Source organism: Kitasatospora sp. NPDC127121 (genome assembly GCF_042677305.1).
GTDB lineage: Bacteria > Actinomycetota > Actinomycetes > Streptomycetales > Streptomycetaceae > Kitasatospora.
On sequence record NZ_JBHXTQ010000002.1, the window covers coordinates 154970 to 201818 of the forward strand.

General features: G+C 73.4%; 42 protein-coding genes, 1 tRNA gene and 1 riboswitch. Of the genes, 12 read left to right on the forward strand and 31 right to left on the reverse strand.

Annotation, left to right across the window (positions count from 1 at the left end; translation table 11 throughout):
• Window positions 1-64: 64 nt before the first annotated feature.
• The 4 genes from ACFVHI_RS02960 to clpS all read right to left on the reverse strand — a co-directional run bounded on the left by ACFVHI_RS02960 (window position 65) and on the right by clpS (window position 3195).
• Window positions 65-496 (reverse strand): Mov34/MPN/PAD-1 family protein, encoded by a 432-nt coding sequence (locus ACFVHI_RS02960; RefSeq protein ID WP_063349211.1) that lies wholly within the window; start codon window positions 494-496, stop codon window positions 65-67.
• A 100-nt stretch (window positions 497-596) separates the two neighbouring features.
• On the reverse strand, window positions 597-2039 hold the full coding sequence (locus ACFVHI_RS02965) for an amino acid permease (RefSeq protein ID WP_363370278.1): 1443 nt from the start codon (window positions 2037-2039) through the stop codon (window positions 597-599).
• Window positions 2040-2226: 187 nt separating this feature from the next.
• A complete protein-coding gene (locus ACFVHI_RS02970; protein WP_380335166.1) occupies window positions 2227-2799 on the reverse strand; it encodes a DUF2017 domain-containing protein in 573 nt (190 codons plus the stop codon).
• A gap of 102 nt (window positions 2800-2901) precedes the next feature.
• Window positions 2902-3195: an ATP-dependent Clp protease adapter ClpS gene (clpS, locus tag ACFVHI_RS02975; protein WP_063351371.1), complete on the reverse strand. Its 294-nt coding sequence runs from the start codon at window positions 3193-3195 to the stop codon at window positions 2902-2904.
• Between the two features lie 141 nt (window positions 3196-3336).
• Here clpS and ACFVHI_RS02980 point away from each other — a divergent pair, with 141 nt between their 5' ends.
• On the forward strand, window positions 3337-4653 hold the full coding sequence (locus ACFVHI_RS02980) for a nicotinate phosphoribosyltransferase (RefSeq protein WP_380335170.1): 1317 nt from the start codon (window positions 3337-3339) through the stop codon (window positions 4651-4653).
• A gap of 301 nt (window positions 4654-4954) precedes the next feature.
• Window positions 4955-5545 (forward strand): isochorismatase family protein, encoded by a 591-nt coding sequence (locus ACFVHI_RS02985; protein ID WP_380335172.1) that lies wholly within the window; start codon window positions 4955-4957, stop codon window positions 5543-5545.
• 85 nt (window positions 5546-5630) lie between these two features.
• On the opposite strand, the gene ACFVHI_RS02990 is transcribed toward ACFVHI_RS02985, so the two are convergent.
• Window positions 5631-6638, reverse strand: a complete 1008-nt coding sequence (locus ACFVHI_RS02990; protein WP_380335174.1) for a hypothetical protein — start codon at window positions 6636-6638, stop codon at window positions 5631-5633.
• Window positions 6639-6894: 256 nt separating this feature from the next.
• Here ACFVHI_RS02990 and ACFVHI_RS02995 point away from each other — a divergent pair, with 256 nt between their 5' ends.
• Both ACFVHI_RS02995 and ACFVHI_RS03000 read left to right on the forward strand, forming a co-directional pair.
• Window positions 6895-7452, forward strand: a complete 558-nt coding sequence (locus tag ACFVHI_RS02995; RefSeq protein ID WP_380335177.1) for a hypothetical protein — start codon at window positions 6895-6897, stop codon at window positions 7450-7452.
• Between the two features lie 688 nt (window positions 7453-8140).
• Window positions 8141-8581: a hypothetical protein gene (locus ACFVHI_RS03000; protein ID WP_063349204.1), complete on the forward strand. Its 441-nt coding sequence runs from the start codon at window positions 8141-8143 to the stop codon at window positions 8579-8581.
• Between the two features lie 6 nt (window positions 8582-8587).
• Here the strand turns inward: ACFVHI_RS03000 and ACFVHI_RS03005 are convergent, their stop codons facing one another.
• From ACFVHI_RS03005 to ACFVHI_RS03025, 5 genes are all read right to left on the reverse strand, one after another.
• Window positions 8588-9154 (reverse strand): DinB family protein, encoded by a 567-nt coding sequence (locus ACFVHI_RS03005; protein WP_380335180.1) that lies wholly within the window; start codon window positions 9152-9154, stop codon window positions 8588-8590.
• A gap of 87 nt (window positions 9155-9241) precedes the next feature.
• On the reverse strand, window positions 9242-10462 hold the full coding sequence (locus tag ACFVHI_RS03010) for a S8 family serine peptidase (RefSeq protein ID WP_380335182.1): 1221 nt from the start codon (window positions 10460-10462) through the stop codon (window positions 9242-9244).
• Window positions 10463-10548: 86 nt separating this feature from the next.
• Window positions 10549-11943: a WXG100 family type VII secretion target gene (locus ACFVHI_RS03015; RefSeq protein WP_380335184.1), complete on the reverse strand. Its 1395-nt coding sequence runs from the start codon at window positions 11941-11943 to the stop codon at window positions 10549-10551.
• A 44-nt stretch (window positions 11944-11987) separates the two neighbouring features.
• Window positions 11988-12413 (reverse strand): hypothetical protein, encoded by a 426-nt coding sequence (locus tag ACFVHI_RS03020; RefSeq protein ID WP_363370297.1) that lies wholly within the window; start codon window positions 12411-12413, stop codon window positions 11988-11990.
• Window positions 12414-12510: 97 nt separating this feature from the next.
• Window positions 12511-13254: an endonuclease V gene (locus tag ACFVHI_RS03025; protein ID WP_063349199.1), complete on the reverse strand. Its 744-nt coding sequence runs from the start codon at window positions 13252-13254 to the stop codon at window positions 12511-12513.
• A gap of 202 nt (window positions 13255-13456) precedes the next feature.
• On the opposite strand from ACFVHI_RS03025, the gene ACFVHI_RS03030 reads away from it, so the two are divergent.
• On the forward strand, window positions 13457-13699 hold the full coding sequence (locus ACFVHI_RS03030) for a hypothetical protein (protein WP_380335187.1): 243 nt from the start codon (window positions 13457-13459) through the stop codon (window positions 13697-13699).
• Window positions 13700-13748: 49 nt separating this feature from the next.
• Here ACFVHI_RS03030 and ACFVHI_RS03035 read toward each other — a convergent pair whose 3' ends face one another.
• Window positions 13749-14504 (reverse strand): RDD family protein, encoded by a 756-nt coding sequence (locus ACFVHI_RS03035; protein WP_380335190.1) that lies wholly within the window; start codon window positions 14502-14504, stop codon window positions 13749-13751.
• Window positions 14505-14632: 128 nt separating this feature from the next.
• Window positions 14633-16276, reverse strand: a complete 1644-nt coding sequence (locus ACFVHI_RS03040; RefSeq protein ID WP_380335193.1) for an RDD family protein — start codon at window positions 16274-16276, stop codon at window positions 14633-14635.
• Window positions 16277-16674: 398 nt separating this feature from the next.
• Here ACFVHI_RS03040 and ACFVHI_RS03045 point away from each other — a divergent pair, with 398 nt between their 5' ends.
• On the forward strand, window positions 16675-17091 hold the full coding sequence (locus ACFVHI_RS03045) for an SsgA family sporulation/cell division regulator (RefSeq protein WP_063349195.1): 417 nt from the start codon (window positions 16675-16677) through the stop codon (window positions 17089-17091).
• A gap of 89 nt (window positions 17092-17180) precedes the next feature.
• Here the strand turns inward: ACFVHI_RS03045 and ACFVHI_RS03050 are convergent, their stop codons facing one another.
• The 4 genes from ACFVHI_RS03050 to ACFVHI_RS03065 form a co-directional block, all read right to left on the reverse strand.
• Complete coding sequence (locus ACFVHI_RS03050; RefSeq protein WP_380335196.1) at window positions 17181-18581, reverse strand: glycosyltransferase 87 family protein; 1401 nt, start codon at window positions 18579-18581, stop codon at window positions 17181-17183.
• 184 nt (window positions 18582-18765) lie between these two features.
• Window positions 18766-20373, reverse strand: coding sequence for a cellulose binding domain-containing protein (locus ACFVHI_RS03055; RefSeq protein ID WP_380335199.1), 1608 nt, complete (start codon window positions 20371-20373; stop codon window positions 18766-18768).
• 270 nt (window positions 20374-20643) lie between these two features.
• Window positions 20644-22080: a sensor histidine kinase gene (locus tag ACFVHI_RS03060; protein ID WP_380335202.1), complete on the reverse strand. Its 1437-nt coding sequence runs from the start codon at window positions 22078-22080 to the stop codon at window positions 20644-20646.
• Complete coding sequence (locus ACFVHI_RS03065; RefSeq protein ID WP_380335205.1) at window positions 22077-22781, reverse strand: response regulator transcription factor; 705 nt, start codon at window positions 22779-22781, stop codon at window positions 22077-22079. Before ACFVHI_RS03065 ends, ACFVHI_RS03060 begins: the two co-directional genes overlap by 4 nt.
• A gap of 133 nt (window positions 22782-22914) precedes the next feature.
• On the opposite strand from ACFVHI_RS03065, the gene ACFVHI_RS03070 reads away from it, so the two are divergent.
• Window positions 22915-23487, forward strand: a complete 573-nt coding sequence (locus ACFVHI_RS03070; protein WP_380335208.1) for a hypothetical protein — start codon at window positions 22915-22917, stop codon at window positions 23485-23487.
• A gap of 7 nt (window positions 23488-23494) precedes the next feature.
• Here ACFVHI_RS03070 and ACFVHI_RS03075 read toward each other — a convergent pair whose 3' ends face one another.
• Window positions 23495-24025: a VOC family protein gene (locus ACFVHI_RS03075; RefSeq protein ID WP_063349191.1), complete on the reverse strand. Its 531-nt coding sequence runs from the start codon at window positions 24023-24025 to the stop codon at window positions 23495-23497.
• 203 nt (window positions 24026-24228) lie between these two features.
• Between ACFVHI_RS03075 and ACFVHI_RS03080 the strand changes: the two genes are divergently transcribed.
• Entirely contained in the window at window positions 24229-24789 is a 561-nt protein-coding gene (locus ACFVHI_RS03080) for an Lrp/AsnC family transcriptional regulator (protein WP_244293448.1), read from the forward strand.
• 34 nt (window positions 24790-24823) lie between these two features.
• Here the strand turns inward: ACFVHI_RS03080 and ACFVHI_RS03085 are convergent, their stop codons facing one another.
• The 3 genes from ACFVHI_RS03085 to ACFVHI_RS03095 all read right to left on the reverse strand — a co-directional run bounded on the left by ACFVHI_RS03085 (window position 24824) and on the right by ACFVHI_RS03095 (window position 28542).
• Window positions 24824-25630, reverse strand: a complete 807-nt coding sequence (locus ACFVHI_RS03085) for a S16 family serine protease (protein ID WP_244293447.1) — start codon at window positions 25628-25630, stop codon at window positions 24824-24826.
• A gap of 35 nt (window positions 25631-25665) precedes the next feature.
• Window positions 25666-26316 (reverse strand): IclR family transcriptional regulator, encoded by a 651-nt coding sequence (locus ACFVHI_RS03090; RefSeq protein WP_063349190.1) that lies wholly within the window; start codon window positions 26314-26316, stop codon window positions 25666-25668.
• Window positions 26317-26709: 393 nt separating this feature from the next.
• On the reverse strand, window positions 26710-28542 hold the full coding sequence (locus tag ACFVHI_RS03095) for a DEAD/DEAH box helicase (RefSeq protein ID WP_063349189.1): 1833 nt from the start codon (window positions 28540-28542) through the stop codon (window positions 26710-26712).
• A 310-nt stretch (window positions 28543-28852) separates the two neighbouring features.
• On the opposite strand from ACFVHI_RS03095, the gene ACFVHI_RS03100 reads away from it, so the two are divergent.
• A complete protein-coding gene (locus ACFVHI_RS03100) occupies window positions 28853-29299 on the forward strand; it encodes an SsgA family sporulation/cell division regulator (protein ID WP_380335212.1) in 447 nt (148 codons plus the stop codon).
• 74 nt (window positions 29300-29373) lie between these two features.
• On the opposite strand, the gene ACFVHI_RS03105 is transcribed toward ACFVHI_RS03100, so the two are convergent.
• The 3 genes from ACFVHI_RS03105 to ACFVHI_RS03115 are packed head-to-tail and all read right to left on the reverse strand — an operon-like array spanning window position 29374 to window position 33868.
• On the reverse strand, window positions 29374-31914 hold the full coding sequence (locus ACFVHI_RS03105; protein ID WP_079135850.1) for a phosphatidylglycerol lysyltransferase domain-containing protein: 2541 nt from the start codon (window positions 31912-31914) through the stop codon (window positions 29374-29376).
• Window positions 31911-33227 carry an alpha/beta hydrolase family protein gene (locus tag ACFVHI_RS03110; RefSeq protein WP_063349187.1) on the reverse strand — a complete coding sequence of 439 codons (1317 nt, stop codon included), beginning with the start codon at window positions 33225-33227 and terminating at the stop codon, window positions 31911-31913. The genes ACFVHI_RS03105 and ACFVHI_RS03110 overlap by 4 nt, the downstream gene beginning before the upstream one ends.
• Window positions 33224-33868 (reverse strand): class F sortase, encoded by a 645-nt coding sequence (locus tag ACFVHI_RS03115; protein ID WP_063349186.1) that lies wholly within the window; start codon window positions 33866-33868, stop codon window positions 33224-33226. The genes ACFVHI_RS03110 and ACFVHI_RS03115 overlap by 4 nt, the downstream gene beginning before the upstream one ends.
• Window positions 33869-34272: 404 nt before the next feature.
• On the opposite strand from ACFVHI_RS03115, the gene ACFVHI_RS03120 reads away from it, so the two are divergent.
• On the forward strand, window positions 34273-35553 hold the full coding sequence (locus tag ACFVHI_RS03120) for a hypothetical protein (RefSeq protein ID WP_380335215.1): 1281 nt from the start codon (window positions 34273-34275) through the stop codon (window positions 35551-35553).
• 3 nt (window positions 35554-35556) lie between these two features.
• On the opposite strand, the gene ACFVHI_RS03125 is transcribed toward ACFVHI_RS03120, so the two are convergent.
• Entirely contained in the window at window positions 35557-37014 is a 1458-nt protein-coding gene (locus ACFVHI_RS03125; protein ID WP_380335217.1) for an MFS transporter, read from the reverse strand.
• A gap of 106 nt (window positions 37015-37120) precedes the next feature.
• Entirely contained in the window at window positions 37121-37435 is a 315-nt protein-coding gene (locus tag ACFVHI_RS03130) for a multidrug efflux SMR transporter (protein ID WP_063349183.1), read from the reverse strand.
• A 43-nt stretch (window positions 37436-37478) separates the two neighbouring features.
• Window positions 37479-37545: riboswitch (guanidine-III (ykkC-III) riboswitch) on the reverse strand.
• An 85-nt stretch (window positions 37546-37630) separates the two neighbouring features.
• Here ACFVHI_RS03130 and ACFVHI_RS03135 point away from each other — a divergent pair.
• Window positions 37631-37702, forward strand: a tRNA-Cys gene (locus tag ACFVHI_RS03135).
• Window positions 37703-37798: 96 nt separating this feature from the next.
• On the opposite strand, the gene ACFVHI_RS03140 is transcribed toward ACFVHI_RS03135, so the two are convergent.
• The 6 genes from ACFVHI_RS03140 to ACFVHI_RS03165 all read right to left on the reverse strand — a co-directional run bounded on the left by ACFVHI_RS03140 (window position 37799) and on the right by ACFVHI_RS03165 (window position 45133).
• Window positions 37799-40126 carry a xanthine dehydrogenase family protein molybdopterin-binding subunit gene (locus ACFVHI_RS03140; RefSeq protein ID WP_380335220.1) on the reverse strand — a complete coding sequence of 776 codons (2328 nt, stop codon included), beginning with the start codon at window positions 40124-40126 and terminating at the stop codon, window positions 37799-37801.
• Window positions 40123-41289 (reverse strand): 2Fe-2S iron-sulfur cluster-binding protein, encoded by a 1167-nt coding sequence (locus ACFVHI_RS03145; protein WP_380335223.1) that lies wholly within the window; start codon window positions 41287-41289, stop codon window positions 40123-40125. The genes ACFVHI_RS03140 and ACFVHI_RS03145 overlap by 4 nt, the downstream gene beginning before the upstream one ends.
• Window positions 41286-42152, reverse strand: coding sequence for an FAD binding domain-containing protein (locus ACFVHI_RS03150; RefSeq protein ID WP_363370383.1), 867 nt, complete (start codon window positions 42150-42152; stop codon window positions 41286-41288). The genes ACFVHI_RS03145 and ACFVHI_RS03150 overlap by 4 nt, the downstream gene beginning before the upstream one ends.
• A 310-nt stretch (window positions 42153-42462) precedes the next feature.
• Window positions 42463-44073, reverse strand: coding sequence for a beta-N-acetylhexosaminidase (locus ACFVHI_RS03155; RefSeq protein WP_380335225.1), 1611 nt, complete (start codon window positions 44071-44073; stop codon window positions 42463-42465).
• A gap of 129 nt (window positions 44074-44202) precedes the next feature.
• On the reverse strand, window positions 44203-44487 hold the full coding sequence (locus tag ACFVHI_RS03160; RefSeq protein WP_063349181.1) for a DUF3039 domain-containing protein: 285 nt from the start codon (window positions 44485-44487) through the stop codon (window positions 44203-44205).
• Window positions 44488-44548: 61 nt separating this feature from the next.
• Entirely contained in the window at window positions 44549-45133 is a 585-nt protein-coding gene (locus ACFVHI_RS03165; protein WP_063349180.1) for a YqgE/AlgH family protein, read from the reverse strand.
• A gap of 299 nt (window positions 45134-45432) precedes the next feature.
• On the opposite strand from ACFVHI_RS03165, the gene murA reads away from it, so the two are divergent.
• Window positions 45433-46773 (forward strand): UDP-N-acetylglucosamine 1-carboxyvinyltransferase, encoded by a 1341-nt coding sequence (murA, locus tag ACFVHI_RS03170; protein WP_063349179.1) that lies wholly within the window; start codon window positions 45433-45435, stop codon window positions 46771-46773.
• Window positions 46774-46849: the final 76 nt, after the last annotated feature.

Below are 46849 nucleotides of genomic sequence, written 5' to 3' on the forward strand. Positions count from 1 at the left end.
CCCACCACCGGGGCCCGCCGCCCGCTCGGGGGGGGGGGGGGGGCCGCGCCCAGGTGGGTGCTGGTCAGGCCGGGTGGGCCTCGACGACCTGGACGTCTTCCTCTGTGATCTCGCCGTCCACGATGCGGAACGAGCGGAACTGGAACGGGTCGTCCTCGCCGTTGCCGTCGGCGGTGGAGACCAGGACGTAGTGGGCGAACGGCTCGGAGGCGTAGCTCACGTCGGTGCGCGAGGGGTAGGCCTCGGTGGCGGTGTGCGAGTGGTAGACGATCACCGGCTCCTCGTCGCGGTCGTCCATCTCGCGGTAGAGCTTGAGCAGGTCGCCCGAGTCGAACTCGTAGAAGGTGGGCGAGCGGGCCGCGTTGAGCATCGGGATGAACCGTTCGGGCCGTCCGCTGCCGGCCGGTCCGGCGACCACGCCGCAGGCCTCGTCCGGGTGGTCGGCGCGGGCGTGGGCCACGATCCGGTCGCGGAGTTCTCGGGTGATGGTCAGCATGCGGTCAGGATAGCCACGCCCCGGCGGGTGTCCGCCGGGGCGTCCGGAGCGCGGTCACCGGGTGTCCGCCACCTGGGCGTGGCGGCCCGGCGTCGGCGGTTCAGCCGCCGTTGCGCACGTGCAGGTGGTCGTGGGCGACGCCGTGGGCGGCCCTCGGGTTGCGGCGCTTGAGCACCTGGTAGCCGATCACCAGCAGGACGGCCCAGCCCGGGAAGACGTACAGCGAGATCCGGTTGACCGAGTCGAACGCGATCAGCACCACGACCAGGGCGAGGAAGGCGAGCGCGGTCCAGCTGGTCCAGGCGCCGCCGGGCGCCTTGAAGGTGGGCGGCGGCAGGTGTCCGGCCCGCCAGGCCTTGCGGTAGCGGATCTGGCAGATCAGGATCATCGCCCAGGTCCACAGGCCGCAGACGGTCGCGACGGAGGTGATGTACTCGAACGCCTTGGCCGGGACGAGGTAGTTGAGCACCACGCCGACGCCCATCAGCAGGCAGGAGAGGGTGATCGCGAAGGCCGGGGTGCGGTGGGAGTTGAGCTTGGTGAGCTGCCCCGGGGCCTGGCCGCGCAGGGCGAGGTCGCGCAGCATGCGACCGGTGGAGTACATGCCGGAGTTGCAGGAGGAGAGCGCGGCGGTGAGCACCACGAAGTTGATGATGCCGGCCGCGGCCGGGATGCCGATCTTGCCGAAGGCGGCCACGAACGGGCTGACGCCGGGCTGGAACTCGGTCCACGGCACGAGCGAGAGGATGATCACCAGCGCGCCGATGTAGAACAGCATGATGCGCCAGGGCAGGGTGTTGATGGCGCGCGGCAGGGTCTTCTCGGGGTTCTCGCTCTCCCCGGCGGTGACGCCGACGAGTTCGACGCCCAGGTAGGCGAACATGACGATCTGCAGCGTCATCACGGTGGCGCCGATGCCCTTGGGGAAGAAGCCGCCGTCCTGCCACAGGTGGGTGATCGACGCGGTGTCACCGGCCTTGCTGAAGCCGAGGGTGAGCACCCCGATGCCGATCAGGATCATGCCGATGATGGCGGTGACCTTGACCATCGAGAACCAGAACTCGATCTCGCCGAACAGCTTCACCGAGATCAGGTTGGCCGCGTAGAGGATCACCAGGAAGGTCAGCGCACTGGCCCACTGCGGGATGTCGGGCGCCCAGAACCTCACGTACACGGCGGCGGCGGTGGTCTCCGCCATGCCGGTGACCACCCAGAACAGCCAGTACGTCCAGCCGGTCACGTAGCCGGCGAAGGGGCCGAGGAACTCGCGTGCGTACTCGGCGAAGCTGCCGGAGACCGGGCGGTAGGTGAGGAGTTCGCCGAGGGCGCGCATGATCACGAAGATCGCCACGCCGGCGACGGCGTAGGAGAGGATCAGGCTCGGGCCGGACCGGGAGATCGCGGTTCCCGCGCCGAGGAAGAGGCCGGTGCCGATGGCACCGCCGATCGCGATCATCTGGATCTGGCGGCTTCCCAGCCCCCGGTGATAGCCCTCCTCGTCCGGTTTCGCGTCGACCACGTCGTCGTACAGCTGCTCGGCCATGGTGCACCGTCCTGGGTGGGTCTCGTGGGGTGGAGAAGTCGTACCACGCAGGGTTCGGATAGCGGTGTTCATCTGAGCGTTATTTGAGCATGACCTGCTAGGGTTTGCCCGATTTAAAGAGAAATGCCCCGGCCATCCGTCCACATATTGGACGAATCGACCGGGGCCTGCCCGGAAGCGGGCAGGATCAGTCCGCGATCGCCTCCAGGAGCGTCTCCTGGAGCGCCCCCAGCCAGACGTACGCCATCACCAGCGGCTTGCGGTCGTCCTCGTCCGGCAGCTCGTAGAGCTCCTCGTCGTCCTCGCTGACCTCCAGCTGGACGCCCAGGGTCAGCCGCAGGTCGTTGAGCGCGCCCAGCCAGCGCAGGCCGTCGGCGGGGTCCAGCTTGACCACCCCGCCCTCGCCGCCGAGCCGGTCGAGCATCCGGACGACGTGCAGGGCGTCCTCGCGCTTGCGGGTCCGCAGGTCCACCTCGGTGTAGCGGCGGAACTCGCCCGAGGCGGCCCGGCTCTCCTGGTCCTCCGGCCCGGCCGGGTCGCCGTAGGCGTCCGGGAAGAGCCGGGCGAGCATCGGGTTGGCCGGCGCCTCGGTCGGGCCCTCGGCGAACAGCGCGGCCAGCGGATCGCCGCCGTCCCCGCCCGGGCCGGGCCCGATCAGCTGCAGGATCCCCACCTCCAGGGAGCGCAGGATGGAGGCCTCCAGCTCGTCCAGCGCGATCGTCGCGCTCCCGCCGCCGGCACTCTCGAACAACCCAGCCATGTCTATCGGTCAGCCCGTCTTCGTCGTCTCGGGTGGGGTACCGGCTCCGCGGCCGCGGCAACTCGCGCCGCGGCCGCCGCGCTGCGGTCGGTCGTGCTGCGGTCAGTCGTGCTGCAGCGTCGCCCAGAGGCCGTAGCCGTGCATCGCCTGGACGTCGCGTTCCATCTCCTCGCGGGAGCCGCTGGAGACCACCGTCCGGCCCTTGGTGTGCACCTCCATCATCAGCTTCCTGGCCTTGTCCTTCGGGTAGCCGAAGTAGGCCTGGAAGACGTACTGGACGTAGCTCATCAGGTTCACCGGGTCGTTGTGCACGATGGTCACCCAAGGCGTGTCCGGCTCCACCACCGGTAGTCCTTCGACCTCCGGGCGCTCGATCTCCACGGGCGCGACACTCACCGCCGGGTCCTCCTCGCTGCGCAGTCCGTCCACGCCTCTTCAGCCCCATGCTGCCATCCGGGGGACCCCCGGGCGATTCCGGACCGGCTCGCAGCACGAGAAATCGTCACTCTGACGCTAAGTGGTAGTAGCATCATCCGCATGGACGCCACTTCAGTGCGCGCGGCCGGTTCGACCGCGCTCCTCACCGACCGCTACGAGCTCACCATGCTGCAGGCCGCCCTGCGCAGCGGGGCCGCGCACCGCCGCTCCGTGTTCGAGGTGTTCACCCGCCGCCTGCCCAGCGGCCGCCGCTACGGCGTCATGGCCGGCACCGGCCGGGTGCTCGACGCCATCGAGGACTTCCGCTTCACCACCCCGCAGCTCGACTGGCTGGCCGGCCAGGGCGTGGTCGACGACGACACCCTGCGCTACCTCGCCGACTACCGCTTCGCCGGCGACATCCACGGCTACCCCGAGGGCGAGGTCTACTTCCCCGGCTCGCCGCTGCTCACCGTCGAGGGCAGCTTCGCCGAGGCGGTGATCCTGGAGACGGTGATCCTCTCGATCCTCAACCACGACTCCGCGATCGCGGCCGCCGCCTCCCGGATGACCGCCTCCGCCGGCGGCCGCCCGGTGATCGAGATGGGCGCCCGGCGCGCCCACGAGCAGGCCGCCGTCGCCGCCGCCCGGGCCGCGTACGTGGCCGGCTTCGCCGCCACCTCCGACCTGGAGGCCGGCTTCACCCACGGCATCCCGACCACCGGCACCGCCGCCCACGCCTTCACCCTCGTCCACGACAGCGAGCGGGACGCCTTCCGCGCGCAGATCGCCTCCATGGGCAAGGGCACCACGCTGCTGGTCGACACCTTCGACCTGCGCGAGGCCGTCCGCACCGCCGTCGAGGTGGCCGGCCCCGAACTGGGCGCCGTCCGGATCGACTCCGGCGACCTCACCCTGCTGGCCCACCGGGTCCGCCGCCAGCTGGACGACCTCGGCGCCACGAAGACCCGGATCATCGTCACCTCCGACCTCGACGAGTACGCCATCGCCGCGCTCGCCGCCGCCCCGGTGGACGGCTACGGCGTCGGCACCAGCCTGGTCACCGGCAGCGGCCACCCGACCTGCGCGATGGTCTACAAGCTGGTCGCCCGCGCCGAGAGCGCGGACGGACCGCTGGTGCCGGTGGCCAAGCGCGCGGCCGGCGGCAAGACCAGCATCGGCGGCCGCAAGTGGGCCGCCCGCCGGCCGGACGCCGACGGCGTCGCCGAGGCCGAGGTGGTCGGCACCGCAGCGGTCCCCGCCGACCTGGAGCCGCACCTGATGCAGGTGCCGCTGGTGCGGGCCGGCCAGGCCGTCGGCCGCGAACCGCTCACCGCCGCGCGCGAACGGCACATCCGGGCCCGGGCCGCACTGCCGCTGTCGGCCACCCAGCTCTCCAAGGGCGACCCGGTCCTGCCGACCGAACTCGTGCTCTGACCCCGCCCCGGCCGACCGGCGCGGACCGAGCGCCGGCCCGGGGTCGTCCGCCGGGTTCGCCGGTCCGGCGGTCCGGCGGTTCGGCGGTTCGGCGGTTCGGCGGTTCGGCGGTTCGCGCCGGGCGCCGGCCCGGGGTCCGCCCCAGGCCTTCCGCCCCCGCACGCCACTCCCTAGAGTCAACCGTAGAGTTCCCCCGGAGCTCCCCGAGAACCCCCGAGCCCCGCCGCGGGCCGAGTACTCCCGAGGGCTCCCCCCACCGGCGCGCCACCACGGCCGCCCCCCACATCCGAGGATGCGAGCCATGCACCGGGCACTGATCGTCGTCGACGTGCAGAACGACTTCTGCGAGGGCGGCAGCCTGGCCGTCGCCGGCGGCGCCGAGGTGGCCGCCGCCATCACCGACCTGATCGTCGAGTCCTCCCCCGGCTACCAGCACATCCTCGCCACCCGCGACCACCACATCGACCCGGGCGACCACTTCTCCACCGAGCCCGACTACGTCACCAGCTGGCCGGTGCACTGCGTGGCCGGCACCGAAGGCGTGGGCTTCCACCCCAACTTCGCCCCCTCCGTCATCTCCGGCGCGGTCGAGGCGGTCTTCGACAAGGGCGCCTACTCGGCGGCGTACAGCGGTTTCGAGGGGCTGGACGAGAACAACCGCGGCCTGGTGGAGTGGCTGCGCGAACGGCAGGTCGACGAGATCGACGTGGTCGGCATCGCCACCGACCACTGCGTCCGGGCCACCGCCCTGGACGCCGCCCGGGCCGGCTTCACCACCCGCGTCCTGCTCGACCTCACCGCCGGGGTCGCGCCGGCGACCACCACCGCCGCGCTCGCCGAACTGCGGGCCGCCGGGGTCGAGTTGGTCGGCGCCCCGGTGGTTCGGGGGTAGCTCCGACTCCGGTTCGGGTAGCCACGGCTCCGGGTGCGGCTCGGGGGTAGCCACGGCTCCGGGTGCGGATGGATCCGATCCCGAGCTAACCGACCATCAACTCCACCACGTCCGAACCGCCCACCCGGTGGGCCTCGCGCAGTTCGGCGCCGACCGCGTCCCGGTCGGCCGCGAGCCGGGCGCCGGAGACGTACACCACCCGGATCCCCAGGTACTCCATCCGGTGCTGGCCGCCGCGCACCCAGGCGGCCTCGCCCTCGCTGACGCAGCGCAGGTCCGAGTCCACCTCCACGGCGACGCCCTGCTCCGGCCAGTAGAGGTCCGGGACGGCGATGTACGTGCCGCCGCGCATCCGCAGCTCGGGGCCGACCAGCGGTGCGGGCAGCAGGCACTCGTCCACCAGTTCGCCGACCCGGTCCAGGACGAAGTCCCGCTCACCGGCGAGCAGTTCGTCCAGGGCGGCGCGCACCCGGGGCTCGCCGGTCAGCCCGGACTCGGTCAGCTCGGACGCCAACTCCCGTACGGTGCACGGGCCGTCTGGCCGAGAGACGGCTTCGCGCAGCACCTCCCGCACCGGCATCGGGGCGCCCCCCTCCTCCACGGTCCACTCGCACAGCGCGTCCGCGACCGCCCGGGCGACCGGCGCGCAGGCCAGGCCGTGCACCGAGCGGGCCACCAACTCCCGTTCGGTACGCAGGATCCGCACCTCCCCGGCGTCCTTCAGCCGGCGCTGGCGGGGCACCAGGACGTCCACCCCGATCACCGCCGGCAGCCGGGGCACCGCGGCGAAGCCGTACAGCGCGAGCGCGGCCGCACCGGTGATCACCGCGCCCTCGCGACGACCCTCCTCACGACCGTTCTGCGCCGCGTACAGCAGGGCGGCCCACATCCGCTGCTCCGGGGTCGGCCCGTCGGACTGCAGCAGGTACACCCGGGGCAGCAGCCGCCGCCAGGGCCCGCCGCTACGGCAGTGCTCGGTGATGACCCGGGCCGGCACGCCCCGGGCGCGCAACTGGCTCGCGGTGACGACGTTCTGTTGACGCTTCGCCAGCTCCTCCAGGGACGGCGGCGGCGTGGGAATCCGGTAGCTCATGCGGACACCATCCCCAACCGCCCCGACCCGCCACCGGCCACCTGACGCACTGTTACCCAACCGTCGCGAAACCGGGATCAGCTCGCACTAAAGTCCCCATACCCTCACTCAATCGGAGTAATTGACGGTCGTCAGGTTGTCATATCTGATCGAAAACGATCGCCCACCAGGCCGCCTGACCCAGAGTGACCAAAGGCATACGCCGGGAGACCCTCCAGGCGTCAAACCCGCCCCGGGAATTGCCTAGGCTTGCGTCATGTCACGTGACGAGACCGCCGGCCTCCGCGCGGCCCAGCTCCGCCTTGGCCGTCTGCCCGGATACGTCCGCCGCCCGGACCCGGCCCGCCGCAGCGGCGAACAGGGCCATACGTACAAGAAGGGCTGGGAGGTCCGCTTCACCGCCCGCAGCGAGGCCGAGATAGCCGAGATCCGCGACCTCGTGGTCGCCGCCGGCTTCGCCCCGGCCAGACCCTTCTTCAAAGGCCACCAGCTCATCCAGCCGGTCTACGGCATGGCCGCCGTCCAGGCCTACCTGGCCGCGAGACAGGCGGCCGAGGAACACGCCGCCCGCACCGCGCTCGGCCGCCGCCGACGAACCGCCGGCGGACACCCCGCCACCACCGGGCACCCCACCACCACCGGGCACTCCACCGGGCACCCCGCCGGCGCCGCACACCGGTGCGAACGCGAGGAAGCCGCCGCAGCGGCCCAACTCGCCCGGCGGCGGGCCATCGAATCCTTCCCCGCCCAGGTCGAACGGAGCAGCGCCGTCGACGACCGCCTCTCCCCGACGGAGGCCCGACCGCAGCCCTGACGGCAGACCACCCCGCCCGCGCCTCGGCCCCCAGGCCGCCGAGGCGTGGCCGACGTGCACGGTGGCGGCCAGCAGGCGCGGGACCACCCGGATCAACGCCTGCTCCGCCCCCTCGGCCACCCGGTGCGCCGCCGCCACGGCGAGCGCACCGTCCACCCACCACCCCTGCCGCCACGCCCCCGCCACACCCGCCTCGGCGCGCAGCGCACCCACCGCCCGCATCCACCACCCGCATCCACCGCCCGCACCCGGGCTGCGCGCCCCCGGCGGAGGCATGCACGGCGGTGCCCATCCGGCCCGTCACGCCACGCCGGTACGGGCGCGACCGAAGGTGTGGTTGCGCGGATGGTTGTGCGGCCGCAGCTTCGCGCCGTGGGCGTGGACGCCAGCCTCCATAGGCCCTACGGTGGCACATCAACCGTGTTGCAACCACGGCCCTTCTGCACCCCCTGACCAGCCGCGACGCGCTCGCAACTACACCCCCCGCACCACTGCGCCACCCTCCCCCACCGATCCTCCGCCCGGCCGCCCCACCACCGCGCCCCACCGGTCGACACCGGAACCGGCCGAGCGGCGGCGGGTTCCGGGCATTCAATCCGATTGGTAACCCAGCGCACCGAGGGCATATCGTAGAGTGAGCGCAGATGATCGACCGTCAGCCGCCCATCTCCCTTTCCGAGAAGCCGAGATGACCAACCGTCACGCGAGTTCCGCCGAGCCGCCCCCGAGGCCCGGTGAACCGGAGGACGTACCACTGGAGTTCGCCGCCTTCTGCGAACTCCACCGCCCCCGGTACCTCAGCTACGCCCGGGTGTGGCTGACCGAGCACAGCAGCGCGGCCACCGCCGTCCAACAGGCATTCGCCGAAATCGCCGTCCAATGGCGCGAGTTGCTGGGCAGCTCCAACCCCACCGCGAACGCCTGGCAGATCCTGCGCAGCACCGTCGCCGACCACACCCGGCACGTGCCCGCCGCACCGGACCGCCACCCCGCCGACGACGACCTGGCGATCCTGCACTACGTCGTCGGCCTCGCCGCCCCCGAGATCGCCGACGTCATCGGCACCGACACCGCCAGCGTCGCCGGCCGACTCCGGCGCACCATGCTGTGGGAGGCCTCCGGCTGGTGAGCCCCCTCAGACCCGCTCGCCCGTCACGTCGAACAAGTGGTGCACCGGGTCGTGGATCAGATAACGGGCAAACGACTCCACCGTGAACCGCGCCCCGTCACTACGGCCCCCGGTCCGCCCCCACTGCTCGCCCGCCACCCGCCCGAACGCCGCCGCCAGCACCTCCGCGGCCGCCGCCAACTCCCCGGCCACCACCGCCGGCACCTGCTCCCCGTACCGCTCGGCGACCGCCGTCTCATCCTGATCCCAGTTCGGGAACAGCGGAGCTTCCTCGGCCAGTATCAGGTCCAACCGGACCCGGAACAGCCGGAACACGTCCCGGACATGGCACGCGTACTCCAGCCCCGACCACACCCCCGGCCGCGGCCGCCGACGCAAACCCTCCTCGGCCCCGGCCAACAACGCCACCCAGGCCTCCGCATTGGCCCGAACCATCCCCGCGACGTCCTCCCGCACCACCGCCGCAACATCCAGCCCACAATCCGGACACGGGCGTTCCAACACCCACGTCCAGTCCTTGCCGTCCGGAACGACCACACCCACCGGATCCACGCCACGCTCAGAAGCACTCATGGCCCCAGCATGGCCACCCCACCACCCACCCCACCAGCGGCAAGGACGCCAACCGCCACCAAAATGCTGCCACCCCGCCCGCCGCCCTCAGCCGCCCGCACCCCTGCGCCGCCGCACCCGCACCACCCACACCACGACCGCCACCACCCCGCCGACCAGCACCCCCCACAACGCCACCCCCACCGCAACCCCGACCCCGAACCAGCCGCCCCCGCCGGCCCCACCGGCCCCCGCCGCGGGCACCACGGCCTCGCCACCCGGCTCCTCCGTCACCCCGCCCCCCGCAGCCCCCTGCGACTCCCCCCGCCCCACCAACGGATTCACCCGAGACCCGCCGTCCACCACCGGATCAGCCTCCAACGCCTTCGCCGGCGCCAGCACCCCGAAGCCGTACCTGCTCCCCGGCACCGCCGACCCGTCCCGCGGCGGCGTGGCAGTCCTGATCATCCGATTGATCACCTGCCCAGCCGAAAGCTCCGGATACCTCGCCCGGATCAACGCGGCGGTGGCGGAGACGTAGGCGGTGGCATCCGAGGTGCCGTTGCCCACGCCGTAGCCGGCAGAGGTCTTCGCACTGGCCCGGTAGATCTCCGCCCCGGGGGCGACCAATGTGGTCTCCGGTCCGTAGCTCGACTTCTCCCACAGTCGCCCCTGCCGGTCCACCGCGCCGACCGCCACCACTCCGGGGAAGGCCGCCGGGTACTGGACACCGCTCAGGCTGTCGCCGTTGTTCCCGGTGGCGGCAACCAGCACGACGTCCTTGGAGACCGCGTAGTTGACGGCTTCACGTGCCGGAGAGTCGAACCTCGACGTCCCCCCTACCGACATGTTGACGACCTTCGCACCGTGATCCACAGCAAAGCGGATCGCCTCGGCGAGGCCGTTCTGCTGGAGATCCCGATTCTCGCCGTCGGTCCGTACCTTCACCGGCAGGATCTTCGCCTTCGGCGCCAAGCCCATGATCCCCGCCTGCGCACCGTGCCCGTGCCCTGCGATCAGGCTCGCCATCCCGGTGCCATGGCCGTCGCCGTCGGTACGGCCGTCCGTGTTCGTACCGGAGAAGTCACCCCCCGCAAGCACCTGTCCGGTGAGGTCCTGATGGTCCTGGTTGACCCCACTGTCGACCACACCGACGATCACCCCCTCGCCCTGGTTGACAGTCCAGACTTTCGTCTCGGCCTCGAAGGTCTTCAGAGCCCACTGCTCGTCTCTGATCTGATCCGCCGATGCCGTTGGTGCCGCGACACTCCAGATCAATGCCCCGGCGGCAAGGGCCGCTGTACCACGCGCCAACCGGCGGCTCGTCAAGCCTGGTCACCCCACTCAGCGAGGCGTCCCGCAGATCACCGATCTGCGGGACGCGATCAGATCACCCATCCGTTTCAGGACCGGGCTCATTCCACCACGTTCGGATTGGCCGGCTTGTCCGCCGCCCAGGTCTCCTCGTCCTCGACGAGGTAGTCGGGCCGCCGCCCCTTCTCCCGGTCCTCCTTGTGCCGTTGCGCGCCGGTGAGCGGCAGGCCAGGGGCCATGCCGCCTGGGCCGCCAGCACCGGGTTCGCCCCTGAGCCGGTTCCGGACTCCCAGGCCGGAACCGCCTTCCGTGAACGCCTGTTTGCCGCGCATTCCCTCGACCGGTCCTACCGTCCCGCCGACGATCCCACCAGATCGGCCTGCAGACCCACCCACCGGCCGGGCACCGGAGCCACCGCGGCCCCCGGCGCCCCCGCCCGGTCCGGGGCCGCCCATCGGATACGCGCCGTCCGGGAGTCCCCGACCGCCGAATCCGACCCCGGCCTCGCCGATGCCGGAACCGACAGGTAGACCAGCCGCCGGGCCTGCGGGATTGGAGATCCCCTGCCCGCCGTTGCTTCCCGGGAGGCTGCCCGCAGCGCCACCAGACGGCACAACACCAGCCCCGGACACCTCAGTTCCCGGGGCGACGGTGGTGACCACGGTCCTGTTGGGGACGCCCGCCGGCGTGCCCGCGATGCCCGTGCCCAGGCCGTAGTTCACCGAGCCCAGAGGCTTCAGCGGAGTCTGCGCCGTGCCACCCCTGATCCCCGAATCGGTCGGAACAGACGCACTCCTCGACGTGGAGCGGGCTGGCATCGTCGGTCCGGAGGACTTCGGGCTCCGCGGTGGTGGGCTGGTCGTCACCCGCCCTGATGTTCCCGCGACGCCGATCGAGGTTCCCGACATCATCGCGCCCGCCACCGCCGCCGCCCCGACCGGATCGTCCTGTGGTGTCACATCGCGTGTCTCATCCGACTTCTGCAGCGCCGGCAGGTTCGGCGGCGGCTTCAGGGTGGGGGTGGCGATGCGGTAGTGCATGGCGAGGGTTTGCATGACGGTGGCGGCTTCGGCTTTTCGGCGGTCGGCGACGGGGATGTGTTCGTCATCGCCGCCGAAGACGGAGGAGACGCCGTCGCCGACGGTGTCCTTGACCTTTTCCCAGGTGCTGGGTTCCTCGGGCATGTCGCGTTTGGCCTTGGCGATGGCCTCGGACATGTTGTGGAGGGTGTTGGCCGCGTCGTTGGCGTAGGAGGCGGCGTTGTTGATGCTGTCGGCGAGGTGGAGCATGCGGGTGTGGAAGGCGTCGCTGGTGGCGCCTTCCCAGGTGACGGCGGCTTCGGTGCTGGCGCGGGTGAGGGTGGCGCGGATGGCCTTGAGGGTGTCGGCGGCGTGGCGCCAGGGGTCGCCGGCGGCCATGACTTCGCCGGGGTTGAGGGTCTGGGCCATGGTGCGGAGTTGGGCGTGGCTGTAGGTGGTGAAGTCGGTGTAGGCCATGGGGGGTTCGCCTCCGTTCGGGCTCGGCCGGGGGTGGCCGGGGGTCAGGGGGCGGGTGGGGCGACGGTGTGCTCGTAGGCGGCCTTGCTGCTGGCGGAGGGGTTGGCGACGGACCAGCCGTCGTCGCCGAGTTTGAGTTTCTTCGCGGTGTGCTGGTCGTGTTCTTCGTAGGTGGTGGCGGTGAGTTCGGCGTTCTTCTGGGCTTCGTCGACGGCTTGTTGGAGTTGGTTGAGGACGTCGCGCAGGCCGTCGCGCATGGTGTTGTAGCGGTTGTGGATCTCGGTGGCTTCGGCGAAGGTGCCGAAGGCGGTTCTGCCGATGCCGCTGCGCCCGTGGGTGCCGGTGCCGTCGGCGTGGTGCTGGAATTCGGCGAGGAGGAGCCGGACTTGGGCGGCGAAGGCGCGGAGTTGTTCGACCTCGACGCGGTAGCCCTGGCCGGCGCCTCCGGTCGTGCCGGTTCCTGTTGCCACTTCGGCGCCTCCCCCGTGCGTCCGTGGGTCGCTGCCGGGGTTGGGCCCCGGTGTCTCATGTCTAACACACGGGGCCCGAATTCCGCCTGGTACCTGGTCAGTTCGCAGGCGTCCTCGTGTGGAGGGCGTCGGCGAGGGCGCGGCGGCAGAGGGAGTCGGCGTGCCGGGTGGTTTCGGGGAGCCGGTAGTGGGGGGCGAGTTGGAGGGTGGTGCGGACGGCGGTGTCGAGGCTGATGCGGTGGCCGATGGAGACGTAGACGGGTTTGACGCCGGGCCGGGTGCGGAGGGCGCGGCCGACTTCTTCGCCGGTGGCGGGGTCGGTGAGCGGGGTGGTGGAGCCGCGGGGGGTGTCGGGGTCGTGGTGGTGGAAGGTGAACGGGGTTTTGGCGACGCCGAGGGTGCGCAGGCCGGTGAGGACTCCGAGGTGGCTGGCGAGGCCGAGGCGGCGGGGGTGGGCGAGGCCGTAGCCGTCGCAGACGACGGTGTCGGGGGTGTGGGTGAGGGCGGCGAGGGCGTCGAGGACGGCGGGGAGTTCGCGGAAGGCGAGCAGTCCGGGGGTGTAGGGGAAGGGGATGCGGCCGACGGCGGTGGACTGTTCGACGACGGCGAGGGTGTCGTGGTCGAGGAGGACGGCTGCGGCGGCGACGAGGTCGTATTCGTCGTCGTAGGCGACGTCGACGCCGGCGATGAGCCGCCCGACCCCGCTGCTGGAGCCGGAACCGTCGGAGCCCCCGGAACCGTAGGCGTCGTCGGGGTCGTGGGTCTGGACGAGGGGGCGCAGGCGTTCCTGTTCGGCGAGTGCCTGAGCTTCGGTGGTGGGCCAGTCGGCGGGGATGGGCACGGGTGTTCCCCCGGGTGGGTGGGGCGGGCGCGGTCGGGTTCACCGTACCGAGGGGCGGACGACCCCTGGGTGAGCCTGTGCGCCCCCCGTGCTCCCGGTCCGGCGGGTTAGCCTGGACTTACCGAACTCCCTTGCCGGGCAGCACTTCTGGGACCGGCACGATTCCCGCTCGTTCCCCCCGACGTGCGAAGGACCCCCCGCCATGCCTCGTCCGTCCGCTGCCCAGTACTGCCTCGGTTCGTTCACCGTCGTCGCCGCCACGGTGGCACTGCTGGCCGTTTCGGACGCCTCGGGCGTCCTGGAGGTCGTGGTGCTGGAGGGGTTCGCGCTGGCGCTCGGCACCGTGGTGACGGTGTTGTCGCTCGCCGTGTCCGGCCGGTCGGCGGCGAGGGCGGGAGCGACCTCCCCGGCCGCGGCCGGACACGAGTACGCCCGGCAGCGCTAGCAACGCTAGGTCCTGTCCGCCGCCGGGCGTCGCGGCCCCGCTCGGCCGGTCAGTCGGTGGTGACCACCACGGTCTTCGCGGCCTTGTCGTGGATGCACTGCCGGTAGGGCTTGTCGAAGACGCCGAACATCCCGTCGATGATCCACCAGAAGGCGGCGCAGCAGATCACGGCGGGGAGGATGTAGACGGCCGCGCGGGTCCAGGCGGCGCTCTGGGTGGGCTTGTTGCCGTCGATCAGCATGGCGACACGGACGTGCATCGCCTTCTTGCCGAGGGTCTGGCCGTCCCGGCCGAGCATCAGGCCTTCGTAGAGGAGGTAGATGCCGCAGCCGAGCCAGAATGCGCCGACCTCGCCGGAGCGGTTGCCGAAGTCGGCGAAGGGGGCCACCACGATCACGGCGACGGCCTGGACGAGCAGGTAGTCGATCAGGCGGGCGAGGATGCGCCTGGGCCAGCTGCCGATCGGCGGCATGCCGGGGACGGGCCCGGCGCCGGGGGTTCCGTAGCCGGTGGGGCCGTAGCCGGGCGGGGGCTGGTCGTAGGGGTTCTGGCCGTAGGGGTTCTCGCCGGGCGGGCTCTGACCGCCGGTCGGGCCGCCGTAGGTGCCGCCGTACGCGCCGGGGCCTTCGGGCGGGGTGCTGGGGGTGCCGTCGGACGGGCCGCCGGTGGGCGGCGGGGCGGGCGACGGGTTCGGGTCCGACGGCCGGTCTTCCGGCGTGCCGCCGCCCGGCTGCGGGGACTGCTTGTCGAAGGAGGGCTGGCCGCCCCCCTCCGGCTGGGAGCCTGAGGGGTCGTGAGTGCTCATCCGTCGAGTAGAACATCACACATTCTCGCGGTTTGGGACATTCTGTCCGTTTTGCTGCCAGGGCCGGACGGCGCCTCCACGTCGGATGGCGCCTCCGCGCCGGGAACCGGCCGCCACACCGGGAGGCCTCAGTCGCGGACCACCCGGGTACGGGCGGCCCGGTCCTGCCAGCCACGCCGGGCCGGGCGGTCGAACAGGGGCCAGACCAGGCCGAGGAGCAGCAGCAGGCCGAGCTGCCTCACGGCCCATCGGAGCAGCGAGCGGCCGAGGCTCAGCCTGGTCCGGGCGCCGGGGGCGGCGGCGTCCGCCACCCGGATCCGGGCCAGTCGCTTGCCGAAGGTCTGGCCGGTGCGGGCGGTCGGCAGCACCTCGTAGAGCAGGCTGACGAAGAGCAGGATGCCGAGCAGGACCGCGACCTTACCCAGCACCACGTCGTCCACCAGCCAGACCTGGACCTGGCGCCGGGTGAGGGAACTGGCCATCCGGGCCTGGTCGAGCTTCTGCTGGAGGTGCTCGGACGCCGAGCGGCCGAGCGGGATTCCGGCGGCGACGGCGACCACGAGGAGTACGACGGTGTCCACGGCGCGCGCGGCCAGCCGACGCCCGAGTCCGGCGGGCGTCGCGGAGGCGGGCACGGTGGGGGCGGGCGCCGTCGGGGCGGGTCGGCGCCGTGCGACGGCCTCCCGGGCCGGGCGCGCGACCGGCAGCGACGCGGCGGGCGCGGGGGACGCGGCGGACGCGGGGGACGCGGCGGACGCGGGGGGCCGGCCCGGGGCTCGGGCCGGAACCGCTCCGGCGGCGACCGGCGCGGCCGGGGCCGGCACGGCGGGCTCGGGCTCGGACGCGGGCTCGACGGCACGCCCGGCCCCGCGCACAGCCGCCGGAACGGACACCGCGACGGGCGACGCAACTGGCGACGGCGCCTCCCGCACGGCCACCGCCGCCGGGACGGTCGCGGGTGCTCCGGAGACGGCGGCCACTTCCACCCCGACCGAAGCGGCGGCCGGCATGCCGGCCGAAGCCCGGACCGGAACAGCAACCGAAGCGCGGACCTCCCTCGCGCGCCCCTCCTCCCCGTCGGGCGCCCCCGGAAGCACCCCCCAGGAGACCCGGTGCGGCTCGCCATCCGCCTCCATCAGCCCCCGCTGCGCCTGCGGAACGACCTGCCAGCCGGGCTCCTCCGCCTCACCCTGGCCCGCCGCACCCCCCACCGCCGAAACCTCGACCACCGAAACCTCGACCACCGGCTCGCCCAGGACCGCTTCGTCGAGGACCACCTCGCCGAAGACCGGCACCTCGACCGCTGCCATCTCCAGTCCAGACACCTCAGGGCTCTCGGACACCCCCGGCTCCCCGACCGTCCGGAACACCGGCCCGCCGATCACCTCCGCCGCCCGCGACCCGAGGACGAACTTCGCCCCGCCCGTGGTCTGGTCGAGGTACACCGGCCCGGTGTCCCCGCCCCGGCCCCCACCGTGCGCGGCCCCGCCCCAGGACGGCTCCGGGGCCGCCGCCTCCGGAACGGCCGGCTCCGGCAGCACCGGTGGCGGCACCACCCGCGCCGTCCCGGCCGCGCCGGCGGCGGGCCGCCGGGACGCGAACCGGGGCGGTTCCATCACCTCGCCCTCGGCGGGTGCGAGCCGGCTGGTGCCCGGCACCCAGGCCGAGCCGCCCCAGTACCGGACGAAGCCGGGGATGGAGGGGTCGGGGTAGTAGCCCGGCTCGGGTCCGACGGCCGGGTCGCCGGCGCCGGCGAAGGGGCGGTCCGTCATGGGGGTCTTCTCTCCTGGCGGGTCCTGGCGGGGCCGACACGGCACGCCCGCCCGGCGCACCCGCGAGCCGCCCGGCGCGCGTGGGTGGGGGCACCGCCGATAGGCGGACAGTCGCCGGGTAGTCACAAAGGGTAGTGCCTCGTCGTGGCGTCGACGGAAAGTTGGTCAATCACCTGACAGCGGCGGGCCCTCCGGGGTAAAGGCGGCCGAACCGTCCCGGCGTGCGGCGGGTGTCCGCGCGCCGCGGTCCCCACCGGTCACCACCCCTCGCCTCACCCCCCTCGTCGAACTTCCCGAAGAAATCCCGGAAACGTGTGTAAGAGCCGGCGTGGACCGCCCTCTCAAAGGTCACCGGGCCCGGAACCGGGCAGGAATCGAAGGCAGAGAGGAAGACGATCATGGAGCGCCCCACCAGCGTGGTCGAGCACGAACTGGAGCTGAACCTGGTGCTCTCCCCCGAGCACAGCGTCCCCGTCCCGGCCCGGCTGTCCTACGGCAGCCACGACCCGTACGCGGTGCACATCACCTTCCACCTGGACACCGGCTCCCCGGTGACCTGGGTGTTCGCCCGCGAGCTGCTGGTCGAGGGCACCTTCCGGCCGTGCGGCCAGGGCGACGTGCGGATCTGGCCGACCCGCTCGGGCCGGCGCAGCGTGCTCTGCCTGGCGCTGAGCTCCCCGGCCGGGGACGCCCTGCTGGAGGCGCCGCTGCCGGTCGTCGCGGCCTGGCTGGAGCGGGCCCACCGGCTGGTCCCGCCGGGCAGCGAGATGGCCGCGCTGGACATGGACGGATCGCTCGCGGACCTGCTTGCGTGAGCACGCGCACGCCCGCGAACGGGCACAAAGCCTCGGCCGCGCACCCGGCCGGGACCGCGCGACGCGACGGGAGCCGCGCCCCCGCCGGCTCAGCGGGCCGCGGGGGCCTGCTGACGGCCGCGGGTGGCGTCCGGGCCGCCGCCGTCGCGCTGTCCGGGCAGTCGGACCAGCGGTGCCCCGGCGGAGCGTCGCCGGGCCCTTATCCGGATGGCGGCGGCGAGCAGGAAGCAGAGCCCGACCCACGGGTAGATCGAGGTCGGCAGCTGGCGCAGCGGCGCCATGTGGAGGACGGCCGGCCCGAGCGGCTTGGCGGCCCACATCGCGAAGGAGAGGAACGCGAGCAGCGTCGCCCAGAAGGCGGCCCGCCAGCGCAGCCGGCGGACGCCGGCCGGGCGGGCGTGCTCGACGGAGGCCTCGGTGGCGAGCAGTACGAGCACCGGCACGCACCAGACCCAGTGGTGGGTCCAGCTGATCGGTGAGATCAGCACGGCGGTGACGGCGGCGCAGCAGACGCCCCAGGCCTCGGCCCGGGGCAGCCAGCGGGCGCTGCGGTGGGCCCAGGCGGCGACGGCGAGGCCGGCCACCGCGACGAGGCCGGCCGCGAGGGTGGCGAGGGTGCCGGGGTCGGCGGTGTGCAGCAGCCGGGCGAGGGCGCCGCGCAGCGACTGGTTGTCGACGATCTCGGTCTTGCCGACCCGGGAGGAGTCGTAGAGGTACTTGGTCCAGAAGCCCCAGGTGGCGTCGGGCAGGACGACGGCGCCGATCAGGAAGGTGCCGAGGAAGGTGAGGCCGGCCACGAAGGCGGCCCGGACCCGGCCGGTGATCAGCAGGTAGACGGCGAAGAGGCCGGGGGTGAGCTTGAGGCCGGCGGCGATGCCGATCGCCATGCCCTTGCTGCGGCGGGCGTCCGAACGGGTGAGGTCCCAGAGGATCAGGCAGGCGAGCGCGAGGTTGATCTGGCCGTACCGGAGCGTGGTGAAGACGGGTTCGAGCCAGACGCCGAGACCGGTCACCAGGATGACGCCGATCGGCCGCAGTTCGCGGCGCGGCCAGCCGACCAGCTTGAAGGACAGGTGGGTCAGCAGGGCGAGCAGCCCGAGGTTGCCGAGAGTGATCGCCACCCGGAGGAACGGGACCGGGAACCAGGTGGTGGGCACGAACAGCATGGCCGCGAACGGGGGGTAGGTCGCGGGCAGGTTCCACTCGGTGACGCGCAGTGCGTACAGGTCGGTGCCGTTGGCCACGGCGGCGCCCTCGGCCCGGTAGACGATCATGTCGACCATCGAGGTGTTGACGAAGTGGCGGACCACCGCGTACACGACCAGGGACAGGAGCGCCAGGGCCGAGGCGGCCAGCAGCGGTCGGCGGGGGGCCTCGCGCAGCGCGCGGACGGGGGCGCCGAGCGCGGTCCGCAGCCGGTCCGACAGGGGGGCGGGCGCGGGGTCGGGTGCGGTCCGCACCGGGCTGCGCTCGTCTTGCACCGCTGTCACCAGTCCACTCCGTCCACCACTCGACCAATCGCCGACGATACCGGATGCGGGCCGACCGGGCCTGGGCACGGATGATCACGCAGGGTGACGAATGGGCCCCGACCGGCCGTACTCCGTTGCGGGCGGAGCACGGACGGCCGGGGCCACCGGGGGGGAAGGCTCAGAGCCTCAGCGGCCCCGCAGCTCAGCCGGTGTAGGCGCCGAGGGCCCGGGTGAAGTCCAGCGGCTGCTGGACGATGCTGCTGCAGCTGGCATCGGCGTAGGCCTTGGCCCCGCCGTCGCAGGCCTTGTCGCGGGTGCCGGACCACATCGCCAGCCAGGCGAGGTGCCTGGACGCCGCGAAGTCGGCGAGCTGCTTGGCGTCGGCGACGGTGAAGACCTCGCTGGCGACGTCGTTGACGCCGATCATCGGGGTGACGGCGACCTTGCGCCAGGCGGCCGCGTCGTCCAGTCCGAGCACGCTCTTGACCTGGGCCTGGGTGGCGGTGGCCGCGGCGATCGCGTACTTGCCCATCTGGCCCTGCGGGTTCGGGGCGACGCCGTCGCCGAAGTCCATGGCCATGATGTTGACCGCGCCGATCGCGACGCCGTTGTTCTTGGCGTCGGCGACCAGGTTGACGCCCTCCTGGGTCAGGCCGGAGGGCAGCGCGGGCAGCGTGAAGGAGACGTCGAGCGCCTTGCCCTGGGCGGCGGCGTTCTTCTGCAGCTGGGCGATGGCCTGGGCGCGGCGGGTGTTGGCGGCGGTGTTGGCGATCGCGCCGCCCTCGACGTCGAAGTCGAGCCTGGTCAGACCGTAGGCGTCGACGGTCTTCTGGTAGGCGGCGGCCAGGTCGGCGGTGGAGCCGCAGGCGAGGGCCAGTTCGCTGCCGTTGGCGCCGCCGAAGGAGACCCGGACGTCGCCGCCGATCGCCCGCAGGGCGCCGATCTGGGCGGCCACCGCGTCGGCGGACAGATCGCTGACGCCGCCCCACTTGGGCTGGCAGCCGCCGCCGGACACCACGAAGGCGAGGGTGTAGTTCTTGACCCCGGTGGCCTTGGCGGTGGCGACCAGGTCGTACGGCGGGTAGAGCGAGGTGTCGACGTACGGGGCGAAGCCGGCCCCGGCGCCGGCCGGGGGTACGGGCACACCGGTCGCCGTGGGGGTGGCGGTCGGGGTGCGGGTCGGCGTCGGGGTGGTCGGCTTCGCGGTGGCCGTCGCCGTAGGGGCCGGGGTGCCGGTCCCGGTCCGGGTCGGCACGGGAGTGGTCGGCGCGGGGCTGGTCGACACCGGACTGGTCGGCGCGGTGGTGGGCGTCGCCGTCGCGGTCGGGCGGCCCGAGGGGGTGGGCGCGGTGCCGTCGCCGGCCTTGCAGGAGGTGTTGTTGATCAGGCAGTTGCCGGGCTCGGCCTGCGCGGCGCCGGCGCCCTGGGCGACGAAGCCGACCACCACGCTCTTGCCGGGCTCCAGCCGCTTGCTCCACGCCTCCGGCTTGACGGTAACGTGCTGGCCGGCGGCGGTGAAGGTGGCGTTCCAGAGCGAGTCGATCTTCGCCCCGGCCGGGAGGTCGAAGCTGAGCGTCCAGTCCTCGATCGGGCCGCTGTCCGGGTTGGTGACCAGGTACTGGCCGGTGTAGCCGGAGTCCCAGCTGCTGGTCCGGCTGTAGACGGCGCCGAGCGAGGCGGCGCTGGCCGAGGAGGCGAGGACGACGACACCGCCCGCGACCAGGGCGGCGGCGACCGCCGAGGCCCCGACGATCGCGCCCTTGCGGCTGCGCCTGCGGCGGCCTGGGCGGCGGTTGGGCTGGGTGGTCATGGCGCGTTACCTCCGGGGTGCCGTCGGTCGGCCGCGGTCCGGGCGCGGGTGCGTGCGGACGTCCGGGCGGCCGGCCCGGCTCGGTCGGGTGACCGGCGCGACCGACGCTAGCGGCGGCCGGGGGGCCGAACCGGCGGGCTGAGCGAGGGGAAGAACTCCCTTAGGCCGCGCTTAAGGAAGATCCGGAAACTGGCGGCGCATCAGGCGCGTGCGTGCGAAACCGGCCACCACGATTCCCCCGGGCGCCGAGGAAGAGACCGAGGAAAGCGGTCACTTCTGGAACAGCGCGCCCCGGCTGCGCCGCCGCCCCGCCCGCGCGGGGGTGCCGTCCGGGCGGGTCCGCAGCCGCAGCCGGATCTCGGCGCCGCCGAGCACGGCGGAGCGGCCGAGCGCCAGGTCGCCGCCGGTGGACTCGGCGAGTTTGCGGACGATGTCGAGGCCGAGCCCGGTGGAGCCCTCGCCGCCGTGGCCCTCGCCGCGCTTGAGGGCGGCGGCCGGGTCGCTGAAGCCGGGGCCGGCGTCGCCGACCAGGACGATCACCGAGGTCTCGGTGGCGAGCACGTCCACCGAGAAGGCGGTGCCGACGGCGGTGTGCCGGAAGACGTTGCCGAGCAGCGCGTCGACGGTGGCGGCCAGGTCGGCGCGCTGGACCGGGACGGGCGTCGCCCGGTCGGCGCCGGCCAGTTGCCAGCGGCGCCCCTCGTCCTCGGCCAGCGCGGACCAGAAGCCGACCCGTTCGCGGACCACCTCGGCGACGTCGCAGCCGACCGCGACGGCGGGCACGTCCTCGGGGTCGCGGCGGGCCGAGCGGATGATCTGGTCGACCTCGCGCTCCAGTTGGGAGACCGCGTGCCGGGTGGCGTCGGCGGCGTCGCCCTCGCCGAGTGAGGCGGCGTTGAGCCGCAGCACGGTCAGCGGGGTGCGCAGCCGGTGGGACAGGTCGGCGGCCAGTTCCCGTTCGGCGGCGAGGAGTTGGACCACCCGGTCGGCCATGGTGTTGAACGCGTGGGCGGCTTCGCGCAGTTCCTCGGGGCTGCCGGCGGCCTGCTTGCCGTCCACCGGGACCCGTACGGCGAGGTTGCCGGCGCCGAGCGAGCGGGCGGCGCCGGCGAGCCGCCGGGCGGAGGCCACGATCCGGCCGCCCATCCGGTCGGCGACCAGGACCGAGATGGCGACCAGGCCGAGCGCGACGCCCGAGAGCACCAGCCAGGCGGTGGAGACGCCCCGGGTGAGGTCGCCGTCGGCGACGAACACCTCGACCACGGCGGTGCGCCCGGTGTCCACCGCGACCGGCTGGAGCAGCGCGTAGCCGCCGGGCACCTCGACGGTGAAGGAGCGGCCCTGGCCGCCGGCGGTGGACACGTCGCCGGCGGCGGCCCGGGCCTCGCCGATGGTGGGCCCGCCGGGGCCGCCCGCGCCGGGGAGTGCGTCCGGGGCGGCCGGGGCGGGCAGGTGGACCGCCATCCGGCCCTGCCCGCCGGCGTCGGTGCTGGCCAGGGCGCGGTCGATGGCGATCTGGTCGGTGGTGATGGCGAGGGCCGGGCCGAGCGCGGCGGCCTGCCGCTCGGCGGCGGTGAAGGCGTGGTCCCGGGCGGTCTGCTGGACCATCAGGCCGAGCGGGATGAGGAAGGCCAGCGCGACCATGGTGGTCCCGGCGACGGCGGCCTTGATCAGGGCCCAGCGCAGCGAGCGCCCGAACCTCCTCATGTCTGGTGCTCCGCCAGTCCCCCGGCGGCCTCCAGCCGGACCCCGACTCCGCGGACGGTGTGCAGGTAGCGGGGGCTGGAGGCGGTCTCGCCGAGCTTGCGGCGCAGCCAGGACAGGTGGACGTCGATGGTCTGGTCGCCGCCGTAGGTCTGCTGCCAGACCTCGGCCAGGATCTCCTTGCGCGGCACCACCACGCCGGGGCGCCCGGCCAGGAAGGCCAGCAGGTCGAACTCACGGCGGGTCAGGTCGAGCAGCCGCCCGTCCAGCGAGGCCTCGCGGCGCTGGAGGTCGATGGCGAGGCCGCCGACCCGCAGGACCTGGGCGACGGGGGTGGCGCCGCCGCCGAGCCGGCGCAGCACGGCGGCCATCCGGGCGCTGAGGTGTTCCCCGGAGAAAGGTTTCACCAGATAGTCGTCGGCGCCGTCGTTGAGCAGCCGGACGATCTCGGCCTCGTCGTCACGGGCGGTCGAGATGATCACCGGCACATTGGTCAGGCCCCGGATCATCTTGAGCGCCTCGCTGCCGTCCAGGTCCGGCAGGCCCAGGTCGAGGATCACCAGGTCACAGCCGACCTGGGCGACCTCCCGCAGCGCCTCAAGTGCCGTGCCCACGCTGCGGACCGCATGACCGGTGTCGGTCAGGTGCCGGATGAGGGCGGATCGTACGAAGGGGTCGTCCTCGACCACGAGCACTGTTGCCATGGCCCTGCACGGTACGCCATCGACGGGCAGTGGTCTGTACCTCGGGGTGGCCTCCGGACATTGTGCAACTCCCCTGACTAATAACGGGGCTGCCCGGCTGCACAGGCCCGGAATACGGCAGGATGAGCGGACGATGCGGAACGGACTGGTACAGCTCGGCGCCTGGGCGGCGGCCACCGGGGCGGCGGTGGCGCTGTCCTGGCTCGGCGTGCACGCGGTGCTGACCGGCGCCGCGTTCGAGCAGCCCACGGCCCTGCCGCTGCCCTCGCCGAGGGCCGACGGCACGCCGCACACCGCGACCGTCACCCCCGAGCAGCCGCGGTCGGCCACCCAGACCGGGGCCCCGGCACCACCACCGGCCTCCCCGACGGCCGCCACGACGACGACGCGCGGGCCGGCCCCCGCCACCACCCTCTCCGCCGCCTCCCCGCCGGCCACCCGCCGCCCCACCTCCGCCACCACCACGGCGACGTCCTCCGTGACGTCCTCCGTGAAGAGCTACCCGGTGCCGGGCGGCAAGGTCGCCCTGGACATCCGCCCCGACAAGGCCTCGCTGGTCTCCGCCACCCCCGACCCGGGCTGGCAGATGCAGGTGTGGAACGGCGACCAGTGGATGCGGGTGGACTTCACCAAGGGCGAGCAGGCCAACTCGGTCTTCGTCTACTGGAACGGCCACCCGCCGGTGGTCGAGACGGCCATCCGCTGAGCCCCCCTCACCAGGTCTCGAACGGCAGGTACCCCGGCAGGTACGGCCCGGCGTAGCCGGACCGGTCGACCAGGGTGTGCCTGGTCCCGCCCGGCACCCCGATCGTCGCGAGCACCACCGTGCCGAAGCGGTCCCGCGCCTCGTACGGCTCGGCCAGCGACAGGGCGCCCCGGTCCACCGCGTAGTCGTACGCGTAGAAGACGTCCGGCACGCTCACCGCGAGGTCCAGCACCCCGTCCCCGTGCCGGGCGAGGTGCGCGGCCAGCTCCCGGCCGCGCGGGCCGATCACCTGGACCAGCGAGGTGAGCACGATCCTGGTCCCGGGCGCGTCCAGCACGTACGAGACCGTCTCCGGCTCCCCGGTCTCCGGCCCGGCGTACGCGGTACAGCGCAGCCCGAGCGCGGCGGTGTAGCGGCGGGCGGCCCGCTCGGCGTCGCCGACCGCGAAGACCACCGCGTCGGCGCGGCCCATCGGGAGGGGGGCGGACTCTCCAAGCCCTGCGGCGAGCAGGACGGGTTCGGCGGCGGTGTCGGTCATGACGGCCCTCCCGGTAGGCGTGCGGACCACGGCGGGTGCGACCGTGCGCCGGTGTGGGGCCCGGCGCACGGCGTTGTGGCTGGAGGGTGGCGCCGAGCCGACCGGCGCGCAACTGTTCCGTTTCCTCCTGGTCAAGCTGTGCGCCGGGGCGGGAGAATCGGCGGCGCCGCTGTACACAATGCCCACCGGAGGACGGAGCCGCGATGCCCCACGCCCAGTCCCCGAGCTCCCCCGGCTCGCCCAACTCCCCCGCTCCGCCGGGCGCTTCGGCCGCTCCCGGGACAGGCGGCGGGAACGACTCGATCGACACACTGGACGGCCGGCTGATCCGGCTGCTCGCCGAGGAGCCCCGGATCGGGGTGCTGGAGTGCTCGCGCCGGCTCCAGGTCGCCCGGGGCACCGTGCAGGCCCGGCTGGACCGGTTGCAGGCCAAGGGGGTGATCGGCGGCTTCGGCCCGGAGGTCGACCCGGCGGCGCTCGGCTACCCGGTGACGGCCTTCGCCACCCTGGAGATCTCCCAGGGCCAGGGCGCCGACGTCCGGGCGCACCTGGCGAGCGTGCCGGAGGTGCTGGAACTGCACACCATCACCGGGGCCGGGGACATGATGGTGCGGATCGTGGCCCGCTCCAACGCCGATCTGCAACGGGTGATCGACCGGGTGGTGGGCTTCGACGGGATCGTCCGCTCGGCCACCGCGATCGCGCTGGAGAACCCGGTGCCGTACCGCATCCTGCCGCTGGTGGACCAGGCCGCCGCCGAGTAGGGCCCGCGCCCGGCGGCAGCGGCCTGCGCCCCGGTCAGCAGCTGGGGACGCTGCCGCCGCTCTTCAGCGCCTCCAGTGCCGAGACCGCCTCGCCGAGCGTGCCGACCGGCACCAGGCGCAGCGCCTTGGGCGTGTTGACCTTGGCGTCCGTGCACTCGTCCTTGGGCAGCAGGAACACCGTCGCGCCGTCCCGGGCGGCCGCCTGGGTCTTGAGCGGGACGCCGCCGACCGCGCCGACGACGCCCTGGTCGTCGATGGTGCCGGTGCCCGCGATCGTGAGCCCGCCGGTGAGGTCGCCGCCCTTGCCGTCGCCGGCGAGCTTGTCGATGATGCCCAGCGCCAGCATCTGCCCGGCGCTCGGGCCGCCGACGTCACCCAGGTCGACCTTCACCTTGACCTGGTCCGGCGAGAGGTGGAGGTAGCCGAGCGCGGCGGCGGTGGCGCTGTTCTGCGACTCGGCCATCTGCTGGGCGGTCTGCTCCTCGGCCTTGGCCGGGTTGCCCGGCTGGTAGACCGTGTCGGTCGGGCGCACCGCCTCGTCCTGGTCGAACCAGGCCTGGAGCGCGCGCCAGAAGGTGGTCTTCTCGCCCGGGTTGGTGGCCGAGATGGTGACCATCCGCAGCTCGCCCTCGGTGGTGCGCAGCGGCGCCCCGGTCACGGTGAGGACCGGCTTGTCCTTGTACGTGCCGAGGGTGTCCGCGGTCAGGCCCGGCCAGGTCAGCGTGTACGGCAGCGGGACGAAGGCGGCCACGCCGAACAGCGCGGCGACCAGCACCCCGCAGAGCGTGAGCGCGCGGGTCCGCGGGGAGGTGAGGGCCTTGGGCAGCTTGGTGTCGGACACAAGGGGAATCCAAACACACCGGGGCCCGTGCCGGCCTACCGCAGCGCGTCGGCGACCTCGGTCGCCGCCTCCACCACCCGGGGGCCGACCCGCTCGGGGACCATCCCGTTCAGCATCACCACGCCGACGCTGCCCTCGATGCCGCTCAGTCCGATCAGCGCGGCGGCCGCGCCGCAGGCCCCGGACTGCTCCTCCGCACGGGTGATGACGAAGCCCTGCTCCGGCCGGCGCTGGCTGGGGAAGGTGCGCGCCTCCAGGATGGCCCGGCCGGCGGCGCTCTCGCCGAGCGGGTGGCGCAGCCCGGTGCGGTAGGCGACGTGGAAGTCGGTCCAGCTCGGCTCGACCACGGCGACGGCCAGCGCCTCGTTGCCGTCCACCAGGGTGAGGTGGGCGGTGGCGCCGAGGTCCTCGGCCAGGCTGCGCAGGGCCGGCAGCGCGGCCTCGCGCAGCAGCGGGTGCACGCGGTGGGCCAGGCGCAGGACGCCCAGGCCGACCCGGGCGCGGCCGCCGATGTCCCGGCGGACTAGGCCGTGCTGTTCCAGGGTGGCCAGCAGCCGGTAGACGACGGTGCGGTTGACGGCCAGTCGGGCGGCCAGCTCGGTGACGGTGAGCCCGCGCTCGGAGTCGGCGAGGAGTTTGAGGACCCGGACGCCACGGTCCAGGGTCTGGGAGGTCTCGGCAGTCACGACGGGCATCCTTTCCGCGGCGCTCGCGGGGGCAGGCGGCGCCGGACCGGGTTCGGTGTCGCGCGCAGGTGGGGTGGCCGCGCTCGGACCGCTCGCGGTGTCGTCCTTGACGTGCGTGCGGTCCTGCGGCGCCCGTCCTGTGGGGGTTGCCCGGTGGAAGAGCGTGGGGGAAAGGTAGTGAAGGAAATGTCGTGACGGAAGTGGTTGTCCAAAATTCGGGCGTGATCGTTCTCAACAGCGCGACGGAACCGGGACAAATGCCCGTATTTCTCCGGGCCCGTCAGCGCGCGGGTCCGGCCGCGCTCCGGAGTCCGGACACACGGGAGCGGGGCGGCCGGCCCGCGGCCGCGCGCCGTGCCGTTCCCGCGACCGATTCCGCGACCGATTCCGCGGCTACTTCGCCCACTCGCGGATCTTGGCGATCCGCGCCTTCAGCTGGTTCGCGGTGGCCTGCGCGGTCAGCGGGCCGCCGCACTGGCGGCGCAGCTCGTTGTGGACGGTGCCGTGCGGCTGGTCGGTGCGGTGGTGCCAGGCGGCCACCAGCGCGTTCAGCTCCTTGCGCAGCTCCCGGAGTTCCTGGTGGGTGACGACCGGCCGCTGTTCGGCCGGCAGCTCCAGCAGGTCGGCCTCCTCGGCGGGCTTGCCCTTGCTGCGCTGGATCTGCCGGTGCTGGCGCTTCTGCAGCAGCATCTGCACCTGGTCCGGCTCCAGCAGGCCCGGGATGCCGAGGTAGTCGTCCTCCTCCTCGCTCCCCGGGTGGGCCTGCATGCCGAACTCCATGGAGTTGTACAGCACCCGGTCGAAGACCGCGTCGGAGCCGATCGCCTCGTAGGAGAACTCGTCGCCGCCCGCGCCGTCCGGCCCGTCGTTGGCCCGCTCGGCCTCGGCGAGCAGCCGGTCCTCCTCGTCGAAGAGGCCCTCGCCCTCCTTCTTCGGCCGGTCCAGCACGTGGTCGCGCTGGACCTCCATCTCGTTGGCGAAGCCGAGCAGCGTCGGGATGGTCGGCAGGAACACCGAGGCGGTCTCGCCGCGTTTGCGGGCTCGTACGAAGCGGCCGACGGCCTGGGCGAAGAACAGCGGGGTGGAGATCGAGGTGGCGTACACCCCGACGCACAGCCGGGGCACGTCGACGCCTTCGGACACCATCCGGACCGCGACCATCCAGCGCGAGTCCCCGGCCGCGTAGTCGGAGATCCGCTGGGAGGCCTCGGTCTCGTCGGAGAGCACGACGGTGGCCTTCTCGCCGGAGATCTCGCGCAGGATCTTGGCGTAGGCGCGCGCGGTGTTCTGGTCGGTGGCGATGACCAGCCCGCCGGCGTCCGGGATCGCCTTGCGGACCTCGGACAGCCGCCGGTCGGCGGCCTGCAGCACGGACGGGATCCACTCGCCCTGCGGGGCCAGCGCGGTGCGCCAGGCCTGGGCGATCAGGTCCTTGGTCATCGGCTCGCCGAGCCGGGCCTCCAGCTCGTCACCGGACTTGGTGCGCCAGCGCATGTTGCCGCTGTAGCTGAGGAAGATCACCGGGCGGACGACGTGGTCGGCGAGCGCGTGCCCGTAGCCGTAGGTGTAGTCGGCGACGGACTTGCGGATGCCGTCGCCTCCGGCCTCGTACTGGACGAACGGGATCGGGTTGGTGTCGGAGCGGAACGGCGTCCCGGTCAGCGCCAGGCGGCGGGTGGCCGGCTCGAAGGCCTCGAAGCAGGCCTCGCCCCAGGACTTGGAGTCGCCGGCGTGGTGGATCTCGTCCATGATCACGAGGGTCTTGCGCGCCTCGGTCCGGTTGCGGTGCAGCATCGGGTTGACCCCGACGCCCGCGTAGGTGACCACGATGCCGTGGTAGTCCCGGGAGAGCGGGCCGGAGGAGTAGGCCGGGTCGAGCCGGATGCCTATCCGTGCGGCGGCCTCGGCCCACTGCTTCTTCAGGTGCTCGGTCGGCGCGACGACGGTCACCTGCTGCACCAGGTGGTTGTGCAGCAGGTACGAGGCCAGGGTGAGCGCGAAGGTGGTCTTACCGGCGCCCGGGGTGGCGACCGCGAGGAAGTCGCGCGGCTGCGTCTCGATGTACCTGTCCAGCGCGCCCTGCTGCCAGGCCCGCAGCTTGCCCGCGGTGCCCCAGGGGGCGCGGCCGGGGAAGGCCGGCGAGAGGTGGTGCGAGGCGGCGGACGCGGCGGGTCCGGCACCCCGGGCGGGCGCCTGCGGCTCCGACACGTCGGAGAACAGCGGCATCGAGGAGGCGGCGGCAGTACTCACGGTCTCCGAGGGGGGATCATCGCAGGTCAGGGGCGGTTTCTCAGCCCCGCCCCGCGGAAGGGCGGCGATCGGACAACCCGCCCAGCGTACCGGCCCGGCGCCGTCGGGGCGGCCAGGCGAGGCTCCGCGCCGGGCCCGGGCGGCCGGAAATCGACGTGACCCGGATCACATCCGATCGGTTCCGAAACCGAGTAATCACGGCCGGTCCCGGGACTCTCACCAGGGTGAGGCCGCCCCAACCCTCCCCCTTGTCGACCGGCCTCACACCGACCCGAAGGGACTCGCCGTGCACACCGCCGCCGAAGAGACCGTCCAGGCCCGTCTGATCCTCTCGCTCCACCGCTCCGTCCGGCTGCGGGTGGTCCTGAGCTACCTGCCGGAGGACCCGCTCGCCGTCCGGATGGCCTTCCCCGCCGAGTTCTCGCTGGACGAACCGGCGGACGGCGGCGCGGGCCCGGGCACGGACGGCGCCGACGACATCGTCTGGGTCTTCGCCCGCCAGCTGCTCTCGGCCGGCCTTGAGCTGCCGGCCGGCGTCGGCGACGTCCACGTCCGGCCCGCGGTCGGCCGGCGCACCATGGTCGAACTGCGGGCGCCGGAGGGCACCGCGCTGCTCCAGTTCGACACCACCGACCTGCGCCGCTTCCTGTGGCGCAGCCGGCTGCTCGTCCCCGAGGGCGAGGAGCACCTGCACCTGGACGCCGACCGCGCGCTCGCCGAACTGCTCGGCTGAGCGGCGCGCGGGGCCGGCGTCCGGGGGCGCCACCGCGCTTCCGGCCGTCACCCGGGTCCGGGGCCCGGGGCTCCTCAGCCCGACAGCCTGCGCATCAACCGGACGCCCTGCGCCGGCGTCAGGTGCGGCAGGTAGGCCTTGCCGATCGCCCGGGTGATGCTCGGCAGCGCGGCGGGGTCGGGGTAGGCCATGTACATCGGCCGGTACTCCGGCTGGAACTTCGACTTGAACGCGAGCAGCGAGCGGAAGCCGTACACCGGCTCCAGCACCCGTCCCATCCAGTCCAGCATCCGCTGCAGGCCGGAGGGCTCCTCGTCCTGCCCGGAGCGGGCCAGCGGCGCGCCGGACAGCGACAGGAAGCGCGCACCCTCCTCCTTGAAGCCCAGCGCGGCCGAGGCGATCAGGAACTCGTTGACGCCGCGGAAGCCGTCCGAGCGCCGGCGCATGAAGTCCAGCGTCCAGCCGACCGGCACGCCGTTCTCGTACACCGGCATCCAGCTGGTCAGCCCGTGCACGACGCGCTGCTCGTCCACCGCGATCAGCACCCGTACGTCCGGGTCGTCCAGCTCCTCCAGTCCGCCGAGCGTGAAGCCCATCTCGGGCAGGCCCTTCTCGGAGACCCACTCCTCGGAGATCGCCCGGATCTGGTCCCGCAGCGCGCGCGGCGCCTCGTGGTGGGACCACCACTCGGCGGTGATGCCCTGCTTGCCGGCCTTGTTCAGCGCGGTCCGGATGTCCTGCCACTTGCGGCCGGTGAAGGCCAGCTCGGGCAGCGCCACCACGGTGTCCTCGGCGACCTGCACCGAGCGCCAGCCGAGCTGCGCGGTGGCCTCCCGGGTCTGCGGGGAGACGCTGTAGAAGCACGGGGTCCAGCCGCGCTGGTCGCAGAACCGGGCGAACCCGGCCACCGCCCGGGCCCGGGCCTCCGGCGCGCCGAACGGGTCGCCGGTGGTCAGCGCCACCGTGTTGTGCACCCGGTAGGCGACGGCCGCCCGGCCCTCCTCGTCGAACCAGTAGTGGTTGCCGTCCCAGGTGGTGATGAAGGACAGCGTCCCGCCGCCGTACGCGGTGAGCAGCGCCCTGGCCCGGGCGGCCGCCTCCGCGTCGGTGTGCAGCACCGGCCGGCGGAAGGCCAGCAGCAGCGCGGTCAGCGCGACCACCCAGAAGGCCAGCCCGCAGTACGTCTCCAGGAACAGCGCCACCGGGCCGACCGCGATCGGGTAGTCCGGCAGCAGGTCGTTGTAGGCGGGCGGCAGGAACTGCGCGGGCAGCCCGTGCAGCAGCCGGCGGATGTTCGCCCCCGGCTCGAACTGGTCGGCCGCGAGGCGCCCGAGCCCCACGTACGCGGCCGAGGCCGCCAGGGCGGCGCCGCCGAGCAGCGCGCCCAGCCGCAGCACCGCCCGGCCGGCCAGCCGCAGCCGGAAGCGCTGCCGGGTGGCCAGCAGCAGGCCGAGGGTGAGCAGCGGCAGCAGCAGCGCCTCGACGAAGTACTGGACCACGTCGCCGCTGACCGGGCCGGAGTCGAGGTACAGCCAGCCCAGCAGCGCCGCCCAGAGCAGCTCGGTGGCGACGGTGATCCGCCAGGCGAGCCGCAGCCCCCGGCGCAGCCCCTCGGCCAGGACCAGCAGCAGCGCCGGGAACAGCGCGGCCATCAGCCGGCCCGGGGTGTCGAAGATCCGCTCGACGGCGTGCGCGCGGGCGCAGTCGTGCGCCGACAGCGCGCAGAAGTCGGCCACCTCCTCCGGGCTGAGCCGGTGCGAGAAGTACAGCTCGGAGAAGGTGTTGAACGGCCCGCTGGCGTTGTCGTACAGCGAGGCGATCAGCGGCCCGAGGGCGGCGGCGACCAGGCAGAGCGCCACCAGCACCCGGGTCTCGGAGTGCGAGGAGCGGTGGGTGCGCAGGTGCAGCCCGCCCCGGGCGAGCAGCGCGCCGGCGCCCAGCCCGACGAACGCGGCGGCGCACCGCTGGACGCTCTGCAGGTGACCCACGTAGAGCGTCATGACCAGCGGGGCGAGCAGCACCAGCAGGTGCAGCCGGCGGCGCCAGAGCACGGTGAGCCGGTAGCCGAGCACCCCGGCCAGCGCGAACAGGCCGACGCCGGGGCCGACCGAGGTCTGGTCGGCCACCGAGACGGTCCACTGCTCGCCGACCCGGGAGCCGACCGCGATCAGCCCGGTACCGAGCAGGGTGCCCGCCAGCTGCCCGCCGACCAGTACCGCGAGCGTGCGCAGCCACCCGAGCCGGTGCTCGGCGGCCGGGCCGACCAGGACCAGCAGCAGGCTGGTGAAGACGTACGAGCCCAGGCCGGAGCACCAGAACAGCGAGGTGAACGGCGTCCACCAGTGGCCCTCGGCGAGCGTGGGCACGCCGACGCCGACCCGGTCGAGCAGCCGCTCGGACGGCCCGTGGGCCAGGCTGCCGGTGGCCGCGCCGAGCGCCCAGAGCCCGGCCAGCAGCACCAGGGTGAGCGGCGCCGAGCGCAGCCACACGCCGAACGTCCGGGTGGCCCGCCAGGCCCGCTGCGGGCGCGGCTCCGGCGTTCCGGCGACCGGCGCGCGGTCCGACGGCCACTCCTGTTCCTTGGCCGGCGCGGGGGCCGCGGGGAGCCGGATCACCGGATCAGTCCGGTCTGCTGGGAGAGCCAGGTCAGATTCTGTTCGAAGGCCTGGCGGAACACGACCCAGCTGTGCCAGCCGGGGATGGTCTGGTAGCCGACCTTCATTCCGGCCGCCTGTGCCGCCGCATAGGCCTTCTCCTGCATGGGTCGGAAGTCCGGGTCGTTGGCGCCGACCACGAACATGCCTGCGGTGTCGGGGAACTTCTGCCGGGCCATGACGTGCACCGGGTCGACGGCGTCGAACGCGGCCTCGTCACCGCCGAAGGCCTTGTCGACGGTCTCGCCGCGGTCGCCCAGGGTCGGCTCGTCCTGGCCGGAGATGTCCAGGAAGGTGCCGTAGACCCCGGGTGCGTTGACGGCCAGCTGGAGCGAGCAGGTGCCGCCGAGCGAGAGCCCGCCGATGGCGAAGGCGCCCCGGCCGGTGGCGGTCTGCAGGTTGTGGTGGATCCAGTCCGGGACGTCGGTGGCCAGGTAGGTGTGCGCCTTGGCGATCCGGGAGTCCATGCAGAGCGTGTTGGTGAACGGGCTGCCGGTGGGGTCGGCGACCACCACGATCGGGGCCAGGCCCTGGTGGTCGGCGGCGAAGGCGTCCAGGGTCTCCTGGATGGCCCCGGAGGTGATCCAGTCCACCGGGGCGCCGGGCTGGCCGGGCAGCAGCACCACGACGGGCAGCAGCGGCCGGGGATTGGCCTGGTAGGCGGGCGGCAGGTAGACGTACCCGTCGCGGGCCGTGAAGCCGGACTTGGCGCCGGGGATGGTCACGGTGGAGAGGGTGCCCTTCGCGGGCAGGCCGGGCGGCGCGTGCCAGAGCTCCTCGACGGGCTTGCCGGGCGAGGCGGCGACGGTGCTGGCCACCTTGCCCGTGGTCAGCGCCTGGATCTCGGGCACCAGCATGGCCCGGGCGGTCGGGTACTGGTCGAAGCCCCGGTTGACCTGCGAGGCGGCCATCAGCAGCACCAGGACGGCGGCTCCGGTCGCCAGCAGCCGCCGGCGGACGGCGAGCAGCGGCGCGCGGAAGCAGACCAGGGATATCGCGAACAGCGCGACGGCTATCCAGCGCAGGACGAAGTCCGGTGTGCCCTCCGGGAAGGGGTGCCACCAGCCGTCGACGCCGAGCTTCACCAGGGCGGTGAGCGTTCCGGCCAGCATCAGGGCGCCGAAGAGGCGCGGGGCCCGCCAGCGTTCGTGGCGGGAGAACGCGAGCAGGACCAGCGACCCCCAGCCCGCGGCGAGCACGGCGTACGGGATCGGGCCGTGGGTGAGCGGCCAGTCGATCGGGTTCCAGCGGGTGGCGAGGGTCAGCGTGGTCATGCGGCTTTGCCCGGCCGGGTGGTGTCGGCCAGGAAGCCGTAGGCGACGACGTTGCCCTCGTAGCCGTGCTCGGCGCTGTACGCGCCGCCGCAGGTGATGACCCGCAGCTGAGCGTCGGCGGCCTGGCGGTAGACCCGGTCGTCCGGGAAGTCCTTTCGGTCGTGCACTTCGATGGCGTACAGCTGGTAGACGGCGACGGCGCCGTCCGCGCGGGCGATCTCGATCCGGTCTCCGCGCCGGAGCGCCCCCAGGTTGTAGAAGACGGCCGGGCCGGCCTTGTTGTCGACGTGCCCGGCCAGGATGGCGGTGCCGCGCTGCCCGGGGCTGGCCCCGCCGCGGTACCAGCCCGCCAGGTTGCGGTCCGCCTCGGGCGGGGCCTGGAGGTGGCCGTCGGGGTCGAGGCCGAGCGCGGTGACCGGGGCGTCCAGCCGGACGGCCGGGATGCGGATGCGGGTGGGGTCGGACGGGCCCAGTGGCGGGGCGACGGAGACCGGGGCGAAGCCGGACAGCGTCTGGGTGCTGCCGGGGGCGGGCGGCAGCGCGCCCTGCCCGCCGTCGTGCAGCAGCCAGGCGCCGAGTACCAGCGCGGCACCGGCCGCCAGGGTGCCCGGCCACGGGCTCCTGCTCTGCTGGACGCCCACGGGCGCTCCCCTCTACCGACGGATTCCCGATCCTGGGAGTTTCCTGGGAAACAATTCAATCGGATCGGACCTTAAAGCACGTCCACACGATGGGCGTAATGACACCCCCCGTTCGGCAGGGCAATCGCCCGAATCCGTGCGCCCAGTGGGCACCCGGTGACGGAACGCGACGGCCGTTTCCCAGGTGACGGCGCCACCGGAACGCCTCGGTACGAGCTTCGACGGCGCGGGGGGCCTGTCCGGTTGCGTCAATCGGGCGATCGATGACGACCTCGGGTGGCGCCTCGTCGACCGATCGGGCCCAGCTGGCATGCTGACCCGGTCACGGGTTCTATCACCCCACTTGTCCGACCGGATTTCCGCACGCCTGTACGCCTGCCGAACGCCTCATGAACGGAGTGACCATGGCCGCTCTCTCCCGCCGCACCCTGCTGGCCGCCGGTGCGGCCTCCGCCGCCACCCTGGCGACCGGCTGTGGAAGCAACAGCGCCGACAAGCCGATGATCGGCTCGGCCGTCCCCCCCACCGGCGCGGCCGTCGACGAGAGTGCCGGCCCCACGGACACCGCCGAGCCGCAGGCCGTCCTGATCGGCGACGGCTCCACCTCCGACACCGGGGCCCAGCCCCACCAGCCCACCCCCGAGCGGCTCAAGGCCGGCGAGAGGCCGCCGCAGTTCGTGGTCTTCTCCTGGGACGGCGCCGGCGAACTCGACAACGGCCTGTTCGCCCGCTTCCGCCGGCTGGCGCAGGAGCACAACGCCTCGATGACCTTCTTCCTCAGCGGCCTCTACCTGCTGCCCGAGTCCAAGAAGGACCTCTACCGCCCCCCGCAGCACAAGGTCGGCGCCTCCGAGATCGGCTACCTCACCGACCAGCACATCCACGACACCCTGGAGAACGTGCACGCGGCCTGGCTGGAGGGCCACGAGATCGGCACCCACTTCAACGGCCACTTCTGCGGCTCCACCGGCGTCGGCAAGTGGTCCCCGGAGGAGTGGGACAGCGAGATCCAGCAGGCCATGGACTTCGTGACGAACTGGCGCACCAACACCGGCTTCACCGACCTGCCGGCGCTGCCCTTCGACTACCACAGGGAGCTGATCGGCAGCCGCACCCCCTGCCTGGAGGGCCAGCGCAACCTGCTGCCCACCGCGGTCAAGCGCGGCTGGCGCTACGACAGCAGCGGCAACGGCACCCAGGTGTGGCCGCAGAAGATCCAGGGCGGCGCGCTCTGGGACCTCCCGCTGCAGTCCATCCCCTTCCCTGGGCACACCTTCCAGGTGCTGTCGATGGACTACAACATCATGTACAACCAGTGCGGCCCCAACACCAAGGCCGACCCGGCGCTCTACCCGGGCTTCCAGGCCCAGGCCCGCGACTCCTACCTGCTGGGCTTCGACCGCACCTACAACGGCAACCGGGCACCGTACGTCATCGGCAACCACTTCGAGGAGTGGAACGGCGGCATCTACATGAACGCCGTCGAGGACGTGCTCCGGACCATCGCGGACAAGCCGGAGGTCCGGCTGGTCTCGTTCCGCCAACTGGTGGACTGGCTGGACGCCCAGGACCCGGCGGTGCTGCGCAAGCTCCAGGGCCTCGCCCCGGGCCAGGCGCCGACCGGCGGCTGGGAGGCCTTCCTCGGCACCCCCGGGGCACCGCCGGTGCCCGCCGCCGCCGGCTGACCCTCAGGACCTGGTCCGGACCCGGCCGGAGAGCAGCGCCCCCAGCAGCGCCACGCCGGCCATGGCCAGCAGGATCACCGCGAACGCCACGGGCGACCCGGCGGCACCGGACGAGCCGGCGGCCCCGGCACCCTCGTGGGCGGCGGCGAGCGAGCCGCCGCCCAGCACCGCGAACATCACTCCCGCCAGGCCCGTCAGCAGGACGTTGCCCAGCGCGTCGCTCATCTGCAGGGCCGCCGAGTTCACCCCGGCGTCCTCCGGCGCGGAGAGCTTCATCATCAGCACGCTGACGCTCGCGACCGTCAGTCCCATCCCGATGCCGCCGATACCCCAGGCAACCGCCGCCACCCAGGCCGGCACCGCCGGGACCAGCACCAGCGCGGCGCCCGCGATCGCCACCGCGGTCAGCACGAACCCGCCCCGGATCATCGCCTCGCGGTAGCGCTCCGCCCCCGGCCGCCCCTGCAGCCAGGAGCCCAGCGCCCAGGTGAGCCCGCCGCTGGTCAGGGTGAGCCCCGACATCGTCGGCGAGAGGCCGCGTTCGGTGGTCATCATCAGCGGGACGAAGGCCTCGGCCCCGAGGAACGCCCCGGCCGCCAGTCCGCGCAGCAGGATCACCGCCGGCAGCCCCCGACCGGCCCGCAGGGTCCGCTCGGGCAACAGCCCCAGGACGGCCGGCACCAGCAGCGCCGCCCCGACGGTCCCGGGGAGCAGCCCGATCAGGTCGTGCCGCCCGCCCGCGTACTGCAGCAGGCCGGCACCGAGCGCCGCCATCGCGGCCAGCAGGGTGCGCCGGCGGTCGAACTCCGCGCCCCTGGCCACCGGGTGCTCCCGCTCGGAGCGGGTCAGCGCGGGGCCCATCACGGCCAGCGGCAGCAGGATCAGCACCGGCACGGCCAGGAACACCCAGCGCCAGCCGAGGTGCTGGGTGATCGCGCCGGAGACCAGCGGCCCGATGATCGAGGGCAGCACCCAGGCCGAGGAGAAGGCCGCGAACACCGCCGGCCGCAGCCGCTCCGGGTAGGCCCGGCCGACCACCACGTACAGCGCGACGATCACCAGCCCGCCGCCCAGGCCCTGGACCGCCCGCCCGGTCACGAACACCCACATCCCCGGCGCCGTCCCGGCCACCACCAGGCCCACGCCGAACACCGCGATGCCGGTGAACAGCGGCTGCAACGGCCCGCGCCGGTCGCACCACTGCCCGGAGACGACCAGCGCGAACAGCGTGGTGGTGAAGTAGCCGGAGAAGGCGAAGGCGTACAGCCCGATGCCGTTCAACTGGCGGGCCGCGGTCGGCATCGCGGTGTTGACGGCGGTCGCCTCGAAGGCGATCACCAGGACCACCGACACGATCCCCAGCGTCAGAGCGCGGTAGCGGCCACTGAGGACCCCGCCACCGGGGTCGGGTTCGGAGGGTATCGAGGCGGAGTCGACCGAGGTGGGGGAGGCAGTGGTCATACGTAACATCGTAAGGGCCGTCTGGCTTCATGACCCCTGACCCGAGTCGGTGATCAGCTAGTCCGCAGGGCTTAGGACCAGGGTCAGGGGGAAGCTCAGCCGGCGGTCAGTGGAGCACCTTCAGGCCGACCACGCCGGAGACGATGAGCAGCAGGCAGCCGATCCGGGCCGCCGTCACCGCGTCCCCCAGGACGGCCATGCCGTAGAGCGCGGTGCCGACCGCGCCGATGCCGACCCAGACCGCGTAGCCGGTGCCGATCGGAATGGTGCGCATCGCGTACGCCAGCCCGCCCATGCTCAGCAGCAGGGTCACACCGAAGACGAGGCTGGGGGTGAGCCGGGAAAAGCCCTTGGACGACTCCAGGGCCACCGCCCACACGGTCTCCAGGACACCCGAGATGATCAGAACGAGCCATGCCATGACGGCCTACCTCCGCAGTCCACAGCGGCCGGATTGCCGCTGAACTGCGCCGTCTTGTCGTCACCGGGTACGACGCGCTCGTCCGGGGCGGCCGGGCAACCGACCACCTGGTTCCGACCGTAGCACAAGCCGCCATACAGAATTTACATTCCACCGTTGACGGCCCCCCGCGCATTCCGCCACTATGAATTCACTGGCCGTGTGCCCGAGTGGCTTAGGGAACCGTCTGCAAAGCGGTGTACACGGGTTCGATTCCCGTCATGGCCTCGCCGGAAATGGAATTGCCGGTCGACATTCCGTCGACCGGCAATTCCTTTTTCCGCCATTTCCGGGGCGGTCGGCCGAAACCGCCGCCCCCGCCCGTCAGACCGCGACCGCGTCCTCCGGCCGGATCGGCAGCCGGCCGACCGGCAGACCGGTGGCCGCCCGGACGGCGGCGGCCACGGCCGCCGGGGCGACCACCGCGGGGGCGGCGCTGACCGCCTTGGCCCCGAAGGTGGCGACCACGTCCCGCTCCTCCAGCAGAGCGGCGATCCGTACCTGCGGGGTGTCCAGCGCGGTGGGCAGCCGGTAGCCGGTGAGCGAGGGGTTCAGCAGCACGCCGCCCTCGGTGCGCAGGTCCTCCAACAGCGCCAGGCCGACGCCCTGGGCCACGCCCGCCTCGATCCGGTCCTCGATCTGCCGCGGGTTCAGCGCCCGGCCGACGTCCTGGGCGACCGTCATCTCGACCACCCGGACGGCGCCCAGCTCGATGTCCACGTCCACCACCGCGCGCATCGCGCAGAACGCGATCGACACGAAGGCGTCGCCCTGCCCGGACTCGTCCAGCGGCTCGGTGGGGTGCGGGCGGCACTGGGCCGTCGCCCAGAGCTCCTTGCCCTCCAGCGCCTCGGCGACCGGCATGCCGAGCACCCCGTCGTACGAGGTGATCTTGCCGTCGGCGATCTGCAGCAGTTCCACCGACATCCCGAAGTTGGCGGCGATCGGCTGCAGCAGCTGGTGGCGGACCATCAGCGCGGCGCGCTCGACGGCGCCGCCGGAGACCCAGGTGTGCCGGCCGCGGGCGGAGGGACCGGCGATGGACTGGTCGCTGTCGGCCGGCGCGATGTACACCTCGCTGACGCCCAGCACGGTCTGCACGATCTGCCGGGCCAGCGTGGCGAAGCCCTGTCCGGAGTCGACGGCCGCGCAGATCACCGTGGCGTGGTCGCCGCTGACCCGCACGGTGGCGGTGGAGACCTCGTCCTCGCCCTCGGCGCCGAGCATGTGCACCATGCCGACGGCGTAGCCGATCCCGCGCCGCACCGCCGCCGGGTCGCCGGCGCCACCGGGCCCGCCCGGCAGCAGCCACTCGGCGTCCGGGTCGTCCACCGGCAGGGCAGGCAGCGGCTCGGCCGCGACAGCCTCCAGCAGCGCGCCGACCGGCGCCGGGCAGGTGACGGCCTGTCCGGTGGGCATCGGGTCGCCGGTGGCCATCGCGTTGCGGCGGCGGATCTCCACCGGGTCCACGCCGATCCGGGCGGCCAGCTGGTCCAGCTGCGACTCGTAGGCGAAGCAGGCCTGCAACGCGCCCTCGCCGCGCATCCGCCCGGCCGGCGGGTTGTTGGTGCGTACCGCCCAGGCGTCCACGAAGACGTTCGGGCAGACGTACGGGCCGACCGAGAACGCGGTGGCGGCGGCCAGCGCCTCGGCGGAGACGTCCGCGTACGCGCCGCCGTCCAGCAGGATCTGCGCCTCGACCTTCACCAGGGTGCCCTCGGCGTCGGCGTGGTGGCGGTAGCGCAGCAGCGCGGGGTGGCGCGAGGGGTGGGTGTGGAAGGACTCCTCGCGGGTGAGGGTCATCTTCACCGGGCGGCCGGTGCGCAGCGCCAGCAGCGCCAGGGTGACCTGGAAGGAGAGGTCCTCGCGGTCGGTGGTGGCCCCGGGTACGCCGGTGACCACCAGCCGGACCCGGTCGGGCTCCAGGCCGAGGCAGGCGGCGGTGCGGTCGCGGTCGCCGTGCGGGTCGGTGGAGGACAGGTGCAGTTCGACGCCGCCGTCCGGGCGCGGCACGGCCAGCCCGGCCTCGGCGCCGAGCGGGGCCGGGTCCTGACGGCCGACCTGGTAGAGGCCCTCGATGATGATCTCGCCGGCCGCGTCCGGATCCCCGGTGCGCAGCGGCAGGTGGCGGAACAGGTTGCCGTCCGGGTGCAGCGACGGGGCGGTGAAGGCCTGCTCGGGGTCGGTGACGGCCTCCAGCAGCTCGTAGTCGACCGCGATCAGACCGACCGCCAGCCGGGCGGTGTCCGGGTGGTCGGCGGCCACCGCGGCGATCGGCTCTCCGTGGTGGCGCACCACGCCCGCGGCCAGCACCGGCCGGTCGGCGACGATCGGCCCGGCCGGGGCGCCGTCCGGGGTGCCGTCCGGACCGGGCGGCAGGTCGGCGGCGGTGACCACGGCGTGCACGCCGGGCAGCGCGAGCGCCGCCGCGGTGTCGATGCCCCTGATCCGGGCGTGCGGGTGCGGCGAGCGCAGCACCGCGCCCCAGAGCAGCCCCTCGGCCCACAGGTCGGCCGCGTACGGGTAGATGCCGAGCGCCTTGGGCAGCGCGTCGCTGCGCAGCGGTGAGCTGCCCAGGCCGAACGGCTCCGGTGCGCCGCCCTCGCCGCCGTCCTGCTGGAGTGCTGCGCCGATGTCGGTAGGCGACGTCATGATGCGTGGTCGTCCTCGGGGAGCCGGATGCCGTGGGCGGGGGTGGCGCCGTACGGGACGCCGGCCGGGGCGGTGCCACCGGCCGGAGCGCCGTGCGGGGGCGTGGCGACGTAGGGCGTGCCGTGCGGGGGCGTGCCGTCGAAGGCGGCCCCGGGCAGCGGCGTGCCGTGCGCGGGGGTGGGTTCGTAGACCGGGGCGTCGTACCCGGCGTCGTAGCCGTTCTGCTGCGGGTAGCCGCCGGGCACGTAGGTGCCGTGGGCGGGGGTGCCCTGGTACGGCTGCTCGGGGTAGCCCTGCGGCGGGTAGTACACCTGGTCGTCGGCGGTCTGGGCGGGGATGCCCTGGACCGGCGTCAGGACGGCGGTGTCGTACACGCCGGTGTCGTAGCCGCCCTGGCCGTCGCCGTACGGCTGGTCGGCGCCGGCCGGGGGCTGCTCGGCGGGCGGCTGCGGGACGTGCTCGATCCAGGCGTCGGCATCGGCGTAGACCGGCGGTTCGGCGGCCTGCTGCGGTCCGGCGGCCGCTTCCCCGGCGGGCTGGTCGGCGGCCTGGCCGGTGTCCGGTGAGGCGGCCTGGGCGGCGGTCGCGGCGGCCGTCTCCTCCGCCTCCTCGACGTCCTCGGCGCGCGCGTCGGCGATGCTCTGGACGGCGGCCAGCACGCCGCGGTAGCCGGTGCAGCGGCAGAGGTTGCCGCAGAGCGCCTGGCGGGCCTCGACCTCGGTCGGGCGGTGGTTGCGCTGGAGCAGGTCGTGCACCGCCATCGCCATGCCGGGGGTGCAGTAGCCGCACTGCACCGCGCCGGACTCGGCCAGCGCCTGCTGGACGTCGCTCGCGCCGCCGGCGGCCGACAGGCCCTCGACGGTGTTGATCTCGCTGTCGGCGGCCAGCGCGGCGGGCACCAGGCAGCCGGCCACCAGCTGGCCGTCCACCTGCACCGAGCAGGCCCCGCACTCGCCCTGCTCGCAGCCGTCCTTGGCACCGGCCAGGCCGAGCCGCTCGCGCAGCACGTAGAGCAGGCTCTCGCCGATCCAGGCGTCGGTGACGGGCCGTTCGAAACCGTTGACCCGCAAGGTGTACGAGGCGCACGGGCGCAGCTCGCGGCTGACCTGCGGGGTGAGGCCGAGCGGGTCGGCGTCGAGGGTCTCGATGGGGTCTGTGGTCACTTCAGCGCCCTTCCCAGTGCCCGTCGGGCCAGCACCGATACGGTACGCCGCAGCCGAACGGCGGCCGCGCTCGGCCCCTCGGTCGCGGCCTCCCAGGCGCCTTCGGCGCCGTAGCTGTCGGGGACGCAGGCGGCGGCCACGTACTCGCCGAAGGCGGCGGTCGCGGCCGGGTCGATCTCCCGGCTGCCGTCCCAGTCGATGCAGCCGGCGACCCAGGCCTCGGCCTCCAGCGGGCGCAGCGGCACGGGCGCGACGGCGCCGACCGCGCAGCGCACGGCGCGCCGGGCGGGGTCGAGGACCAGCGCGACGGAGGCGGTGGCGCGGGCCGGGCCGCTGCGGCCGGTGGCCTTGAGGAAGACCTGCGGGGCGTGCAGCAGCGGGACGCGCACCCAGGTGAGGAGTTCGCCGGGGCGCACCGGGTCGAGGCCGGTGAGCAGGTGACTGACCGGCACCTCGCGGCTGGCGCCGGCCCGGGCGAGGGTGACGCTGGCCTCCAGGGCGGTGAGCACCGGGAGGGTGTCGCCGGCCGGGGCGGCGGTGACGATGTTGCCGCCGAGGGTGCCGACGTTGCGGACCTGCGGCGGGCCGGCGGTGCGGGCGGCGTCCGCGAGCGCGGGGATGAGCGCGGCGAAGTCGGGGCGGTCCATCCGGGCGTGGGTGAGTCCGGCGCCGAGGACGGCGGTGCCGCCGTCCTCGTAGCGCCAGCCGCGCAGTTCGGTGATCCGGCCGAGGCCGACCAGGGCGGCGGGGCGTAGCCGTCCGGCGTTGACGGCTTCCATCAGGTCGGTGGCGCCGGCCACCGGTACCGCGGCCGGGGTGGCGGCCAGCGCGTCGACGGCCTCGTCGAGGGAGGCCGGCAGCATGATCGTCCGGTTCACCTGGGTCCCACCGTGCTCCACTTGCTCATCGATCGGCTGCCGCCCGCGGCCTTCGGCCGTGGTGTCCGCGTCAGCAGCCCGGCCTGGCCCGTAGGGTACGGGCGATCGGGCCGGGTTGGGCAACTCTGGCACACAATGCTCGATGATCATTTCGGGGCAGGTGAACGGGACTGCCCGATTGGGACGGATACCGGGCGGTATCTGCCCAGGCCCGAACCGGACCTGGGCAGATGTTCATCTGTTCTTGACGTCAGATGACCACTCAGAAGTTCCCGCAAGGGCGAGTCCGTCGCGCTCAGCGCACCGGCGGCGGGCCCTCGATCGGCCGGCCGGCCACCCCGGGCCAGCGCTGCCAGGGGTGCGGGCCGTCCGCCGGGCGGTACTCCACGCCGAGCGCGTCCAGCACCTTCAGGTGCGCCTCCAGCCGGTGCTCGAAGCCGGCGTAGTCGCGCTCGGCCGGATCGGTGGGCAGGTCGGACCAGGCGACCTCGGCGAAGGCCACCAGCCGGGGGAAGGCCCGGTAGTCGATGTCCCGGGCGCTGTCCATGAACTCGCTCCACAGGTTGGCCTGGGTGCCGATCACGTGCCGGGCGGCCGTCTCGTCCAGCTGCCCGGGCACCGGCTCGAAGCGGTACACGTCCTCCAGCGTGCGCACGAAGCCGACCGGGATCGGCTCGTCCGGGCCGTCGGCCTGCCGGTGGTCGAAGTAGACGTGCTGCTCGGGGCACATCACCACGTCGTGCCCGGCCTTGGCCGCGGCGATCCCGCCGCCGAACCCACGCCAGGAGGAGACGGCGGCGCCCGGGGCGAGCCCGCCCTCCAGGATCTCGTCCCAGCCGATCAGCCGGCGGCCGCGCTCGGCCAGCCAGCGGTCGAAGTGCCGGATCACGAAGCTCTGCAGCTCGTCCTCGTTGGCCAGGCCGAGCTCGCGGATCCGCGCCTGGGCGGCCGCGCTGTCCTTCCACTGCTCCTTGGGGCACTCGTCGCCGCCGAGGTGGATGAACTCGGACGGGAAGAGCTCCAGGACCTCCTCCAGCACGCCCTCGAAGAAGCGCAGGGTGTCCTCGGAGGCGTTGAGCACGTTGTGGCTGACGCCCCAGTCCGTCCAGACGCCGAGCGCCGCGGTGTCCACCACGTCGGTGTTGCCCAGCTCGGGGTAGGCCGCGACGGCGGCCTGGGTGTGCCCGGGCAGGTCGACCTCCGGGACGACGGTGACCCCGCGCGCGGCCGCGTAGGCGACGATCTCGCGCAGGTCGTCCTGGGTGTAGTAGCCGCCGTGCGGGCGGTCGTCACGGCGCTGGCCGGCCCGGTAGCCGACCATCGAGCGGTCCCGCCAGGCGCCGCGCTCGGTCAGGCCGGGGTAGCGCTTGATCTCCACCCGCCAGCCCTGGTCGTCGGTCAGGTGCAGGTGCAGCACGTTGAGCTTGTGCGCGGCCAGCAGGTCGACGAAGCGCAGCACGTCCGACTTGGGCAGGAAGTGCCGGGCGACGTCGAGCAGCGCGCCGCGCCAGCCGAACCGGGGGGCGTCCTCGATGTCCGCGCCGGGCAGCACCCAGCCGGTGCCGCGCAGCGGGGACCGGCGGAAGGCGTCCGGGCCGAGCAGCTGCCGCAGGGTCTGCGCGCCCCACAGCGCACCGGCCGGCCCGCCCGCGGCCACCAGGGCGTGGCCGGGGCGCACCGTGATCCGGTACGCCTCGGCGGCCAGCGCGTCGTCCTGGACCAGTTCGATGCCCGTGCCCGGCCGGCCCGGGCCGAGCGGCAGCCCGGTGGCCGCGGTCAGCGTGGTGCGCAGCCACCGCTCGGCGTCGGCCAGCCCGGGCGGCGCGGTCAGCGTGGTGGCGTCGTCGAGGGGGAAGTCCTCGTCCGGGCGGCGGACGGCACTCGAAGGCACGGGAATGAGGTCCATTCCGACATCCTGCCCCCGCCCCGGACGACTGGCATAGACCACTTCGGAAACTCGGCACTATGCAAAACGGCACTGTGCACAACCACACCGTGCACAACGGCGCCGGGCACCGGCCCGCGGCGGCCGGTGCTACTTGCCGCCGTTGTTGTCGTCGCCGCCCTGCGGCTTGCCGATGCCGTCGTAGATCTCCTTGCACATCGGGCAGACCGGGTACTTCTTCGGGTCGCGCCCGGGCACCCAGACCTTGCCGCAGAGCGCCACCACGGGCGAGCCGGAGAGCGCGCTCTCCATGATCTTGTCCTTCTGGACGTAGTGCGCGAAGCGCTCGTGGTCGCCGTCCCCGTGGGACACCTGGGGGACGGGCTCGACCAGGGTGCCGGTGCCGAGGCCGCGCTCGGGCTCAAGAGTGCTCATAGGTGCCAAGTCTATGGGCGCCCCGCGAAACCCGGCCAGTATCGCGACGGCGGCCCGTACGTCAGTTCAGCGTCGGGTCGTCCGGATAGGTCGCGAGCAGCGCCAGCGGGCCGCGCTGGCGGCGCAGCACCGAGCGCCACAGCCGCTCCGGTTCCGGGCTGGAGATGTCCCCCGGCTCGCAGTCCACCAGGTACCAGGCGCCGCTCCCCAGCTCCGTCTCCAGCTGGCCCGGCGACCAGCCGGCGTACCCGGCGAAGATCCGCAGCGCGCCCAGCTCGCCGGCCAGCACCTCGGGCGGCGCCTCCAGGTCCACCAGGCCGATCGCGCCGTGCACCCGCCGCCAACCGAGCGGCTCGCCGGTGCCCGGCTCCCCCGGCGCCACGGCGAGGCCGAGCGCCGAGTCCAGCGCCACCGGTCCGCCCTGGAACACCACGGCGGGCTGCCCGACCAGCCGCCCCCAGCCGTCCAGCACGCTGCCCACCTCGACCGGCGTCGGCCGGTTGAGGACCACGCCGAGCGCCCCCTCGACGTCGTGGTCGAGGAGCAGCACCACCGCCCGGGCGAAGTTCGGGTCGGTGAGCAGGGGCGTCGCGACGAGCAGACGGCCGGTGTGGGACCGTCCTGCGTGCGAGTGGGCCGCCGTCATGCCCACATGATCCCGCAGAACGGCCGGGGTCGGACACCTCAACGATCGAAACCCCGCCACGCCGGACAAACACCCGAACGGCCCCTCCGGCGGGCGGGAGCGAGCCCGGAGAGAGGACCATCACGGGAGAGGCTCACGGGAACCATCGGCACGCCCACTACCATCTACGGATGGTGGACGCCCTTCTACGGTGCCGACTCGGTTTTGCCGGGGGCCCGAGCGCGCCCGTACCAACCGGTCCACCACCGGCTCTCTACCGGAGCCTTCCCACCCCTCTGGCACCCCGGATTGCGAGAACGATGACCGACGACGTCCTGCTGGTCCACGGCGGAAACCCGCTCGAAGGCGAGATCCGCGTCCGCGGTGCGAAGAACCTGGTGCCCAAGGCCATGGTCGCCGCCCTCCTCGGCCAGGGCCCCAGCAGACTGCGCAACGTCCCGGACATCCGCGACGTCAAGGTGGTCCGCGGCCTGCTCCAGCTGCACGGGGTCACCGTGCGGACCGGCGACGAGGACGGCGAGCTGATCCTCGACCCGTCGCACGTGGAGAGTGCGAACGTCGCCGACATCGACGCGCACGCGGGCTCCTCGCGGATCCCGATCCTGTTCTGCGGCCCGCTGCTGCACCGCCTCGGCCACGCCTTCATCCCGGGCCTGGGCGGCTGCGACATCGGCGGCCGCCCGGTCGACTTCCACTTCGAGGTGCTGCGCCAGTTCGGCGCCACCATCGAGAAGCACCCGCAGGGCACCTACCTGGTCGCCCAGCAGCGCCTGCGCGGCACCAAGATCGAGCTGCCCTACCCCTCGGTCGGCGCGACCGAGCAGGTGCTGCTCACCGCCGTCCTCGCCGAGGGCGTCACCGAGCTGCGCAACGCGGCCATCGAGCCGGAGATCGTCGACCTGATCTGCGTGCTGCAGAAGATGGGCGCGATCATCACCCTGGGCACCGACCGGACCATCCTGATCACCGGCGTCGACGAGCTGGGCGGCTACACCCACCGCGCGCTGCCGGACCGCCTGGAGGCCGCTTCCTGGGCCTGCGCGGCGCTGGCCACCAGGGGCGACATCTACGTCCGCGGCGCCCGCCAGCTGGAGATGATGACCTTCCTGAACACCTTCCGGAAGGTCGGCGGCGCCTTCGAGGTGGAGGACGAGGGCATCCGCTTCTGGCACCCGGGCGGCGAGCTCAAGGCGATCGCCCTGGAGACCGACGTGCACCCGGGCTTCCAGACCGACTGGCAGCAGCCGCTGGTCGTCGCCCTGACCCAGGCCACCGGCCTGTCCATCGTCCACGAGACGGTGTACGAGTCGCGGCTCGGCTTCACCGGCGCGCTCAACCAGATGGGTGCGCACATCCAGCTGTACCGCGAGTGCCTGGGCGCCACCCCGTGCCGCTTCGGCGCGCGCAACTTCCTGCACTCGGCGGTCGTCTCCGGCCCGTCCAAGCTGATGGGCGCCGAGCTGGTCATCCCCGACCTGCGCGGCGGCTTCTCGTACCTGATCGCGGCGCTGGCGGCCGAGGGCACCTCGACCGTGCACGGCATCGACCTGATCAACCGCGGCTACGAGAACTTCATGGACAAGCTGCGCGACCTGGGCGCCCACGTCGAGCTGCCGTCCGAGCAGCTGGTCGACGCCTGACCCGCAGGGCCCACAGGCCTACGGGCCTGTGGGCCCGTGGCCCCACGACGAGAGGCCGGGCTCCCCAGACGGGGAG

What these genes read in the sequence shown, in the direction of transcription:
- ACFVHI_RS02960 (WP_063349211.1), bottom strand. Translation starts at nt 496, where the DNA reads ATGCTGACCATCACCCGAGAACTCCGCGACCGGATCGTGGCCCACGCC.
- ACFVHI_RS02965 (WP_363370278.1), bottom strand. Translation starts at nt 2,039, where the DNA reads ATGGCCGAGCAGCTGTACGACGACGTGGTCGACGCGAAACCGGACGAG.
- ACFVHI_RS02970 (WP_380335166.1), bottom strand. Translation starts at nt 2,799, where the DNA reads ATGGCTGGGTTGTTCGAGAGTGCCGGCGGCGGGAGCGCGACGATCGCG.
- ACFVHI_RS02980 (WP_380335170.1), top strand. Translation starts at nt 3,337, where the DNA reads ATGGACGCCACTTCAGTGCGCGCGGCCGGTTCGACCGCGCTCCTCACC.
- ACFVHI_RS02985 (WP_380335172.1), top strand. Translation starts at nt 4,955, where the DNA reads ATGCACCGGGCACTGATCGTCGTCGACGTGCAGAACGACTTCTGCGAG.
- ACFVHI_RS02990 (WP_380335174.1), bottom strand. Translation starts at nt 6,638, where the DNA reads ATGAGCTACCGGATTCCCACGCCGCCGCCGTCCCTGGAGGAGCTGGCG.
- ACFVHI_RS02995 (WP_380335177.1), top strand. Translation starts at nt 6,895, where the DNA reads ATGTCACGTGACGAGACCGCCGGCCTCCGCGCGGCCCAGCTCCGCCTT.
- ACFVHI_RS03000 (WP_063349204.1), top strand. Translation starts at nt 8,141, where the DNA reads ATGACCAACCGTCACGCGAGTTCCGCCGAGCCGCCCCCGAGGCCCGGT.
- ACFVHI_RS03005 (WP_380335180.1), bottom strand. Translation starts at nt 9,154, where the DNA reads ATGAGTGCTTCTGAGCGTGGCGTGGATCCGGTGGGTGTGGTCGTTCCG.
- ACFVHI_RS03015 (WP_380335184.1), bottom strand. Translation starts at nt 11,943, where the DNA reads ATGGCCTACACCGACTTCACCACCTACAGCCACGCCCAACTCCGCACC.
- ACFVHI_RS03030 (WP_380335187.1), top strand. Translation starts at nt 13,457, where the DNA reads ATGCCTCGTCCGTCCGCTGCCCAGTACTGCCTCGGTTCGTTCACCGTC.
- ACFVHI_RS03035 (WP_380335190.1), bottom strand. Translation starts at nt 14,504, where the DNA reads ATGAGCACTCACGACCCCTCAGGCTCCCAGCCGGAGGGGGGCGGCCAG.
- ACFVHI_RS03040 (WP_380335193.1), bottom strand. Translation starts at nt 16,276, where the DNA reads ATGACGGACCGCCCCTTCGCCGGCGCCGGCGACCCGGCCGTCGGACCC.
- ACFVHI_RS03045 (WP_063349195.1), top strand. Translation starts at nt 16,675, where the DNA reads ATGGAGCGCCCCACCAGCGTGGTCGAGCACGAACTGGAGCTGAACCTG.
- ACFVHI_RS03055 (WP_380335199.1), bottom strand. Translation starts at nt 20,373, where the DNA reads ATGACCACCCAGCCCAACCGCCGCCCAGGCCGCCGCAGGCGCAGCCGC.
- ACFVHI_RS03060 (WP_380335202.1), bottom strand. Translation starts at nt 22,080, where the DNA reads ATGAGGAGGTTCGGGCGCTCGCTGCGCTGGGCCCTGATCAAGGCCGCC.
- ACFVHI_RS03065 (WP_380335205.1), bottom strand. Translation starts at nt 22,781, where the DNA reads ATGGCAACAGTGCTCGTGGTCGAGGACGACCCCTTCGTACGATCCGCC.
- ACFVHI_RS03070 (WP_380335208.1), top strand. Translation starts at nt 22,915, where the DNA reads ATGCGGAACGGACTGGTACAGCTCGGCGCCTGGGCGGCGGCCACCGGG.
- ACFVHI_RS03075 (WP_063349191.1), bottom strand. Translation starts at nt 24,025, where the DNA reads ATGACCGACACCGCCGCCGAACCCGTCCTGCTCGCCGCAGGGCTTGGA.
- ACFVHI_RS03080 (WP_244293448.1), top strand. Translation starts at nt 24,229, where the DNA reads ATGCCCCACGCCCAGTCCCCGAGCTCCCCCGGCTCGCCCAACTCCCCC.
- ACFVHI_RS03095 (WP_063349189.1), bottom strand. Translation starts at nt 28,542, where the DNA reads ATGCCGCTGTTCTCCGACGTGTCGGAGCCGCAGGCGCCCGCCCGGGGT.
- ACFVHI_RS03110 (WP_063349187.1), bottom strand. Translation starts at nt 33,227, where the DNA reads ATGACCACGCTGACCCTCGCCACCCGCTGGAACCCGATCGACTGGCCG.
- ACFVHI_RS03120 (WP_380335215.1), top strand. Translation starts at nt 34,273, where the DNA reads ATGGCCGCTCTCTCCCGCCGCACCCTGCTGGCCGCCGGTGCGGCCTCC.
- ACFVHI_RS03125 (WP_380335217.1), bottom strand. Translation starts at nt 37,014, where the DNA reads ATGACCACTGCCTCCCCCACCTCGGTCGACTCCGCCTCGATACCCTCC.
- ACFVHI_RS03130 (WP_063349183.1), bottom strand. Translation starts at nt 37,435, where the DNA reads ATGGCATGGCTCGTTCTGATCATCTCGGGTGTCCTGGAGACCGTGTGG.
- ACFVHI_RS03140 (WP_380335220.1), bottom strand. Translation starts at nt 40,126, where the DNA reads ATGACGTCGCCTACCGACATCGGCGCAGCACTCCAGCAGGACGGCGGC.
- ACFVHI_RS03150 (WP_363370383.1), bottom strand. Translation starts at nt 42,152, where the DNA reads ATGCTGCCGGCCTCCCTCGACGAGGCCGTCGACGCGCTGGCCGCCACC.
- ACFVHI_RS03155 (WP_380335225.1), bottom strand. Translation starts at nt 44,073, where the DNA reads ATGGACCTCATTCCCGTGCCTTCGAGTGCCGTCCGCCGCCCGGACGAG.
- ACFVHI_RS03160 (WP_063349181.1), bottom strand. Translation starts at nt 44,487, where the DNA reads ATGAGCACTCTTGAGCCCGAGCGCGGCCTCGGCACCGGCACCCTGGTC.
- ACFVHI_RS03165 (WP_063349180.1), bottom strand. Translation starts at nt 45,133, where the DNA reads ATGACGGCGGCCCACTCGCACGCAGGACGGTCCCACACCGGCCGTCTG.
- murA (WP_063349179.1), top strand. Translation starts at nt 45,433, where the DNA reads ATGACCGACGACGTCCTGCTGGTCCACGGCGGAAACCCGCTCGAAGGC.